Origin of the sequence: Opacimonas viscosa, assembly GCF_024199005.1 — a bacterium.
Classification (GTDB): Bacteria; Pseudomonadota; Gammaproteobacteria; order Enterobacterales; family Alteromonadaceae; genus Opacimonas; species Opacimonas viscosa.
On sequence record NZ_JANATA010000009.1, the window covers coordinates 1 to 57,671 of the forward strand.

The window sequence follows — 57,671 nt, forward strand, 5'->3', positions numbered from 1 at the left end:
AAGCTTTACAGCCGAAGCCCCGTGATCAGACTTGCTCTGTCGCGGGGTAGTTCACATGTGTTTTTAGCTCTATTTAGTCATCTTGTTATAATGCATTTACGATGACTGCATATCTCAATAATATTTGTTGTCCCGTCTCAGCAATCGTAAATTGTACTCGGTATTCAATCAGTTCGCCGTTGGTCAATGTTGAGCTAATTAAGATATTTAGCGCCTCACCGTCAGTAATCATTTGGCCATCTTGGATATTTACTATGGGTCGATAAAGTAGAGTGCTATCTGAGGTTTGGACGCGTAAGTTACTGATGGTATAGTCTCTGCCAAAGGCAAGTAAATCCAAGTTATCAATAATAGTTAATACTTCTCCTTGGCTCACCAATATCGTGTCCACAACCGTTAAAAATGATTCTTGCCCAATAGTTAACTGATTGACTTGTGTTGGTGCGATAGGATTCGCTCGTAACAAAGTCAGATTATCGGTCACGTCGAACGTATATTGGTCTTGTGCACTAAATTCACCATCAGACACAGAGAGTATAGCTGTATATTGCCCTGGTAGAACTGGCGTAAAGGTTAACTCAGCACTTTGGCTATCTTGCCCTACAAATTCAGTTGAACCTGGGACTAATATGGACCAACTAAAACTTAATATATCGTCGTTAACATCACTACTTAACGAACCATCAAGAGTTACTGGAGCGTACCTATACGCATTTTCAATCTCGTTGATTTTGGCTATCGGTGGTGCATTCTGCGCAGAAACACGGACAATAACTTGCTCTAATGGACTATCAAACTCTCCGTCATTTACGATCAAACCCAGCACATACTCTCCAACCACATCTGCAGTAAATACAGGATCAGCAATCTGCGGGTTAGACAACTCCGCGACACTACTCTCTGGTCGAGTGACAAAACGCCAAGCGAACGTTAAAGTATCACCTTGAGGATCTGTGCTTTGTTCTCCATTTAACTGTACGACGGTCCCTTGGAGTAAGCTTTGTGCATCTCCTGCATGTGCTATAGGCGCTGAATTTTCTAGGTTTGCAATGACCACAACACTGGCAACATTGGATGTAACCCTCTCATTTCTGACTTGAGCATCATCTACTGTCAATTGCACTAAATAAGTACCAGGTAGATCCGGAATGAAGCTTGGTGCTACCGTTGTGCTGTTACTTAAATTAGTTAAACTTCCCTCTGGTTTAAGCGTCAGACTCCAGTTGTAAGCCAGAGTATCGCCATCAATATCACTGCTTAATCCCCCATCTAAAGTCACTAACTGCCCCACTAATACAGATTGATCGTTACCAGCATTTGCAGTGGGGGGGAGATTAACGCTATTTTCAACGTCGGTAACAGTTAGGACTTGACTTTGCTCTTCACTATCTTGAGTACCGTCGTTAACCCTTAAAAACACTTCATAAGCACCAGCAAGATCTGGTGTAAATGAGGTTGTTAGTCCCTGGGTCGCTGCCAAATTAGTGCTAGAACCCTCTGGTCCAACTAAACGCCAAGTGTAGGTAGTAAGCGGAGTTTCTAAATCAAAACTTGTCTCACCAGACAGCTCGATAACTGCCCCAACCTTACCATCTGACACGCCAGTTATCTTAGCAACAGGCAATGTATTCAAAGGTTTAACTGTGATACTAATCCGTACCTCAGTACTGACATCTACAGAGTCAGAAACCGTTAATGCAAAAATATACGTCCCTAGCTCAGTAGGAGTGAAAACAGGACGCACCGCAGTCACATCACTTAATTCGACAGCAGCACCGACAGGTTGCTCTAGCACAGACCAGGCAAATGTTAATGCATCTCCATCTGGGTCAAAACTAGCAGAACCATCTAATGTCAATTCAGAGTTTTGTAAACCTTCTTGAGTAAAACCAGCGTCAGCTACCGGTGCTGTGTTTGGCGGTAAAACATTGAATAGTTGAGTAACAGGAATACTCTCTAAGGCACCATCACTAACAATTAGTTGTACAACATAAGCACCAGAGACATCCGGAATAAAGCTAAAACCTTGAGCAGTATTCTCACTAAAATCTAACTGACTATCGTCCGGTTGAGTGACGAGTGACCAACGAAAAGAAATACTATCCCCATCAAAATCAGTACTTTGTGAACCATCTAGATCCACAGAAGCCCCCAAGGTAATGTCAGAAAGTTCATTGAGTGCGGCAACCGGTGGACGGTTTAATGGGACAACTGAAATAGTCACGGTATCAGCCACACTGTCAGTAACGCCATCATTAACAATTAAGCTTAAAGTGTAATCGCCTACTGCATTAGGTGTAAAACTAGGACTGATCAGACTAGGGTTATTTAAACTCACAGCTTGGTCTGCAGGGACCCCAGTAAAAGCCCATGTGTAAGTCAGAGAATCACCATCTAAATCTGCACTATTAGCACCGTCCAACTGCACCAATGTATTCACTAATACCGATTGGTCAAGGCCTGCATCTGCGGTAGGGAGTAAATTTTCAGATGCAATATTGACCTGGACAACAGCTGGTTCTGATACTTTATTCCCATTTGAGGCAACCACACTAAAAGTGTATGTACCTGAGAGTAAAGGGACAAAACTGGGTTGAATAGACTGGCTATCGCTTAATTCAATCTGCGCATTTTGTGGTATTTCTAGAATATTCCAAGAATACGTCAATGGCGCACCACTTTGTTCTGTAAAAAATGAAGCATCCAAAAAGACCTTCTCACCCAAACGTGCAGATAATGCGGGCGGAATTTTACCCTGAGGAGGGTTATCAGCACTTTCTGCAGTGATCGAGACTGCACTTGGTGATGAAATTAACTGACCATTATTCACAATTAACTGAAATGTATACTCCCCTATAACATCAGGGACAAAACTCAGAACCGGTTGACTAGAATTTTCTAATTGTACATTACTGCCACTAGGACTGTTTTGTAAGGTCCATGTATATACCAAAGTGCCACCATTACCAGCTGTGCTTGCTAAGCCATTTAGTAAAACCGTTTCCCCCACAGAAACGGTTTGATCAGCTCTTGGAATAGCTTGGGGTGGTGTTGGAGGGGGATTAACTGTGAGTGTAACAGTCGTAAGCGTGGATGATACTTGGCCGTCATTTACTTGCAAACCAAACACATATTGTCCGGCCACGCTTGGTATAAATGACGCCCTAGAGGCAGAATCCCCAGATAAAGATAGGTCACTTGAGTTGGGCTGACTGATAACTGACCAAGCATACGTTAGTGAATCATTATCCGCATCAGAACTTTGGGTACCATCTAAAACGATCGTTTCATTCAGATCGACAGTCTGCGGGCTGGCAATATTCGCAACAGGTGCGCTATTATTAGGAGTAACGGGGGCTGGGCCTGGTGATGATCCACTAGAGCCACCACCACAGGCACTCAACCAACCCAAACATATGATTGATATTACAAGATTATTAGTGCGCATGAGTAACTCCATTTACTGTTTTATGCTTTACAACTATATATCGTCCATATTTGAGTATAGTTGAGAACCAACATTTCTGAAAAAAATCTAAATAGTTTTAACTACTTAATGATTTGAAACTCCGTTTGCCTAGCGTGAAACTAGTGTACATCTCGTCAGTCAAAAGTGCATTTTCTCCTAACATAATACGGTTTCTTTACCCCCTTCAGCGATAAATGTGTCGATTTGTTTAAGGCGTTCTCCTTAGGCTGCTGCTGTTGTAACAGCGCTAACGGAGGCAAACAATAGGTATAAAGTAAATGCTCACAACCCAATTTGTAGATGGCGTTTGTCATGCACTTCATAAAATTTATGGTCAAAACTTCATTCCCCTTTATAATAAATAAACAAAGCTTAATTTGAACTAAACAGCTTAATAACGTATAAAAAAATACAATTTCAACTAAGAATAATAACAAGGTAGCCAATGTTATGCTGAAAAATACCAAGAAGATCTATATAGCATATACAGGTGGTACGATTGGTATGCAGCCATCCTCATCAGGCTATGTCCCAGTACCTGGTTTTTTATCTGAAACCTTAAAAAACATGCCTGAATTTTATCGTCCTGAAATGCCTGAATTCACTATTCAAGAATATGCCCCGCTATTAGATTCATCAGATATGCAACCGAGTGATTGGCAGGTAATTGCCAATGATATCCAAATAAACTACGCCAAGTATGATGCATTTATTATCTTACATGGTACTGACACCATGGCGTATACCGCGTCAGCACTATCATTTATGTGTCAAAATTTGCAGAAACCTATCATTGTGACGGGTTCACAAATACCCATTGCACAGCTCCGTTCTGATGGGCAAGTCAACTTATTAAATGCGTTGTATATCGCCGCAAACTACCCCATACCAGAGGTGACGTTATTTTTTAATAATCAGTTATTAAGGGGGAATCGTGCTAGAAAAGTCGATGCAGATGGGTTTTCAGCTTTTGCGTCTCCCAACTACCCTACATTAATAGAAGCTGGCATAGCAATTAAAGTAAAAGCAGGTGAACTGAGTCACGCGCCAGATTCTTATGCACCACTCGAGCTCAAGCAAATTACAGCACAACCCATAGGGTTAATCAGTCTTTACCCGGGCATTAGTGAAGAGGTTATCAATAATTTATTATTACAGCCCGTCAAAGCATTAATTTTGTTGTCCTATGGTGTCGGCAATGCTCCACAGAATAAAGCGATGCTTGATGCTTTTAAATCCGCCAGGAAACGCGGTGTAATTATTTTAAACTGTACCCAATGTTTGCGAGGAAAAGTAAATATGACTGGGTATGCAAACGGCCAAACTTTAGCGGATGTTGGGGTTATCTCAGGCTATGACATGACACCGGAAGCTGCGTTGACAAAATTACATTTTGTGCTCTCTCAAACCTCGGATTATGCTAACGCAGTGAAACTGTTAGCAGAAGATCTTCGTGGTGAAATGAGTATCTAGTCATCCGCGAGTTTAGTTCGCATAATTTCTGTTTCGTTCTTTAATTCTTGGCGTAACTCAGACTTTGATTTATGCACCATCTCACCGTCCGCGCCTATCGTCATATGCTCGTTCGTTTGGGCAACTTTTGCTTGATACAACAAGACTGCAGCCAGTGAATTATCCTTCTGCTCCGCGGTTAACTCAGCGCCGTTTGGCCACTTACCTGTTTCAACAGCTTGTTGAAGGGTAGCAAATACCTCGGGTGTCATAGCGGCAACAAGTTGTTCAATATCCATGATATATCCTTACTAGTAAGTCTCAAATATGAGCCAGTTTTGATTGTGCCTTTTACATTTTCTCAGAAGGCGGTATTTCTCTGTTTGTGATAATTTATTGTAATTATCTGTATTTATATCGCTATCAAAGTAATGACAGCGATATGTGTGTGATGTTTTAGATTTTCCAAAATTTGAAATTAAAACCTTTGATCATAACTAAGCGTGCACGGTTAATGATGTACCATGCGAATCCAACCACACAGATTAGCATTGCAAGGCTATGCTGATTACTGCCAATTTCTGGCTCGCCCCAATACATCATACCAAAGCCCGTTAAAAACAATAACATCGCAACAAAAGACTGTGTTTGTAAAGATTGGTGTTTAGCATAACGCTCCATCTTTTTTTTGCGCAATAAGGCATCCGCATCATTCGCTCCTACTGTAAAATCACAGTGCTGACAAGCTTTGGCTTTATCCGAAATTTTCTTTTTACACGATGGACAGTCAATTAACATCACAGTTCTCCCACAAATGGTGTTCACAGTTTTACGCTTTAAGGTTACAACGGGCACAAAGTTTTCGTGCATAAAAAAAGCTGATATCACCATAATATCAGCTTTTGTAAAACAGGTATAATTTAAGACTAAAAGTCGCCTTTGCTGACTACTTCTTACTCTTATGCTTGTCCCAATAAGTATTCATTAGACTTTTCATCTCTTTGTGCAACATCATGATACCAAACAAGTTTGGTAAGGTCATGACCACAATCGCGATAGCTGAGAACGTCCAAACTAATGTCGTATCAGAAAAGGCAGCCCAAAAGAAACCTGCGACATACACCACGCGATACGGCATGATAGACTTCGGACCAAACAAATATGTCATGGCTCGGTCACCGTAATAAGACCAAGCAATGGCGGTAGAAAAGGCAAATAACAATAAACCTATAGATACAATGTATTGACCAAAATCACCAAAGAAACCACGCGTAAATGCAAGTGTCGTTAACTTAGCCGAGTGCACCAAAGACTTACCCGATACGACAATATTGTCCTTTTGCGGTACACCGTTTTCGATCACTAACATGCCAGAATAAAGGTCCTCAGTGCCACCGATTGTAAAACGGACATCTTCAGCGATAGAGCGCGCATTCATCACAGTAATATCGTTACTTTGTACGACACCATTCATGATCGCAACACGACCAGTGAACGTTTGTACTGAACTACCTTCCACACCATTGAGGTGCTTGTATAATGCATCTAAGTCAACGGGATTCGCTTCTGAATATTGTCCAGCAATAATCGTCATATCTGATGCATCAAATACGTTGTGATGCTTTTCTTTCCAGACACCTGAAGAGAGGATGACCAAACCGGTAATCGTACAGATAATGATAGTATCGATAAATGGCTCAAGAATCGAAACCATGCCTTCTGCTACGGGTTCTTTAGTTTTCGCTGCAGCGTGGGCAATTGGAGCGGAACCCTGTCCCGCTTCGTTCGAAAACAACCCTCGGTTTACGCCTCGGTTAAAGGCATATGCTAAACTCGCACCTAGGAAACCACCCGCAGCCGCACTACCGGTAAATGCGTCAGAGATAACGGCAGCAAACGCCGGTCCAATATTCCCTAAATTTGCAAATATAACGGCTAAAGCACCAACAATATAAACGACGGCCATCAGCGGCACAATTTTTGAGGTCACTGCGGCAATCCGCTGAATACCACCAATGATGACCAAACCAAGTAAAATCGCTAGGACACCACCGACAATCATCGGATCAAATCCGAAGGTAGCTTCCATCGCAGTAGCAATACCGTTTGATTGGGGTAAGTTACCCGTACCAAAAGATGAGATTACGGTCGCAACGGCAAATGCAACTGCTAACCATTTCATATTTAAACCTTTATCCATAAAGTACATTGGACCACCGGCCATGGTGCCATCTTCGGTTTTTTCTCGATATTTATGGGACAGTGTGACCTCCACAAATTTTGTGGTCATCCCCAAGAATGCAGTGACCCACATCCAAAATAGTGCAGCTGGGCCACCTAAGAATATCGCAAAAGCCACACCTGATATGTTTCCGGTACCGACGGTGCCAGATAAGGCAGTTGTCAATGAACGAAAGTGAGAGGTATCACCTGGATCATCTGCTTTATCAAATTTCCCAGTGACAACTAACCAAGCGTGTTTGAAAAAACGTACTTGGGGAAATTTTAAATATATTGTAAAAAATAAACCCACGCCTAATAACACATAAGGGAACCAAAATGCGCTACCAAGGAATGAATCAATCGTAATGAATAGATTATTGAGTGCTTCCACTGGATTTTATCCTTTTATTTTTATGTTGATTGTTTGTACTGTAAGCAGAGCCTGACAGACTGTCAATGCTCTACTGTCATAGTTATTTGGAAAGTTGCTCTGTTTTTAACTGCTTAACTACAGCTCTTATACCTACTAACATATCCTCACCCAACTGACGACAACGTGGAATAGACCATCCATAAGCTGCATCCGGTAAATCTGCATTGTCTTTGAATGGCATCTCCAAAGTGTAGGCTAAACAAGAAAAGGCATGGCCCACCGCATTGCAGCCAATGGTTAGATTTGCTGTTCCAGGCTGATCTTTGGGATAACCGTAGGTATCTTGAAATTCAGGTGTCGTACTCATAAGAGTGGATTTAAAAATGTTTTCTAGATGGGCAATCCGTTCGTTGTAATTTGGATTGCCCTCGGTGCCCGCAACAAAGTTATATGGCAGCGCTTCATCCCCATGCATATCCAAAAACATATCAACCCCAGTTTCATGCATTTTTTGTAACACGTAATACACTTCTGGGCTCTTCTCAATACTCGGTGCTTGCCATTCACGATTTAAATTAACACCGGCAGCATTAGTACGCAGATGACCGCGCACACTCCCATCCGGATTCATATTTGGTACGATGTAGAAGACCGCATGTTGCAATAGTTCTCTAGCAAGACCATCATCTTCATCTAACAAACGTTCTAATAAGCCTTCAGCACACCATTCAGCCATCGACTCTCCTGGGTGTTGTCGTGCTGTGATCCATATTTTTAGGGGGTTAGTGTCTGCATATTCATCACCAACGACTAACAAAGAAATATCACGACCATCAAGTGTTTCACCCAACAGCTCGTGACGACAATCAAACGACGTTTGTGCCGATGCCAATAAATCTAAATGGCGTTCGTAACTGTAAGGGGCAAAGTAGGCAAAATAGACGACAGGATATTCAGGCGTAAAGCTGATGGTTAATTCGTCACCAGAAAAGTCGGTATCTACTCTAAACCACTCTTCTCGGTCATACGAAGCCACGGCTTGATAGCCTTCCCACCCTTTGGGGTAAGCGGAGTTGGCTAAATCCTCAATGACCAGAGTGTGCGGTACCATCGGGGTGCTATGTAAACGAAAATGAAACCACTGATAAAACTCTGAAGCATTATCATTGGGGATCTGTAGGCGAATATTGTCTGGAGAGTTTGCTGTAATTACGGCTATGTTACCGCTATCAAAATTACTGGAAATACGAATGGGTACAAGTGCCGTAGGAGCTATGGATACAGATGTCGTCATGGATGAGCCTTTTTGTTGTTATTTTGGTAATTTACCACACCCTGTGGGGCCTTGCCTAGTAAAGGTTATTCTGCTTAGGCTTGCGTTTAAGAGGTTACCGTGTGCCAAAAGCAACACGCAGTTTATACCCCAAGGATGTTGTATAGCCAACACTTCTACCCACAATCGTCCCATCCGGTTCGACAATATACACACTAGGAAAAGCGGTGACGGCGAACTGTTGTTGTACCGCTTTAGTACCAAAGACAATATTGCGTTGCGTTTGAGTTTTGTCAGCGAAAATGGCAACCTCTTCAGCAGAGGCATATTCTAATGCGACTTTCACAACCTTTACCTGATTCGGATCGAAAGTATCTACATTAGAAATAGATAATTCACAAACCTTGCACCAAGGCGCAAAAAAATACAGTAATGTCGGTTTGTCAGAAGCTAGTAGGGCTTGTGTTTTACCATCTATGGAAACAAATTCTGCATTCGGTACCACGACACTCCCATCGGCACTCAGCATATCTTTTTGTTGCCAAGCTAGAATCCCGACAAAAATGACGATAAAAATGATGCACTCTTTGCCCCAACGAGCCATTGTTAGCAGTGCTTTTTGTGCCGAATTGTTATTAGTAGTGATTACCTTGTCAGAAACCATGGAAGGGTTTTGCTGCGGAACCTGGTCTTGCATTAGAGTACGATTTGGCTCAGCAGAGTCAGATTGGACAGTTGGATCACCATCGCTATTGTCCTGCTGTGTTGGTTGCTGCGAATGGCTGAGAGCGGTATGCATCTGCGGTGAACTTTTTTTAAAAAGAGACTTGAAAAACGCCACAATATACACCTGCGAGCAAAGGTTACTGGAATGAATGTGCTGTATGTAGCTCTACCATACAAGTGAAATGCACCGGTGTCTACTGCACTCATAACGAAAACAATTTATCTGCTTCTTCCCCCCTTTTCCACTTGACGACACAATATCGCTGTAAAAATGCAAAACCTACCCATAAAAAAAACGCTACTCATGAAGTTTTAATCCTGAGTAGCGTTTTATGAAGGACGTTTATGCTGGTAATGAAGGTGCAGATATACCAGCCATGTCAGCGACAACGCGCATGACCTGACAGCTGTACCCAAACTCATTATCATACCAAACATATAACGTTAAGCGTTTATCGGCTACTATCGTTGCAGATGAATCCACCACTGAAGCTGCACGGGCTCCCACTAAATCACTAGAGACAATTTCGGTAGACTGTGTGAAGTCAATTTGATGTTGCAAATCAGAAAATAGTGACATGTGTTGCAAGTAAGCATTGACGTCTTCTTTGCTGGTTGCGCTATCTAAGTTTAGGTTTAAAATTGCCATTGAAACATTTGGTGTAGGTACTCGAATCGCATTACCGGTGAGCTTACCAGCTAATTTAGGATAGGCTTTGGCAACCGCGGTAGCCGCACCTGTTTCACTAAGTACCATATTCAAAGGTGCGCTGCGCCCGCGACGTTCACCTTTGTGGAAGTTATCAATCAAATTTTGGTCATTGGTATAAGAATGAACCGTCTCAACATGACCATTAGCAATGCCGTATTTTTCATCGAGTGCTTTCAATACTGGCGTGATAGCATTTGTCGTACAGCTTGCTGCAGACATAATTGTATCATTATCCGCAATCTCACTGTCATTCACACCGTATACGATATTTTTAATATCACCTTTGCCTGGCGCAGTTAAAACAACCTTTTTCGCGCCTTTAGATTGTAGATGCAAACCTAAACCGTCGCGGTCACGCCACATACCAGTGTTATCGACAACAATAGCATCTTTAATGCCGTATTGCGTGTAATCAACTTCTTGTGGTCCATTCGCGTAGATAACTTGGATATAAGAACCGTTTGCTAAAATCGCTTTACGTTCATTATCAACCGTAATTGAACCGTTGAAAGGCCCGTGCACAGAATCACGACGCAATAAACTAGCACGTTTCTCTAAATCACCGTCTTTGCCACCACGCACCACTACAGCACGAAGACGTAATTTGTTGTTGGTACCCTGACGCTCTATGAGCAAACGCGCAAGTAAACGACCAATCCGACCAAAACCATACAAGACCACGTCTTGTGGCTCTTGATCGTCAGTTTTATTTAGCACTGGAGCAAGTTGCTGTTCTAAAAATGCCTGTAAATCAGTTTCTTCTTTGCCACTACCATAGTTAAAGTCATAAGCTAATTTACCAATATCTACATGTGCTGGTGCCAGTGTTAATTCATCAATGGCAGCCAAAATCGGAAACGATTCACGCAAACGCAGTTTCTGGCCTTCATGCAAACGTACTGTACGATGCGCTTTTATCACATCAATGGCACTCGCATTTAATAATGAACGGCCATAGACAGATATTTCAATGGCTTTATTACGATAAAGTTTACCAATTAGAGGCAACATCTTTTCGGCGTATTCCTGACGCTCTTGCCAGCTATTTTGGAGATCCTGTTCAACTTGTTGGTTCATTGTTTTACCTATGTAGATGAGAAGTACACGGGTAGTGTAAGCAAAGACTTCGCACTTGCCAAACTGTGTGATTATTACAAAAATATCGGTTTAGGTGGGGGTTTATAGGATTCTTTATGTAGTTTTACTACAAATTCACATAATCTCCAAAAAAAGTGGATCCCTCGTTCAAAAATCTCGAAATCCACTTACAAAATATAAGACTAAAAGCGAGGGAAATTATGTGTTTTCGTCTTGATTAAATTGTAAAGAAACAGAATTTACACAATAACGTTCGCCAGTCGGCTCAGGGCCATCGGTAAAAACATGTCCTAGGTGAGCATCACAACCTTTACAAACAATTTCAGTCCGACGCATACCATGAGAGTGATCAGGACGAAAATCTACATTTTTTGCTGAACTTTGATCGAAGAAAGACGGCCAGCCACACCCCGCGTCAAATTTGTGTTTAGAATGAAATAACTCTTCGTTACATACAACACAATGATACGTACCTGGTGCAAAGTGTGCATTGTACTCACCGGTAAATGGACGCTCTGTGCCTTTTTCTTGTGTCACATAAAAGGCATCTGGTGATAAATGTTCTGTGGAAATTGTTTTGACCATATTATTATTCTCTTGGTTAAGGAAACATGACTACATAACGATATCTTATATGTTAGCAGATTGTTAACGATATGTGTTAAATTTGTTCCTTTTTAAATAATACAATACTGCGGTTTGAGATCACAAATTCAGGCTTGGGAATGTAAAAAGCATCTGGCTTAAATTTTGTCATGCGAGTATCCAGTAATACTTGCCAGCGTGACCCAGGCGCTAATTTGGGTAAACGAAACATTTCATCATTCATTGCCGCATTGACGCATAACAACCAATGCTCGTTCGTATTATCTTCTAAACCTGCTTGACCAATAATTTCAAAACCAAACCCTTGTACATTGGGTAGATGCCAATCACTATCACCTTTATCAGAACCGTCGATTTTGTACCAGTTCACTTGAGCAACGTTGACATCAGCATAATAGGTATCATCAGCTAACTGCACATTGGTCAATACCTCTGAACTCTGTTTCAGTGCGACGCAGTATTGACAAAACATCAAAAAATCTTGTTTTTGTTGATCCAAGTCCCAGTGCAAATAATTCAATTCATTATCTTGGCAATAGGCATTATTATTGCCCATTTGAGTTTTCGAAAGTTCATCCCCACCTAAAATATGAGGCGTGCCTTGAGCGAAGATCATCGCGGCAAACAAATTGCGTTTTTGGCGAGCTCGGAGTAATTGGATCACCACATCATCCGTCTCCCCTTCAACCCCGTAGTTATAAGAAAGATTATGGTTATGCCCGTCACGATTATCTTCAAGATTAGCATCGTTATGTTTATTGTTATAAGTCACAATATCATGCAAAGTAAATCCATCGTGATAAGTGATCGGATTCACCGATGTATGGATCGCACGTTGCCCTTTATGGAAGATATCGCGTGAGCCAAACATCCGCGTCGCATATGTTGCAGTAAGCTCGCGATCACCGCGCCAAAACCCGCGGACAGAATCTCTAAACTGATCATTGACCTCGAGAAAATCCTTTGGGAAACTGCCTAACTGATAACCATAATCACCGATATCCCATGGTTCTGCTAACAGAATTTTATTTTGTAATACTGGGTCTTGTTGCAGGGCTTTAAAAAATGCTGCTCGAGGGTTGAAGGTATGCGGCTCTCGACCTAGCCCAGTGGCTAAATCAAAGCGAAAACCATCAATGCCATACACGTTTACCCAATGTCGCATTGCATCCAATACTAAGTTCATTGTTGGTATATGTTCTAAGTTTAGTACATTACCACAGCCGGAATAATTCGCATAATGACCGGTATCAGGCATCTGTGTGTAATAATGATCATCTAAACCACGAAAACTGATCGTCGGACCATCCGGTCCAGCTTCTGCGGTATGGTTGAATACTACATCCAAAATCACTTCCAAACCGGCCGCTTTGAGTGTGGCAATCATTTCTCGACATTCGCTATGAGCATCTTGTTTCGCATACCTAGGCTCAGGAGCAAAAAATGAAACGGGGTTGTAGCCCCAATAATTGGTTAAACCTTTTTCGGTGATGAACGGTTCGGGCATAAAAGCCATCAACGGCATCAGTTGCACTGTCGTGACACCCAACGCTTTTAGGTGCGCAATCACCGCGGCACTGCCCATGCCTAGATATGTCCCGCGCAACTCAGGAGCGACTTGTGGGTGTAAGCGAGTCATGCCTTTAACATGTGCTTCATAAATAACCCTGTCTTTAGGAGCAATCACCGGTGTGTGTGAAAACTGTTTCGGATTATCTGACTCAACAAGAGTATGCAATAGCGCTTTGGGGAAAAAAGCTTCAGGTGTTTGCTGATAACGAGTCTCATCCCAATGCCATAAACTGGTTAATGTTTTCGCATAAGGATCGGAGACAAAACGCCACACAGTTTCATCATCTGTCGTAACGTTGCTCAAATCTTTGTTTGACAAGACTCTGCCTGAATCTTTCACCGACTTTTCTACATCAGCAGCTTGGTAAATATAGGCATGTTTTAAGTGCATTTTGGGTACTGCTATATGCCAAGTATCCTTGGTTCTGTGGCGTACCTCATATACCGCTAGCAATTCATTGGTATCTGGATGAAAAAAACATAAGCGCAGTTGTTTTACTTTGGGTGCGTGGATCGCAAAATTAACTGATTCACCAGACCAAGAGGCACCTAGTGGAACAGAGTGTGAGACTAAAGCTGAATGTTGAATATCTAACATAAATGGTTTATTGACCTTGTGTAAAACAATATTTATCGCTTAACTAAATCACAATACACCTTAATCATTTGCATGGACAATGTACAAACAACTCAGAGGCGGCAGACTAATGGTAATTTGGTTAGGTAATCCATGTGACTCTTGGGGCAAACTGTGCCAAGAATCCGCAATGGGATAAGCGCTACCACCGAACATTTCAGCATCCGTATTTAATATACACTGAAACTCTCCAGGTTGTGCCACACCGACTATGTAACTTGCTTGTGGCACAGGAGTAAAATTACAAATAATAGTCACTTCTGTGTGAGTTATCGGGTCAAATCTTCTGAAACTGAGAATAGAACGATCTGCATCATGATGATCTAACCAAGCAAAACCAGTATATTCATGGTCCATAGCATGTAACGCAGTCGTATTTTTGTATGTGTGATTCAAAGTTTTGTACAACTGTTGAATTTGCACATGCTTCGGGTTATTCAAATGCTCCCAGGCCAACTGTCCGTCATGGTCCCACTCAGGAAACTGACCAAATTCATTGCCCATGAAATTCAATTTTTTCCCTGGATGAGCAAACATAAAGGCAGCATAAGCCCGCAAGTTAGCGGCTTGTTGCCATTCATCGCCTGGCATTTTTCCAATTAAAGAACCTTTACCGTATACCACCTCATCATGAGAAATCGGCAACACGAAATTTTCATCAAATGCGTATACCATGCTAAATGTAATATCGTTATGATGATAACGGCGATATGCAGGATCTTTGCTAATATAATGTAATGAATCATGCATCCAGCCCATGTTCCACTTAAACCCAAATCCTAGCCCATCTATGTCTACAGGACGAGATACTCTTGGAAATGAGGTAGACTCTTCAGCAATCGTTATTGCTTTAGGGAAAGCCGCGTATACCTCTTGATTCATCCAGCGCAACAAGGATATAGCTTCATAATTGTGATTACCACCATCCACATTAGGGATCCACTCGCCTTCATTGCGTGAGTAATCCAAATACAGCATAGAAGCAACGGCATCTACCCGCAGCCCATCTATATGAAATTTATCACACCAAAACAAAGCGTTGGCGACTAAAAATTGGCGGACTTCATTTTTACCAAAATCGTAAATACATGAGTTCCAATCAGGGTGCCAGCCTTTTTTAGGATCTTGATATTCATACACACAAGAACCATCAAAACGCGCTAAACCGTGACCATCTTCAGGGAAATGAGCGGGTACCCAATCAATAATGACTCCGATATTTGCTTGGTGACAAGCATCGACAAAAAACTTAAAATCATCAATCGTACCAAAACGACTTGTTGGTGCAAAAAGTCCCAGAGGCTGATACCCCCATGAACCATCAAACGGGTACTCCGAAATGGGCATCAATTCGATATGGGTGTACCCCATATCCACTACATATTCCACTAATTCAACCGCTAACTCACGATAACTGAGATATTTACGTCCATCAGATGGTCTTCGCCAAGATGCAAGTTGTACTTCATAGATACTCATTGGCTGGCTATAAGGCATGTGTTTCCGTTTTTGCCATTCACTGTCCGACCATGTATACGCAGTATGGTCAACAATCACTGAAGCATGAGATGGGTATTGTTCTGCTTGAAAACCAATTGGGTCGGCTTTGTGGGGTAGCGCATGGCCCTGGGCATCTTTAATGGCATATTTATATCTATGACCCACTTGCGCTTCTGGGATAATTAAGACCCAATATCCTAAATCGGTTTTTTGCATCGGATGAGCAGCACCATGCCAACCATTAAAATCGCCAATAACCGACACTGCACTGGCATTAGGTGCAAATACCGCAAAACGAATTGCAGGCACTTTTTTACGACCAATTTTTTCGACAACCTGTTGAGCGCCTAGTTGCTGATAGACATTCGCCGCTGCATGGTCAATAAAATGCACGGCATGGTAAGCTTGATCTTTAAATGCATAAGGGTCATAGATCATCCGCTTACCATACTCAGAAGTAACTCGAAGCTTATAATGGGTGGGAATGTTTTGGGGCTCTGGATGAGCAAAGATCCCATCACCCATAGGCAACAACATGACGCAGCATTTGTTTTTCGCATCAACGACTTCGACTTTTTCAGCATCGGGTATAAAAACTCGAACATAATCACCAAGCTCGGTGCGAAATACACCGAGATCAGAAAATGGATAGCTAGCGCGTGCTTCAATGAGGTGAGCAAAATCTTGCATAATTGTCATAGTTCCCTTATGTAAATTGTCAATTACGAGCCAGCTTTTTGGCGAGCCCGATTTATGTTTTGTGCTAACGTTAAGATGTTTTGGTCCGTAAAAATATCTTCGAGGTTACGCGTTAACTTGCGTTTCCAGTTTGGATATTCGTTAAAGGTACCCGGTATATTTACCGGTTTATCCATCTCTAACCAATCTTCCAGTTGTAATGATAGCAAAGCACTAGATCCTGTAGCCATATGTACTTGCATACCAAAATTTAATTCTTGTGTCATACCCACATGATTCACATCGCGCGATATATTATCAGAAATAGCGCCATGGCCATGCAAGGTATTTAAAATCTGTTGTTTATTATCGTGTCTTGACTGATACAAAGGCTGTAATATTTCTGCCGTTGGATACAGACCTAATTCACTCCCTAATTCCAAATCATAGCAATGCCAATACCCAATTAATGTAGGAAAGTCATGAATAGTCAACGTTGACATTGATTGCACAGGATAATGACTCGGTGAATAAAAACCGCCGTCTTTGGCTTGTTCAAAGAAAAACACTCGGTAAGAATAGACACCATTAGCGGCAAGTTTTTCGCGAATTTCTTCAGGTACAGTACCGAGATCCTCGCCAATAATAAGCGTTTTTTGACGATGCGACTCTAGGGCTAAAATACCTAATAAATCATCTACTGGATAATATACATAACCACCTTTATCAGCATTATCACCTTGATAAACCCACCATAAGCGCAACAATGCCATTGCATGGTCTATGCGCAAAGCACCCGAGTTTTGCATATTCGAACGGAATAAATCGATAATCGGTTGGTATGCTTGCTGGTACAATACTTCTGGATCCATCGGCGGCAGTCCCCAGTTTTGCCCTAAAGGTCCCAAAATATCAGGTGGAGCACCAACGCTCGCTTGGGTGACATAGAGGTCTTTACTCGACCATACTTCGGCGCTCCCCTCACTGACACCTACCGCTAGGTCACGATACAGACCTATCGTCATATTACGTTCAGTCGCAACCTGACTTGCTGCGTTAAATTGCTCAGCAGCAATAAATTGTAGAAACTGATAAAAGCGGACTTTCTCTGGATAAGTTTGCGTAAATTCTAGTACAGCTGCAGAATCTGCATCCTGCATATTTTCAGGAAAAACAGGCCAGCCCCAGAAGTCTTTCCCCGCATCTTTCAAATGTTCTTGCAGCGCATCATAGACGGCAATGGATGCCAAACTTTCACCGCCTTGGGCAATAAACGCATCCAACTCAGATTGTTCTGCATGCTCTGAATATTCGGCAAATAACGCTTTCAATACAGGCATTTTAAGTGCTGCAACCGCCTCGTAATTCACATAATCAACAGCACGTGCAGACTCCAGACGAGCTTGAAAATCAGCGCTTTGTACTAATGTTTGGACTCTTTTTGCCGCAAAATATGGAACGGATTCAACATCGATATATAAATGGTTTAACCACTTTCTGGAAGACGGTGAATAAGGTGAACAAGCGTCTGGATTATTTGGATACAATGCATGAATCGGGTTTAAACCAACAAAGTCTGCGCCTTGATCGGCTGCTTTGTGAAGCAAATATTGCAAATCAGTAAAGTCACCAATTCCCCAATTCCGAGCACTACGCACACAGTACAATTGAATACTTAGGCCCCAAACTTTTTTACCCGCGGCAATCACATCAGGTGTGTAACAGGCTCCTGGAGCCTGAATGAGTGTGCCTTTACCTAAGATTTCGATGTCTTCAGTAACCAAACTAGGTGCACTCAACGTAAGTTGGTGATAACCATGGGGTAAAGTCGTTGCTAAATCCACTGCATATTCTTGGAACTCTCCGTTCTCAATCTCTGCAGCATTGATTAAAGTGTGATCGATTGGCGTTATGGGAATGATTTGTTCAGAGCCATCTTCTACTGCGATGGTCAAAGTTAACTCATCGTTAACAAGTTCCAAAGGCAAACGTAAGGCAATGATTGGAGAGTCGCCATCGCGTAAAACTTGAACAGGATTAAGTGGTGCTATCCATGCACGTGTTACGTCTGTGTTTATTTGCTCTATTAAGGCTTCTTCGTTATCAACATCATACCCCATTGCTTTTAGCATTTTTTCTTTTGAGCCATCAGCTATGGTGGTAGGTTTGCCATAAGCATCGATAAAATTAGACTCAATTCCGCGCATTGCAACAAGGGCGTCGAGTGGAGACATAGACATAGTTTTTTCCATATTATTACAATTATCTTATCCTATTATTCTTGAAAGTCGGACCAGAGTGAACTGAATACGATTGCAGTCAATATTATTGCACACTATCTTGTAATAAAACTACAATAAATCCAGATAAAACGTGCAATTTTTATGTAATGCCCTATAATTTGTGTAAGTTTATTACAAATTAACATTTCAGAGGTCATTATGACAATTAAAGTAGGTATTAATGGATTTGGTCGTATCGGTCGTTTGGTAATGCGCGCTGCAGTTGAGCGTGACAACATCGAAGTTGTTGGCATCAACGATCTACTAGACATCGATTATATTGCTTATATGTTTAAATACGATTCTACACATGGTCGCTTTAGTGGCTCCGTTGACGTGGTAGAAGGCGGTTTGGAAATTAACGGTAAATTTGTACGTGTTACCTCTGAACGTAATCCTGAAGACTTAGCTTGGGATGCTATCGACGTTGATGTTGTGGTTGAAGCTACCGGTTTATTTTTAACTGAAGAATCTGCCCAAGCACACATTGCGGCAGGTGCCAAAAAAGTCGTTATGTCAGCGCCATCGAAAGATGCGACTCCGATGTTCGTTATGGGTGTTAACCACGAAGCATACAACGGTGAAAAAATCGTTTCTAATGCATCTTGCACCACTAACTGCCTTGCTCCTTTGGCTAAAGTGATCAATGACAACTTCGGTATCGTGGACGGCCTAATGACCACGGTTCACGCAACAACCGCTACGCAAAAAACGGTTGATGGCCCATCTGCCAAAGATTGGCGTGGTGGTCGTGGTGCGAGTCAAAACATTATCCCATCATCCACAGGTGCAGCTAAAGCGGTAGGTAAAGTGATCCCTGCCCTAAATGGTAAATTAACGGGCATGGCGTTCCGTGTACCTACCCCTGACGTTTCTGTGGTTGATTTGACGGTAAATCTGGCAAAACCTGCTTCATACGCTGACATTTGTGCCACAATTAAAGCCGCTGCCGAAGGTCCAATGAAAGGCATTCTTGACTATACAGAAGATGCGGTTGTCTCAAACGATTTTATTGGCGATACACACACCTCTATTTTTGACGCTTCTGCGGGTATCGCGTTAACCGATACATTTGTTAAGTTAGTTGCTTGGTACGATAACGAAATGGGTTATTCAAACAAAGTACTTGATTTAGTGACGCATATCCAAAAATAAGCATTCTATGAATTGCTAAAGCCCAGACTTGAAAAAGTGCTGGGCTTTTTTATTGGGTTTCGTTATCTTTTCTCAAACTATTTTTTTATCTTCGAGGTCCTATGTCATTAGCTAGCGTAACATTACAGCATCAACATGATCGTGCTGAAATCGCATTATTTGGTGCTCACGTAACCTCATACATTAAAGATGGCTACGAAAAGTTGTTTGTCAGCGAATTAGCTAAATTAGATGGCAGTCGTCCTATTCGTGGGGGGATCCCCGTATGTTGGCCATGGTTTGGACAATTACATCCTGATATAAAGCAACACGGTATTGCACATGGTTTAGTGCGTAATCAAATGTGGCAAATTACCGCACAAATACAAACGAATATTATGGCATCAGTTACCCTAGAACCAACAGATACGGGACATGCTCTCTGGCCAGAAGGATTGAGTTGCCAAGTGAAGGTCACATTAACCGATGCATTAAAAGTCGAATTAATTACCCATAACAATAGTAACACCCCTTCCCCTTTATCTGCGGCGTTGCATACGTATTTTACGGTCTCTGATATATCGACTACTGCTATAACAGGTGTCGCTGGTGCATTTACCAATAACTTGAACAGTACATTACATAAAACCAGCCCAGAACCGTATGTTTTTACTGAGGAAACGGACCGAGTACACCAAAGTACAACCCCAAAAACGACGATTGAGACAAATGGGAACACGCTGCACATCGTTGAGCATCAAGGGCATGACTCACTTGTTGTCTGGAATCCATGGTTGGACAAAGCAACCGGTTTCGTTGATATGGCAGATGATGAGTATCAAAAGTTTGTATGTATAGAAACTGCGCTTACCCAAGGTTATGAAATAGCCCCCGGGCAAACGCATAATTTAGTACAGATTATTCAATAAATCGTGGGGGAACAGCGACAACTTAGACCGTTGCTCCCGCCACAGCTTCAGCAGCTAATTTAGTAATACCATCCCAATCCCCAGCATTCATCAATGCATCAGGTGCTACCCAAGAGCCCCCGACACAATGAATGTTAGGCAACGCTAGGTAAGACTGGTAATTACCTAAGGAGATACCACCTGTTGGACAGAACACCATATCCGGGAAAGGTCCACTGATTGATTTTATCGCTTTCACACCACCAACAGCTTCAGCAGGGAAAAATTTCAAGTGAGTATAACCAGCATCTTTCGCTTTCATCAGATCAGATGTTGAAGAGATACCAGGGATGAGCGGAATCGTTCCTGCTTGACCTGCCTTTAATAGATCAGCGGTCATTCCAGGACTGATAGCAAACTTTGCCCCCGCAGCTGTGACTTGTGCTAATTGGTCTGCATTTGTCACTGTACCAGCACCAATCATTGCCTCTGGGAGTTCTTTGGCGATTAGCTCGATTGCGGCCAAGGCTACAGGTGTACGTAATGTCACCTCCAAAACGTTAATCCCACCAGCCATTAACGCTTTTGCTAAAGGCACAGCATGGTCTAATTCATGAATAACTAATACGGGTACCACTGGACTCGCTGCGAAAACTTCTTGTGCGCTATATTGCCATTGTTGACTCATATCAAGCACTCCTAATATGTTGATTAAGGTACGCAGCGGCACCTAGTAAACCATGATCTGGTTCGTTAATTAAATAAGTAGGGACATCTTTGATATAAGCTGACATTTGTCCTTTAGATTCAAAACGCACTCTAAAATCACTGTCTTTTAAATATTCTGTAAATCTAGCGGCAATACCACCACCGATAAAAACGCCACCTGTAGTAGCTAGATTCATTGCTAAATTACCTGCAAAACTCCCCATAATTTTACAAAATTGTGCCAGTGTTTTTTCACACACTGGACACAAACCTGTTAGGGCACTTTCAGTAATCACCGCTGCTTCATTATAAATTGGCTCTAAGCCTTCATGCTCAGCAAGCGCTTTATAAATATTGACAATACCTCGACCAGACATCACCTCTTCGGCTGATGCTCGTCCATGATGTTTTTGTAAATAACGCCAAATCACAACATCGATTTCATCCACCGGAGCGAAATCCACATGGCCACCTTCACCATCGAGCGTTTGCCACCCCTTTTCAGTGTAAGTAATATGCTCTACCCCTAAACCGGTGCCAGGGCCAAACACAGCGATATTGCCATTTTCAATTGGAAAACCGGCACCAAGCTGGATAATTTGTTCATCTCTTAACACCGGTAATGAATGTGCTACTGCAGTAAAATCATTGATAACTAACAAATGCGCAAAACCCAAAGCGGCTTTCAATTCACTTTTGCTAAATACCCAAGCGTTGTTGGAAAAGCGAATTTCTTCTTGGTTGACAGGCCCTGCTATCGCAATACACGCTGCAGAGAACTCTTTATCTGCATGTTCAGCAAAATAATGTTCTATCGCAGCTTGGATCCCAACAAACTCAGCACACTGATATTTTTCAATATCAGTGATGCCAGTTTCAGTAACGGTCGCGAGTCGGATATTTGTCCCACCAACATCCGCTATTAATTTATGCGTCATGTAAACTCCCTTGTTCGACAAATAAACTACAAGCACCTTCCTCTGCGCCAGTTAAACTTAAGCGCATACCAGCAAACATTTCACGCCCCATGCCAGTAGCATGTTTCGTTAAATCGGCTGGTTTATTGGTTCTCTGAGCTAATTCTTCATCGCTTACTTGTAAATTGATTGCACCAGTTACGGTATCTATTTCAATCATGTCACCGTCTTGCACTTTAGCCAACAAACCACCTTTATAAGCTTCAGGTGTTAAATGAATGGCCGCTGGCACTTTACCCGATGCTCCAGACATACGACCATCGGTGACCAAGGCCACTCTATAACCTTTATCTTGCAGTACACCAAGCGGTGGTGTTAAACGGTGTAATTCTGGCATACCAATAGCTGATGGACCTTGGAAACGGACCACAACCACACAATCCTTGTTTAAATCGCCAGCAGAAAATGCAGCATCTAAATCAAATTGGTCTTCAAACACCACAGCTGGAGCGGTAAAAGTGCAATGAGGGGAACGCAATGCAGACGTTTTCATTACTGCACGACCTAAATTACCCTCGAGTACTGATAGACCTCCGTCAGGTTTGAATGGTGCTGCTACGCTGGCGACAACATCTTTGTCTAGAGACGTTTGGGCACCATCTACCCAAGATAATTCACTGTCACGTAAGACTGGCTCTTTGGTATATAAATCTAAGCCTTCACCACAAATCGTTTTCACATCGTTATGCAATAATCCATTGTCGCGTAACTCTTTGATAAGTAATGCCATACCACCTGCAGCAACGAAGTGGTTAATGTCTGCAGAACCATTCGGATAAATCCGCGTCAATAAAGGCGTAGCACGAGATAAATCCGCAAAATCATCCCAGTTCACAATGTATCCGGCGGCACGAGCAACTGCGATAAGGTGCATAGTATGGTTGGTTGAACCACCTGTTGCTAACAGCCCGACTAGACCATTAACAATCGCTTTGGCATCCACTACATGACCAATTGGCGTGTAATTATCACCTAGGTCAGTTAACCGTGTCGCTTGGACACCTGCCGCTTTAGTTAAGGCATCTCGTAAAGGTGTACCTGGATTAACGAAGGAAGAGCCAGGTAAGTGTAAACCCATAATTTCTACAACTAACTGGTTAGAGTTAGCCGTACCATAAAAAGTACATGTACCTGCAGAGTGATAAGATTCACTTTCTGCTTTTAATAACTCGTCTCGCCCAGCTTTGCCTTCTGCATAGGCTTGGCGTACCCGCGCTTTTTCTTTATTGGGCAATCCTGATGGCATAGGGCCAGCTGGAACAAATACGGTAGGTAAATGACCAAAACTCAATGAACCTAACAAAAGTCCAGGTACAATTTTGTCGCAAATACCTAGCATTAGTGCTGAATCAAACATATTGTGCGATAGACCGACTGCCGCAGACATCGCAATCACATCACGACTCATCAAGGATAAGTCCATACCTGGATTACCTTGGGTAACACCATCGCACATTGCAGGTACACCACCGGCAAACTGAGCAACAGAACCCACTTCGTTGATGGCTTCTTTTAAGATAGATGGATATGTTTCATAGGGTTGGTGCGCAGAAAGCATATCGTTGTAAGATGAAACGATCGCTACATTAGCCTTAACCATAGAGGTCAAATCTGCTTTTTCTTGTTTCCCACACGCGGCAAAACCATGAGCTAAGTTACCACAAGATAACGCACCACGATGAGGCCCTCGGATCCTAGCTGCTTCGATTTTTGCAAGATACTCAGCGCGGGTCTGCTGACTGCGCTCAATAATTCGTTGTGTGACTTCGTTAATTATAGTATTCACGGTATATCCTATTAAAATTTAAATCTGTTATGGCGCCCACATCAAATTGACGGTAGCTCTATCGAGCACTGCTTTGATTGGTTTGTCAATTTCATTGGCTTGGAGGGCGTCTAGCACCACGTCTTTTTTACTTTGACCCGTCAAATGTAAGAAGATATTTTTACTGGCTAATAAAGCAGGTAAGGTCAAAGACATCCGTTGGTGTGGAGCAGTAGTAGGTTGTACTGCTATATATTTTTTCTGTGAGTTTAAATCTAAACCTGCAGCAATTTGTTCAGAACACGGGAATAAAGAAGCCGTGTGACCATCCTCCCCCATACCTAAAATGAGCACATCAAAAGGCAGTGTGATATCTGCCAATGCAGCTTCACATGCTGGTACCGCGTCGGCTGCATCAACAAAATCGTGTTTTAACGTAATAAAGGTTGCGGCCGCCGCTTTTTTGACTAATAAGTGTTCACGAACTAATTTGTCATTACTGGCATCATCGGTCACCGGGACCCAGCGGTCATCGGCCAATGTAATCGTTACCTTACTCCAATCGATATCTGCTTCAGCTAGCTTGGCAAACAAGGGTTGTGGCGTTCTGCCACCACTTACCACTAGAGTTGCTGAACCTTTTTCCACAATCGCATGTTGTAGAATACCCAAGATCCTACCGGCAAAAGCATCGGTTAATTCAGCGGGTGTTGCAAAGTCATTCGTTACTAAAGCCATTTTACTTCCCTTTTGGTTTTAAGTTTTTTTGTTGGAACCAAGAGCGCCCCTCTTTGGCTAACAAGCCAATTGAATCAACGGGTCCCCAAGTGCCGGCCTGGTAAGGTTCTGGTGGTTCATTACTGGACTGCCAAGCTGCCATAATAGAATCCACCCAATTCCATGCTTGTTCTACTTCATCACGGCGAACGAATAAAGCCTGATTACCCAACATAACTTCCAATAAAAGCTTTTCGTATGCATCAGCAATACGCTCATCAGAAAATGCCTCAGAAAAACTCAAGTTGAGTTGAGATTTCTGCAAGTCCATCGAACCAGAAGTATTTAACCCTGGTACTTTATTCATTACGGTGACTTCTACACCTTCATCAGGTTGCAAACGAATCACTAATTTGTTTGGCGGAAGGTTGGCAAAACTGTCTTTGAATAAATTGTGTGGTTGACGTTTGAAGTAAATAACCACTTCAGAGGTCTTAGCAGGCATCCGCTTACCCGTTCTTAAATAGAAAGGTACGCCGGCCCAACGCCAGTTATCAATTTCAGCTTTTATTGCAACAAACGTTTCCGTTCGCGAAGCTTGGTTCGCATCTGGTTCTTCTAAATAACCAGGGACTTCTTGACCAGCAACAAATCCACCAATATATTGGCCGCGAACGGTATTGGTTGAAAAATTACTCTGATCAATTGGACGTAATGCTTTTAACACTTTGAGTTTTTCGTCTCGGATATCATCTGCATCTAACGTGGCTGGCGGTTCCATAGCAATCAAACTGAGTACTTGTAATAAGTGGTTTTGCACCATATCTCGCATCTGACCGGCATCATCAAAATATCCCCAGCGGCCTTCGATACCGACCGACTCGGCCACACTAATTTGCACATGGTCAATACTATTATGATCCCAATTCGTGGCAAAAATAGAATTCGCAAAACGCAACGCAATCAAATTCAATACGGTTTCTTTACCTAAATAATGATCAATCCGGTAAATTTGCTTTTCATTGAAATATTCTGCCACTTGTTCATTGATGATTTTAGAAGAAGCTAAATCATGGCCGATTGGTTTTTCCAACACGACTCGAACGGTATCGTCAATAATATCAGCTGCCTTTAGGCCTCGGCAGATATCGCCAAAAATGGAAGGAGGTGTCGCAAAATAACAGACCATAACGCGGTCTGGGTCGACATGAGATGTAAACGCTTGGTAACTGTCTGGGTTAACCATGTCGACTTTTACGTATTCTAATTTATTTTCCAAGCGAGTCCAGGTGTCAGGACACAAGGTTTCACCCGTAAATTTCTCAATGTTATCTTTAACTTGTTTGATGTATTCATCTTTCGACAGTTCTGTTCTTGCCACACCAATAATCTGAGAACCTTCATGAATAAGGTTGGCTTTTTCTAGTTGGTATAAAGAAGGAAGAAGTTTACGACGAGCTAAATCGCCTAACGTACCAAATAGAACAAAATCGCAGGGCTCAAAATTTGTATTCAACACAGTGGATTGCCTTATAGCTATAGCTTAATCAACGTTAATTAAGCATTTCATTAACATAGTCTACTCAAGTTTGTAGTAAAATTACAACTTTAACCACAAATATTTCCAATTTTATGTGAAAAAATTGCATTTTTGAAAGTTAAAACTGAAAGTCCTTACAAAATTTGTTCGTAGAAATCACTTTTAATGATAGTATACGCGGAAGTTATCTAGGATTTATAATGAATATTTTAGAAAAAATTACTCAAGCAAAAGATACTTTTAGTAAATCAGAAAAAAAGGTGGCAGAGGTTATTCTGGCTAACCCTCAAACAGCGATTCATTCGAGTATAGCCACTCTAGCGAATATGTCAGACGTCAGTGAACCAACGGTCAATCGTTTTTGTCGTCGCTTAAACACCAAAGGTTTTCCTGATTTCAAACTCCACCTTGCGCAGAGTTTAGCCAATGGTACGCCTTATGTTAATCGACATGTGGACGAAAATGACGGTCCTGAAGAGTATACCAATAAAATCTTCGAATCAACGATGGCGGCACTCGATATCGCTAGACAGTCGGTTGACATTAACACGGTAAACCGTGTTGTTGATTTGCTTACCCAAGCAAAGCATATCTCTTTCTTTGGTCTCGGTGCTTCCGCTTCTGTGGCACATGATGCGCTAAATAAATTCTTTCGCTTCAATGTACCTGTGATGTATTTTGAAGACATCGTTATGCAACGGATGTCAACAATGAATTCCCAAGTGGGTGATGTCATTGTCTTAATTTCACACACTGGTCGCACAAAGTCATTAGTTGAAATAGCTCAGATTGCTAGAGCTAACGATGCTACAGTAGTTGGTATTACAGCTAAAAATAGTCCACTGGGTAAAGAGTGTAATTATGTCCTTTCTTTAGATGTTCCGGAAGATACCGATATGTATATGCCTATGGCATCTCGGATTGCACAGCTAACCTTGATTGACATTTTGGCCACGGGTTTTACATTGCGACGCGGTAACAAATTTAGAGATAACCTGAAGCGAGTCAAAGAATCCTTAAAAGATTCTCGTTTTTCATTGTAGATTATTTGCCAAAAAGCAAAATGAAATATAATTACGTAAAAAAACAACATTTAATCAATAATAATCATAAAAATGTAATATAATTACAATACTATGTTTATGTACTAAACTTAATCTTGTAGTAAACCAACAGCACCTTGTAACATTAATTATCACAGCACTAATAAAGGAAGATGAATGATTTTATCTAGACGTACCAAAATACTTGCCACATTAGGCCCCGCTACAGACTCTGCCGATATGCTAGAAAAACTTATCGCAGCAGGCGCTAATGTCGTACGCATGAATTTTTCTCACGGTACCGCTGAAGATCATATTCAACGAGCAGAGCGCGTGCGTGCAGCTGCCAAAAAACTAAATAAGCACGTTGGTATCTTAGGTGATTTACAAGGTCCTAAAATCCGTGTCGCTAAATTTGCAACAGGCCCTATCATGCTAGCTTTAGGAGATAAATTCACATTAGATGCTGAACTCGATAAAGAAGCAGGCTCACAAACATCTGTGGGTATAGACTATAAAGAGTTACCTGATGATGTAAATCCTGGTGATGTTCTGTTATTAGATGATGGCCGTGTCCAGTTAATTGTCGATAGCATCGAAGGGCGTAAAATCCACACGACGGTCAGTGTTGCTGGTAAGTTATCAAACAATAAAGGGATCAACCGCCAAGGTGGTGGATTATCTGCGGCGGCTTTAACAGACAAAGACAAACAAGATATAAAAACAGCGGCCAAAATTGGTGTTGATTACCTTGCTGTATCTTTTCCTCGCTCTGGTGCTGATTTGGATTATGCACGAGAATTAGCCGAGGCTGCTGGCTGTTTCGCTAAGATTTGCGCCAAAGTAGAACGTGCAGAAACCGTTGCAACCGATGCCGCAATTGACGATATTATTCTCGCTTCAGATGCCGTTATGGTTGCCCGGGGTGACTTAGGTGTAGAAATTGGTGATGCCGAATTAGTTGGTGTACAGAAAAAGTTAATATCTCGTTCACGTCAACTTAATAAAGTGGTCATCACTGCTACACAAATGATGGAATCTATGATCGAAGCACCTTTACCAACTCGTGCAGAAGTCATGGATGTAGCAAATGCAGTACTTGATGGTACAGATGCAGTTATGCTATCAGCAGAAACGGCAGCAGGTAACTTCCCAATTGAAACAGTGGAAGCGATGGCACGAGTGTGTGAAGGCGCGGAATCACACCCCAGTGTGGCAGTATCGAAGCACCGTATGGAAGAGACCTTTGCCAGTATTTCTGAAACAACGGCAATGGCAGCTGTTTATGCCGCAAATCACTTCCCTAATATTAAAGCCATTGTCGGTCTAACTGAATCAGGTAGCTCGGTAAAATTAATGTCTAGAATGACGACAACCTTACCAATCATTGCTTTATCTCGTCACGAAGATTCATTGAATGCGATGGCATTGTACCGTGGTGTTCAGTCTATGTATTTTGACTCTACTGTGTCACAACCAGGTCAAATCACTGCTGATGCGATCAGTGCATTAAAAGCAGCAGGTATGCTTGAAACAGGCGATCAGATCATTCTTACTTATGGTGATGCGATGGAAACTGTCGGCGCATCAAATACAATGAAGATTGTCACTGCGTAAAAATTAGCCACATATTCTATTCCAGCCGAGTTAAGCCATTGGGTTCATCTCGGCTTTTTTTTGCCCTTAAGGCAACGTCGACAGCATAAAAATGTTATCACTGACACTTGTTACACTTGTGCACATTCCCTAAAAAAAATATATTTGTTCCAATCCTGTTTGTTAACGTATTATTAACATAAAACAATTATTATAAAAAAGGAATAAGATGGAATTAACACAATTTGATGTCGTTATTTATGGTGCTACGGGTTATACCGGCCAATTAGTTGCGCAGTATATGCACGAACAATATGGTGCTAATGAAGAAATTTCGTGGGCGATTGCCGGACGTAATGCAACAAAATTGGAAGCAGTTAAAGCTGAGCTTGGTCTGGCTGATAGTATTCCTATTATTGTGGCTGATAGTGATGATAAACAGGCTTTGGAAGAAATGGTGGCTCGCACTAAAGTCGTTTTGACCACAGTGGGACCTTACCAACTCTATGGCAATACTCTCATAGAGACTTGTGTAGCACTTGGTAAAGATTACGTTGATTTATGTGGTGAACCCGCATGGATGAGACAACAAATCGATGCTTATCATGAACAAGCTCATATAACGGGCGCGCGTATTGTGTTCTCCTGTGGCTTTGATTCCATTCCATTTGATCTTGGGGTTTTCTTTATCCAAGAGCATGCTCAACAGTTTTCCGGCAAAGCCTTCCCTCGTGTAAAATGTAGAGTTAGAGCAATGAATGGTAAATTTTCTGGCGGCACAGCTGCGAGTTTACAAGCCACGATGCAAGCGGCTATGCAGGACAAAACCATTTTGAGCTACTTGCGTGACCCATTTTCATTGGCGGGTGATTTTATCGGACCAGAGCAACCACCAGCAGATAAACCGTACTTAGACGAAGCGTTAAATAGCTGGGCGGCACCCTTTATCATGGCAACGATAAATACCAAAAATATTCATCGTTCAAATGCCCTACTCGACCATCTTTATGGCAAAAATTTCATTTATGATGAAATGATCCTAACAGGGCCTGGCGATAAAGGTGAAGCACTGGCGAACTTTGTTGCCAATGACAAATCGCTAGCGGGTGATACTGCACCAAAACCTGGTGAAGGTCCCACGCAAGAAGAACGTGAAAATGGTTCTTATGACATTATGTTTATTGCAGAAAATGGGGACAAACAATATATTGCTAGTGTGAGTGGCGAACTTGATCCTGGTTATGGTTCAACGTCGAGAATGATTGCTGAAAGTGCTCTGTGTTTAGCTAAAGATGACCTCGCTACCTTAGGGGGTGTGTATACCCCTGCTCCAGCGATGGGGTTAGCTTTGATAGAGAGACTGACCCACAATGCTGGTTTGCGTTTTACCATAGAAAAAGGTTAGGCGTATTCATTCTCAGGCTACTTAGGACCAAGTCGTAAAATACTTTGCACTGTCAATTTTAGGTTTGGGCATGGCTTTTAAGCAACTTGTTCCTAAGTACAAGAATCCTACTATTTCATCTTGTTCTGCTAAGCCAAAAGCAGATTTTACATATGCAGATTGTGCATAACTACCGGTACGCCAAATACCTTGAAACCCTTGGGCAACTGCAGCCATTTGCATTGCTTGTACCGCACATGCCGTTGACTGTGTTTGCTCAAATTGCGGGACTTTAGGATGCTCTGTGTATCGAGTTATGGCGACAATGACCATAGGAGCACGATGTGGTAATTGTAGCGCACGGTCAATTGACTCTTGCTCTTTGCCTTCCGCAATAGCTGAATCTTGGAGTATTTGACCCAAACGCTGGAGACCTTCCCCGGTGCACACCACAAATTCCCAAGGTTTCAAACTTGCATGATCTGGCGCTCTAAGTGCCGCTTGCTTAATATTTTCTAAAACGTCTCCCGCAGGAGCCGGTGCTTGCAGCTTTGGCTGTGAACTACGCGTCAACAGTAAATCTAATGCGTTCATAAATCCTCAATATAACCATTTCAGAACAGATAATATATTATTACTGGTTTTACATCATTTTAGATACATTTTTCTGACTGATAAACTCATATTAAAGTAAAAAAATACACCTCTGAACGTTACAAAAAATTACAAATTGTGACTGGCACTTGTATTCATTTACTTTAGGATAAGAACTGAATTATTTTATAGGTAGTACAAAAGTATGGCAGCAAACCAATCTCTCACTGCACGTATATTCTCTGGTATTTGGAATGTTCTAAATATCGCAAGAAAAGTGTTTTTCAATTTTATCTTCTTGGTAATAGCTGGTTTTATTATCATTGGGATCGCTTCATCTGGAAAAGATGAGATTAAAGTACCCAAAGGTGGTGCGTTAGTGATGAAGCTAAACGGTGATATTGTTATTCAAAAACAATCCGTTGATCCGTTTGATGAATTTGCTGCTGAAGCATTTGGTGGTAATAATGGACCGTCAGAAATTTTAGTACGAGATATCCTAAAAGTGTTATCGAATGCTAAACAAGACCGTCGTATTGAAGCTTTGGTGTTAGATCTTAGTGGTTTACGTTCAGCTGGGTTAGATAAACTTAGAACCGTTGCAAATGCCTTAGAAGATTTCAAAACATCAGAAAAGCCCATCATTGCGATTGGTGATTACTTTACCCAAAACCAATACTACCTCGCGGCTCACGCGGATAAAATTTACTTGAATCCAGAAGGTGCTGTATTATTTGATGGTTTTGCTCGTAATCGTATGTATTACAAAGATGCTTTAGAAAAATTAAAAGTAAAAACACATATCTTCAAAGTGGGGACTTACAAGTCTGCAATAGAACCCTATATTAGAAATGATATGTCAGATGCTGCACGTGAAGCCAATACCGCTTGGTTAGGTGCATATTGGGATCAATTCAAAAATGATGTAGCAGCAGCTCGTGGTATTGAAGTCAGTAACTTTGACGAGTCAGCAGAAGACTTTATGGCGAAGTTTACAGCGGCTAACGGTGACTTTGCCGAGTATGCTCTAGCCAATGGCTGGGTCGATGAATTAAAAACTAGAGAAGCATGGCGCCAAGAGATGTTTGATCTAGTTGGTAAAAACGAAAGTGGTAAAAGCTATAAAGGGATTAGCTTTAACAATTACTTAAAAATAGTGAACCCTCCTATTCCACAAAAAACGACTGGCCCTGCTGTCGGTATCGTTGTCGCCAAAGGTACAATATTAGATGGGAATAAGCCCAATGGTACGATTGGTGGCGATTCGACTGCACGCTTGTTACGCAAAGCACGTTTGGATGATGATATCAAAGCTGTTGTCTTGCATGTTGATTCTCCCGGTGGTAGTGCTTTTGCTTCAGAGATTATCCGTCAAGAAGTAGAAGAGTTGCAAAAAGCCGGTAAACCAGTAGTTGCAGCCATGAGTACCTATGCGGCATCTGGTGGTTACTGGATATCAGCATCAGCAGACCACATCATTGCATCACCTAGTACTATTACTGGATCTATTGGTATCTTTGGCATGTTGATGACTTATGAAGAATCGTTAGCCTATTTAGGGGTATACACCGATGGTGTCCAAACTACTGACCTAGCATTTTCATCACCCGCAAAAACACTACCTGATGGTATTAGTCAAATTATTCAACGCAGTATTGAACATGGTTATGAGAAGTTCATTACGTTGGTAGCTGAAAATAGAGATATGACTTTAGAGCAAGTTGATGCTATTGCTCAAGGTCGCGTATGGATTGGTGAAACAGCCCTTGAGCTAGGTTTAGTTGATCAGCTAGGTGAATTGGGTGATGCTGTTAACGTTGCTGCAGAATTGGCTGAATTGGAAACATTTTCGACAACCTATATCGAACGTTCACTGTCACCCAAAGAGCAATTTATCAAAGAATTATTGCAAAACGCAGCTGTACATTTAGTGCAAACACAAGTCATTGACTCGAATAGTCCTCTGCTTGGTTTATTGAAAACAGTGCTAAGCGATGTGCAACAAATTACTCAATTAAACGACCCTAAAGCAACCTATGCAATGTGCCTAGAGTGTAAAATCTAACTGAGAACTATCTCGCAGCAATAGACAGGGTTAAGATTTGTCATAAACCCTGTCTATAACGCGACTATCCGCTTATCCTTATGCCTAATAACACACTCATAGTTCCCAACGAATTTGCGCAACAAACCCAAGATTTTATGCAGCAATTTTTTGCGCTTGCCGCAGAGTTTTATCAGACCTCGTTTGTCCAACCTGACGTTGTGTTCTATCATCGTGGAACTGCTGCAGGCAAAGCCGATTATCGAGCACATACGCTAGCCTTGAATTACCCTTTACTTCACCGAGAAGGTGTTGCGGCACTGTATACAACAGTCGGTCATGAGGTTGCACATTTTATCGTGCACGCACAGTATGGCAGAACGGCACGTGCTCACGGCAAAGAGTGGCGCCATATTATGCAAAACGTATTAGGCTTGCCTGCAGAGCGAACCCATCAATTTGCCGTAGCTGATTTGCGGAGTAGAAAATTAAAAACATATCAATATCGCTGCCAGTGCACCCAGCATACACTCACCAGTATTCGACATAACAGAGTGCAGTCAGGAAAACAGGCATATCATTGTAAGCAGTGTCGAGAAAAGCTCATTTATGACGCTTGATCGCTGCGGCTAAACAAACGTCAGATTAAAACCAACGCTGGGTAAATGCTTTATCCATGTTCTCAAATGCTTTTTTTAACAGAATCGCTAATTCCATATATCGGGGGGCGTGTTGTGTATTCGCAACAGGACAGCCTGCTTCACGCATTTTCATGGCAATTTCTTGATACCAGGACTGTAGTGAGGGTGGTAACGTTTGGTTCGCTCGATGTCCTAACCAGAGATGCCCTTGTAAAGGGAGACTAATAAAAATCCCCCCCATGGCTAACGCCTGTGGTAAAAACTCCCAACCTAAAGTATTCACAAGTAAAATCACGCAGAAGATACCGAGACCAGGCATGACTTTTACCGCAAATTTCGTCGCCGAAATGACACGACACTCAGGGAAAAGTGCGTAAAGCTGACGTTGTAAAGGCCAAGTTTTGATGTATTTTTGACCATCTTTGACCATAGTGGCAATAGATACTGACATCAGAACTCCTTCATTTAGGGTTTACAGACCATAACTATACTAAAATTTTCATATTTAGGTAATATACGCGCAAATCATAATAACGATTATGTGTTAATAAAATTATATACTATTACCTTGATAATTTATAATTTACACCAACATTACTTGTAACAACCTATAGGTTTTGATTACCTATTCACTTTATCGGTTAAAACCACCTTTTTTGGAGTTTTTGATGTCAGAAAATAGACACGTTAAGTTACTTATTTTAGGTTCAGGGCCAGCTGGCTATTCTGCTGCGGTATATGCAGCACGAGCAAACCTTAATCCTGTACTACTAACAGGTATTCAACAAGGTGGTCAGTTGACTACGACAACTGAAGTTGAAAACTGGCCAGGCGATCCTGATGACCTTACCGGTCCAGACTTAATGGTGAGAATGCAAAAACACGCTGAAAAATTTGATACTGAGATCATTTTTGACCATATTAATACAACCGATTTTTCCAAGCGCCCGTTTACTTTAAAGGGTGATAACGGTACTTATACCTGCGATGCATTAATCATTTGTACTGGTGCTTCAGCTATGTATCTTGGTTTAGAATCAGAAACAGCGTTCCAAGGTAAAGGCGTATCTGCATGCGCAACTTGTGATGGTTTTTTCTATCGCAATCAAAAAGTCGCTGTGGTCGGTGGTGGTAACACGGCTGTCGAGGAAGCGCTTTACCTATCAAACATAGCCTCTGAGGTTCACGTTATTCACCGTCGTGACACGTTCCGCTCTGAGAAGATTTTATCTGACCGTCTCATGGAAAAAGCGAAAAACGGTAATGTCGTTTTACATCTTGATCGTACGCTTGATGAAGTACTCGGTGATGATATGGGTGTGACAGGTATTCGCATCAAAGATACGAAGTCTGATGCCACTGAAGAAATTGATATCATGGGTCTATTCATTGCTATTGGGCACAAGCCAAACACTGAGATCTTCGAAGGTCAGTTGGCCATGAAAGATGGTTATATCAAAGTAAATTCAGGTACCGAAGGTAACGCCACTCAAACCAGCGTACCAGGTATCTTTGCCGCTGGAGATGTTTCTGACCATATCTATCGTCAGGCAATTACTTCGGCTGGTACAGGATGCATGGCAGCCTTGGATGCTGAAAAATTCCTAGATGCCTTAGAAGACTAAAGATAAATAATAAAGCGGATAACATATCCGCTTTTTTTTACTCGTTTTCATCTACAATAACGCTTAGACCATTACCCAACTCGTTGAACAATCCGCATGCCGATCTATCTTCCAGAATTATCGTTTTCTAATTATGATTTTCCTGATGTTGCCTCAGCGAAAACAGAACCCGATGGCCTGTTAGCATTTGGTGGAGATTTGGCTACAGAACGTCTTTGCGCAGCTTACGACAATGGCATATTCCCTTGGTTCAGTGAAGGGGAACCTTATCTATGGTGGTCTCCTAAAGCACGATGTATTATTGAGCTTGAGGATTTTCACTTAGGGAAAACATTTCGGAAATGGTTTAAGAAACAAACCTACACTATGACTGTCAACCATGCTTTTGACAGAGTGATTGAAGCTTGTGCTTTCATTCCTAGAGCCAATATAAAACACACAGACGGTACAGAATCTGAAAATGGTGTATGGATAACCCAAGAGATGATATCTGCTTACAAAAAGCTACACAGTGTAGGAAGGGCTCATTCGATAGAAGTGTGGGATAAAGAAATATTGGTAGCAGGCCTATATGGTGTGTCTGCACATGGCATATTTTGTGGTGAATCTATGTTTCACACGCAACCAAATACCTCAAAACTTGCTTTTGCCGGTTTGGTAAAGTTTTGTCGACAGCTGAACTTAGCTTTTATCGACGGGCAAATAGCCAACCCTTACCTAACCAGTCTTGGTGCGATTACGATACCCAGGGAGACATTTATTCATCGCTTGCAACACAGTAAAGCCCACTGTGCAGATATTCTTCAATGGCAACCTCAAACTCTTTGTATAGATCTCGAGGATATTTGTACTATATGAAGTTTGGCATAACCCAACCCTTCCCTTGTAACTATTTACCGGATAGAGATGAACAGTTATTAGTCCATATCCCAGTAGCGGAATTACCTGAGAGTAAAGCTTATGATAAATTGATTCATTCAGGTTTTAGACGCAGTGGTGAACAGATTTACCGTCCACACTGTGCCCAATGTAATGCGTGCCAGTCCATCCGTGTTTTGACATATGAATTCACCCCATCAAAAAGTCAAAAACGGATCTTACGCAAAAACCGAGATATAAAAATCATCGTCAATGACGTTAACGTCTCGTCACTTTTACAAGAGCAAGACGATTATTTCGCGTTATATGCACGTTATATTACCCAACGACATCAAGACGGTAGTATGTATCCACCTAACAAGCCTAACTTCGTACAATTTTTAAGTTGTGCATGGCAAAGCCCAATGTTACTAGAGGCATGGTTAGACGATACCCTTATAGCCGTTGCCGTAACAGATCGAACTGTGATGGGCTTATCTGCTTTTTATACTTATTTTGCTCCTGAACATGATGAGCGCTCTTTAGGCGTCTTTATGGTCCTACAGCAAATTCAATTATGTCAAAGTTTACAAAAGCCATATTTGTTTTTAGGGTATCAGATAGATGCATGCCAAAAAATGAACTATAAAACTAAATACCGTCCTTATGAGCGTTTTAACGGAGAGTATTGGGTACCTAATCCACAGTAAAAGAAAGTATTCCTTTACATTAGAGCGCGTTTTCTGTATTGTCTGCGCGGTTAATTTAGCATCATTTAAGGTTATTTACATACATGGCAAAAGAAGATTGTATCGAAATGGAAGGCACAGTGTTAGACACGTTGCCAAACACTATGTTCCGCGTTGAACTAGAAAACGGACACGTTGTTACTGCGCACATCTCAGGTAAAATGCGTAAAAACTATATCCGTATCTTAACTGGTGATAAAGTGACTGTTGAGATCACGCCATACGATCTTAGTAAAGGCCGCATTATTTATCGCGCTCGCTAATCAGAATTCAATGGGGATACGTTGTAAACGTTAAACCCTAACCAACAAAAAAGGCACTCAATTGAGTGCCTTTCTTTTTTTGGAAAGTCTTATGATTTACCAGCTGTCGCTACTTCAGGCTCTTGTACAGATTTGGTATAGTCAAACTTTAAGGTATCTTTATCTAAGTCAATTTTAACTGCACCACCTTCGGCTAAATCACCAAATAGTAATTCATTTGCGAGCTCTTTTTTGACTTTTTCTTGAATTAAACGTCCCATTGGACGTGCTCCCATTGATTTGTCATATCCCTGCTCTGCTAACCAAGCTCGAGCTTTTTCAGTGACTTCAATACTGACACCTTTGGCGTCTAATTGAGCTTGTAATTCAATTAAGAATTTATCAACGACTTGTAAAATGACTTCTTCATCCAAGTGATTGAACCAAATAATACCATCTAGACGGTTTCTAAATTCAGGTGTGAATGTTTTGTTTATCGCACCTAATGCATCATGGCTATGGTCTTGTTGTTTAAAGCCTATAGATTTGCGCACGGTTTCTTGCACACCCGCATTTGTTGTCATAACTAGCACAACATTTCTGAAATCGACTTTACGGCCGTTGTTATCGGTTAGCGTACCATGGTCCATTACTTGTAACAGGATGTTATAAATATCGCTGTGTGCCTTTTCGATCTCATCGAGTAAAACAACCGAATAAGGATTTTTTATAACAGCATCCGTCAATAAACCACCCTGGTCATAACCAACATATCCTGGAGGCGCACCGATTAAACGAGAAACCGCATGACGCTCCATGTATTCGGACATATCAAAACGGACTAACTCAACACCCATGATTTTTGCTAATTGAGCTGTCACTTCTGTTTTACCCACACCGGTTGGGCCGGCAAATAAGAAGTTACCAATGGGTTTTTGTTCATTCCCCAAGCCTGAGCGAGACAAGTGAATAGCATCTGTCAATGTCGTAATCGCTTGATCCTGACCAAACACCACCATTTTCAGATTGCGCCCTAAGTTTTTCAGAACTTCCATATCAGACGCTGAGACTGATTTTTCTGGAATTCGTGCAATCTTAGCAATAATTTTTTCTATTTCAGTTTCAGTAATTTCTGACTGACGCTCATCTTCAGGTAACAAACGTTGGCTTGCTCCTGCTTCATCCATCACATCTATCGCTTTATCAGGTAACTGTCGATCATTGATATACTTGGCGGCAAGTTCGGCGGTTGCTTGAATGGCTTTTGGTGTATATGTGACACTATGGTGCTCTTCGTAGCGAGACTTCAAGCCCATCAGGATTTTAGCGGTATCAGAGACGCTCGGCTCAACCACATCTACTTTTTGGAAACGACGAGCTAATGCTCGGTCTTTCTCAAAGATACCTTGATATTCTTGATAAGTGGTAGAGCCTACACAGCGCAACTCACCACTACTTAGTTTTGGTTTCAGTAAATTTGAAGCATCCATTACTCCACCAGATGCAGCACCCGCACCGATAATGGTATGAATTTCGTCAATAAATAAGATTGCATCAGGATCTTTAGTTAATTCTTTCAAAATACCTTTAAGGCGTTTTTCAAAATCACCACGGTACTTAGTACCCGCTAACAGACCTCCCAAATCTAGAGAGTAAACGGTAGCAGTAGCGATCACATCTGGCACTTCATCATTAACGATACGATAAGCAAGACCCTCTGCGATTGCTGTTTTACCCACGCCAGCTTCACCGACTAAAAGAGGATTATTTTTACGACGACGACATAAAATTTGAATCGTTCGTTCGACTTCATGCTCACGGCCGATCAGCGGGTCAATTTTACCTTCTTTAGCAGTGACATTGAGGTTAGTCGTATATTTAGACAGCATAGAAGAGTTTTCGTCGCCTTCCCCACCCTCTGATGAATGTTCTGTAGCTGGGGCAGCCTCCTCATCAGATTTACTCACACCGTGAGAAATAAAGTTCACCACATCTAAGCGTGTGACATCTGATTTTTTCAAAATGTAGACTGCTTGAGATTCTTGTTCACTAAAAATAGCCACTAATACATTTGCGCCAGTGACTTCACCTTTACCAGAAGATTGCACGTGGAAGACGGCACGCTGAAGCACACGTTGGAAACCGAGAGTGGGCTGTGTTTCACGTTCGTTTTCGGGGTCATCCATCATTAATGGCGTAGTATCTTTGACAAACTCTGTGAGTTCTTGTCGAATGTTTTCTACGTTTGCGTTACACGCCTTGAGCGCTTCCAAAGCGGCTGTATTATCGAGTAATGCTAATAACAAATGTTCAACCGTCATAAACTCATGCTTATGCTGGCGGGCAAAGATAAAAGCCTCATTTAACGTTTGTTCTAACTCTTTATTTAACATATGGGAATTGCCTCTTATGGTCGTGCTTAATTAGTTATCTTATGCTTGTTCCATCGTACATAGCAAAGGATGCTGGTGTTTTCGAGCGTACTCGCTTACTTGCATGACTTTTGTTTCAGCAATTTCTGAAGTATAAATGCCACACACCGCTTTCCCCTGATAATGCACAGTCAGCATAATCTGATTAGCTTTCTCAGAATCCATATTGAAAAACTTTGCCAGCACAGTCACTACAAAGTCCATCGGCGTGTAGTCATCATTGTTTAGCATTACTTTGTACATTTTAGGTGGTTGCGTCTTCTGACGTTCATCATCTAAAACGTTATCGTTTTCTATATAAGTGTTTTTTTGACTGCTCATAACTTAACTATAGAACCTTAATTTTTAATTTCATTATTTTGCGTAAAAAAATCGAATTTTATGTGTGTTGACTTGACAGAACTCAACATCACTTACTACATTTTAAGTAGCGGGTTTATAAAGTATCACTTCACTCATATAAACCTCGTTATACCCTATCCTATATCATTGTTACACAATAATATAGTGTGGGTTTATTTGATTAGATCAAGGCTAAAGGAAAACAACTATGGCAGCTGGTAAAGTAAAGTGGTTCAATAATGCAAAAGGGTTTGGCTTTATCGTTCCTGAAGAAGGTGGTGAAGATATCTTCGCACATTATTCAACAATTAAAATGGAAGGTTATCGCTCTCTTAAAGCAGGTCAAGATGTAACATATGAAGTGACTAATGGCCCTAAAGGTTTACATGCGGAGAATATTGCATTTAGCATAGACGACGAACGTTAACCAATATTGATAAAATGCTACATGCTCTTTAGCTCGTTTTTTAAGTTTAAAGGGCTGTAGACATATGACTAATGCAAGAAGAATTATTTAAGTCGTGTTAGCTAATTCGTTTTAAATGAGTGACAGATTCATTTTCAGTGATGAGTTCCATTGTTATATGTTTCGGATATTGAGTAATTTTGACATTGAGAATAACGTTAATTGAGAATAATATTAGCGACGGTTTTTTATTTTAACTAACCTTAATCTATCCCTAATGCCCCCCACTAATATCATCTTCTATTGCATCCAACATGTGTCACAATAGACACTAAACTACCTATTGTGTCAAAATGCTAAAAAATACACATGAGAACTTAGGAATGCCTCGGTTGACTAATCCCAAACAAGCCACAATAAACCGCAGACCTAGCGCAAAAAATCAAGCATTCCGTACCTCTGCAAAAAAAGCGAAACATAGACCAGAGCCGCAGCATCCTAAGATTATATTGTTTAATAAGCCTTATGATGTATTGACCCAGTTCACAGATGACCAAAATCGAAAAACGTTGAAGGATTTTATTACTATTCCCAACATATATGCTGCAGGTCGACTAGATAAAGATAGCGAAGGCTTACTGGTGCTGACTGATAGTGGTAAATTACAACACAAATTGGCTCATCCCAAACACAAAACAAGTAAAACCTATTGGGTACAAGTCGAAGGTATTGCTGATGAAGCAGCGGTAACAGCGCTAGCTAAAGGGGTTATGCTGAATGACGGCATGACGGCACCGGCCAGAGTCAAGGTCATAGCAGAGCCTGATGTATGGGCTCGTAATCCACCGATCAGAGAACGAAAAAACATTCCGACGACTTGGCTTGAGATGTCTATCACCGAGGGTCGTAATCGCCAGGTGCGACGAATGACAGCAGCGGTCGGTTTACCTACATTGCGCTTAATCCGCTACCAAATTGGGGAGTGGAACTTGCAGGGAATTGCAAATGGAGAGTACCAAATTTTGCAGTAAATGCTATAATATGCCCTTACGAATTTTCATCCATTTGAACAAGTTATCACATGTCATTTAATCCAGAAAATCAGTCTATAAAAGTTGTCGTTGGTATGTCAGGTGGCGTTGACTCGTCTGTTTCCGCCTATCTTTTAAAATCCCAAGGCTATGATGTACAAGGCGTTTTTATGAAAAACTGGGAAGAAGATGACAATGAAGAATACTGTGCTGCCGCCGAAGATTTAGCAGACGCCCAAGCAGTAGCGGATAAACTAGACGTCCCACTGACTAGCATTAACTTTGCAGCGGAATATTGGGACAATGTATTTGAGTATTTTTTAGACGAATACAAAGCAGGTCGTACGCCAAATCCAGATATCATGTGTAACAAAGAAATTAAATTTAAAGCATTTCTTGAATATGCAGCAGAAGATCTAGGCGCCGATTACATTGCGACTGGCCATTATGTGCAACGTACATTCAAAGACGGTAAATGGGCGATGCTCAGAGGCGCCGACGATAACAAAGACCAGAGTTATTTTCTGTACACATTAGCGCATGAACATATCGCCAAAACATTATTCCCGATTGGTTCTATCGCTAAACCTGAAGTGCGTAAAATTGCCCAAGAACAGGGATTAATTACGCATGACAAAAAAGACAGTACGGGTATCTGCTTCATTGGGGAACGCAAATTTAAAGATTTTTTAAGTCAATATCTGCCCGCTCAACCAGGTAAAATTGTCACCGCAGAAGGTGAAGATATTGGCACCCACCAAGGGTTAATGTATCACACTCTAGGCCAGCGCAAAGGACTCCTAATTGGTGGCACCAAAGAGCATGGCGATGAGCCTTGGTATGTTGTTGACAAAGATGTTAAAAAAAATGAATTAGTGGTTGGTCAAGGTGCTGATCATCCTCGTTTATACTCAAATGGCCTAATAGCAAATCAATTGCATTGGGTGAACAGAGAAGTATTAGGAACCACTACTAAAATGGCCGTAAAGACGCGTTATCGCCAAACTGATATTGCTTGTACGGTAGAGCCTATCGATTCTGATACGGTACGCGTGCTGTTTGATGAACCCCAAAAGGCGGTTACACCAGGTCAGTCAGCCGTGTTTTATTTGGGCGATACCTGCCTTGGCGGTGGTATTATCCAAGAATACATTCGCGAAAATAAAGCCTCCAGCCCAAACACACAATATCCATCAACAAGTGAAATGAGTTAAATCGATGTCTGATGCAATCATCGCGCTTGCTGGCGTATGCCAAGCAGCCAAATTAGTCCAAGATATCTCCAGAAAAGGGACCTGTGACGAACAAGCTTTTGAAGCAAGTATCTCTAGTATTTGTGTGACTGAACCAGATAACACCCAACAAATATTTGGACAACTCGCTAATCTACGTATCGGTTTGAGTATTATTGATAATCAGTTAAATAGCTCAGGTCCGGCCAAAGATGCAGAGCTAACTCGTTATATCGCGAGCTTGCTTGGCTTGGAACGCAAATTGGCTAAACAACCTCAGGCATTACAAGATTTAGGAACGAGAATTAGCCATATACAACGACAACTAGGCCATGTGGAATTTTCCCACCAACAAATTCTGAAAAGTCTAGCTAGTACCTATATCGATGTAGTGAGTCCTTTGGCTCCTAAAATTCAAGTTGCTGGCAATCCAAGCCACCTAAGTCAACCGAACAACCAAGAAAAAGTCAGAGCTCTTCTACTTGCTGGTGTGCGGGCCGCTGTTCTATGGCGCCAACTAGGTGGTCAGCGACGTCAAATCTTATTTAAACGTAAATACCTTTTGCAACAAGCGAAAAGTGTGTTGCAAACCATTAACTAACTGAAGGAGTCCAGTTCTGTGGATTTATCATTATTAACCGCCCTTTCTCCAGTTGACGGTCGCTATGCGAGCAAAACTGACGAGCTTCGTAGCTACTTTTCAGAGTTCGGCTTACTCAAATATCGCGTTGTTGTAGAAGTTCGTTGGTTACAAAAACTTGCCGATATAGCAGAGATAAAAGAAGTTCCTCATTTCAGTGACACAGCAAATGCTTTATTAAATGCCATTGTTGATAACTTCAGTGAAGCTGATGCACAACGCATTAAGGATATCGAGAAAACGACCAACCATGATGTTAAAGCTGTCGAATATTTTCTTAAAGAACAAGTCAGCGACAACGCTGAGTTACAGGCAGTTACTGAGTTTATTCACTTTGCATGTACATCTGAAGACATCAACAATTTATCTCATGGCCTCATGCTTGCTGAAGCCAGAGAGAGTGTCTTGTTGCCCTACCTTGATAAATTGATCGGCGAACTTAAAAGACTTGCCCTAGACTACCGTGATATTCCGATGATGGCTCGTACCCATGGTCAGCCAGCTTCGCCTACCACAATGGGTAAAGAAATGGCAAACGTGATGGTGCGCTTAGCACGTCAACGTGAACAAATCTCCAATGTCCCTATTCTAGGTAAAATTAATGGTGCGGTGGGCAATTACAACGCACACTTATCGGCTTATCCAGACGTTGACTGGCATGCCGTATCAGAGTCTTTTGTGACGAGTTTAGGATTAAGTTGGAATGCCTACACAACACAAATCGAGCCACATGATTATATCGCAGAATTATTTGATGCCATCGCGCGTTTTAACACTATCCTTCTCGACTTTGACCGTGATGTATGGGGTTATATTGCGCTAGGCCACTTTAAACAAAAAACGGTAGCAGGCGAAATTGGTTCTTCCACCATGCCGCATAAAGTAAACCCTATTGATTTTGAAAATTCTGAAGGTAACTTAGGTATTGCCAATGCATTATTTGGCCATTTAGCTACTAAATTACCAGTATCTCGTTGGCAACGTGACTTAACCGATTCGACTGTATTACGTAATCTTGGCGTTGGTATGGGCTACTCTTTGATTGCTTATCAAGCGAGTCTTAAAGGGATCAGTAAGCTAGAAGTAAACGCTGGTAGTTTAGCTGCTGAGTTAGACAATAACTGGGAGTTACTCGCTGAGCCTATCCAAACGGTAATGCGTCGTTACGGCATCGAAAAACCGTATGAAAAACTTAAAGAGTTAACCCGCGGCAAAAAAGTGAACGCTCAGGTTATGGCTGAATTTATTGATACACTTGAATTAAGTGACACAGTAAAAGCTGAGTTGAAAGATTTAACACCTGAAAAATATATTGGCGACGCAATCAGGCTTGTCGATCAGTTGTTAGATTAAGTTCTTAATCACATACTAAACCTTCAACAACTTGAGGGTTTAGTATGCCTATCCAAAACACACCGTCTTACACATTTTCCTTAAACACAACAACTACCCCGTTACATGTCAATGAACTAGTTGATGCTTGTGTATTATTTATCGACATGCAGGATTTTACTCAATTTACCTATAACAAGTCGGACAAAGCAATTGTTCAAGCATTGCATTATTGTTATTGTTTGTTTGACAACATCATTACTGAGTTCTCAGCACGGCCTATTAAATACAATGGAGATGCCTGTATCATCCTATTGGAAACGAGCAATAATTGTTTAGCCTCAAACATAGAAAATAGTCTATATTTATATAATACTTTAGCAAAGGCGTTTTCTGAACTTTGTGAGTTGTACAATGTTCAGTCAGCTCTACGCGCAGGCCTTGCATTTGGCCCCGTTTTAAGCGGTCAAATTGGCAGTTACATAAGTAGCTTTGATATTTGGGGGCATACTGTTAATCTAGCAGCAAGACTTGAACAAAATGCTCCCCCAAATTCGTTACTGATGAATAAAGCATGTCATGACCGCATGCTAAACCCATGCCTTTGTGAAGGCATTACACTTGAATTAAAAGGGTTTGTGCCACAGCAAGTTTACCAATATCACAAGAGAGAACCATGACCACATCAACCACGTTTTCCCCGCAAGATTTTTTAAGCCAATACTGGCAACGTAAACCGGTTATTATCAAACAATTTTTAAGCAACTTTGTAGATCCCATTGATGAACATGACCTTGCAGGTTTAGCTGAAGAATCTGATGTTGATTCGCGCTTAGTCATCAATGGGACCAATGGTTGGGATGTATTACAAGGCCCGTTCAGCGATTTAAACAAAGTGTGTCGAGATAGCTGGTCCCTACTCGTCCAAGGCGTAGACGTTTATAACGAAGAATGCAGTGCTCTGATGGATAAATTTAATTTTATTCCACACTGGCGGATGGATGATCTGATGGTCAGTTATTCTGTCGCTGGTGGAGGTGTGGGTGCCCATTTTGACCAATATGATGTATTTATCATCCAAGGTAAAGGGCAACGACGCTGGCAAGTTGGTGATAAAATCCTTCATCGTGATACGATCCTCCCCCATCCAAAATTGCAACAAGTCGAGGACTTTAAACCGATTATTGATGAAATACTTGAAACGGGAGATGTGCTATATATCCCACCAAATTTTCCTCATAAAGGGGAAACGATCTCTGATTGTTTGAACTATTCTGTAGGATTTAGAGCACCAGATCAATCCGAGTTATTCCAAGCTGTCGCTGACGATATCTTAGAAAAAGACAAAATAACGCGCAGATTTTCTGATCGAAATCGCCCTTTAGGTGATAGACCGGGCGCAGTCACAGCGACTGACATCACACTGCTTAAGCAACTCTTACAACAATATGTCACCAGTCCACAAATAGACCAAATATTAACTGAGCACTTATCAAAACAACATGCTAGCTTAGATATGTTTGCTTTAGAAAATGAAATCACCACCTCTCAAATGCTAGCATTTGTTAACCAAGGTATTACAGTCCGCAGAGCTATTGGTGTTCGGCCGGTATATTTAGACTATCAAGTAAACGACGAATTTATCTTCTTTATTAACGGACATCAATTTTCCGTGTCTGCAACTCAGCGCTTTTTAATGAGCCAAGTGTTAGACAATACTGAAAGTTATATCGATAGAGTTATGGAGATTGATCACGAATGGATAGAAACCATTCGTGAGATGTTAAATTTAGGCTATTACGAAATTGTGAGTGATTAACTATTCTCTTGCCATAGGTTGGTATCTTCGCTCATGTTGTAGAGACCTTCGGCACGATGGGATAGTAAATTGATATATTCAATATCAGTTGGATTAGTTGGGCTCGCGGCAGCTAAATTCTCAGCTTTTAGTTGCCAAGCCAATGCAAAATGTTTCAATACTGCTTGTACATTCGGTGCTACATCAGCTGGTATATAATCACACGGTAAATCACCACTCATGACCCAGAACAACTTTCCTTGCTGTGATTTGATTTTCCAAACAGCGACATATGGTGCCATATAACGGCTTTCTTCGACCACAACAGACGCAAATAAAACGCCATTTTCAGCTAAATGTTTATTCGCTTTTTGGAACTGTTCTCTCACCCACTCGCCTAGCTCTTCTTGATTTTGTGGTGCTGTTGGTTCAGCCATGATATCTCCTTAATCTTATTATTATTTTGGTGCTAGTTGTGAATTTAATAGCTGCAACGGATGCTTAGGTTTTGTACCTTCAAAGCGCGCAACTTGGCTCCGGCATGAATACCCGGAAACGGCCCATTGAGACTCTTGATATTTACTCAGTGCATTGCGCCAGCTCAATTCATAGATACCTTTGGCATTGTCGTAATGGGCCAATTCATGCCCATAAGTCCCGGCCATACCGCAGCACCCTACCGACACTATATCCAGCTCAAGACCTACTTGAGAAAAAATCTGTTGCCATTGTTTTTCTGAGGTCGGCAATGCCGTTTTTTCAGTACAGTGAGTCAATAAAGCAAATGGCGCTGGAGCACTTGATGTCTCACTAACTGCATGAGCAAATAAACTCTCTTGTGCAAAACGTGCCAGCCATTCATGCACAGCCAGTACAGCAAAATCACCTCTTTGTGTACCTAGCGTTTTTGTATATTCATCTCGATAAACTAGTAGCAAAGATGCATCAACACCTACCATAGGGATCTCAAGTTCAGCAACTTGATTTAAGAAATCAGCAGTATGTTTTGCGGTCACAGCAAATTTATCTAAAAACCCTTTCACGTGTTGCGGCTTACCATTCGGATGAAATGGCAGGACTACAGGTTTAAAACCTAGTTTCTCTACTAACTGCATAAAATCATAAACAACTTCTGCATCATAAAAACTAGTAAACGGATCTTGGACAATCAAAACACGCTGTGCTTTTTCTGACTTGGACAAGTTTTGTAACTGAGCTAAGTCGAATTGATATGCCTCTGAACGACTCGCTAAAGTGGGTGTCGACAATAATGGAGCATCAACATAGCCAATGGTGTGTTTCAGCACGGCCTGCGCAAGCCCCGTTTGCATGACTACGTTATGTAAACGAGGTATTTTCGCCAGTAAAGGAGCCATTCGCTCTACGTTTGCAACTAAATAGTCTTTAACTGGACGGGAATAACGTTGATAATAAATAGATAAAAACTTTGCCCTAAAATCTGGGACATCTACACCAACTGGGCATTGGGCCGAACATGATTTACACGCCAAACACTCATCCATCACCTCAAACACTTCATGAGAAAAGTCGCCTTTACTCTCCGCGGAGTTAGTATTCAGTAAACGTGACCACCAAGATGTTTGAAAGGACTGGGCGTGCAAGGAATCAATCGCGATATCTTTTTGTCCAAGCAAACGTAACCATTCACGGATCATACCTGCGCGGCCTTTTGGAGAGTGTCTTCGGTCAGACGTTATTTTACTTGAAGGACACATCGGGGATGTCGTGTCGTAATTAAAGCACAGACCATTACCATTACAACTCATGGCAGGCGCAAATTCTTCTTTAAATACCACGGGAATAGTTCTATCGTAGGTACCACGCTTCTTATCAGAAACTTTAACCAGCGCTGCGTCTGAGGCAAAAGGGGTACAAATTTTACCGGGGTTCATTTTGTTTAGTGGATCAAAGACGCGTTTGATTTTGCGCAGCTCAGCATATAGCTCATCACCGAAGAATTCAGGGGCATATTCACTGCGATAACCTTTGCCGTGTTCTCCCCACATTAAGCCACCATACTTGGCGACCAAGGCAACGACTTGATCAGAAATCTGTTTCAATAATACTTCTTGTTGCGGATCATTCATATCTAACGCAGGGCGAACATGCAATACACCTGCATCGACGTGACCAAACATACCATAATGAAGATTATGACTGTCTAATAACGCACGGAATTCCATAATGAAGTCAGCTAAATTTTCGGGTGGGACGGCGGTATCCTCGGCAAACGCAATCGGTTTTTTGGCGCCATCTGTCTTGCCTAAAAGACCCACTGACTTCTTGCGCATCCCATAGATTTTTTGAATATCAGTGACATCGTAAGTAATTTGGTAACCAATAACGCCGCCTTTCTGTGTTTCTATATCCTGGTCTAACTCAGCGGCTAAGCGATTAATCCGTTCAGTGATCTCAGCTTCATCATTACTGTTGTACTCAACCATATTCAAACCCAGCAGAGTTTGGTCAGGTACGTCAGTAATTAAATCAGACACTGAATGCCATACAATATCTGCACGGGCTAAATTCAATACAATAGAATCCACGGTTTCGACCGAGGTTGCTTTAGCGGCTACCATCTTAGGAGCATGCCGTAACGCCGCCTCAAAAGAATTGTATTTGATGTTGACCAACGCTTTATGATTGGCAATCGGCGTGATGTTTAATTTGGCTTCTGCGACGAAGGCCAAAGAACCCTCAGAACCTGCGATTAAACGACTAATATCGAACTCATCGGTTTCTGGTAAGTATGCGTGTTCTAAATCATACCCGGTTAAAAAACGATTCAAACGAGGAAATTTAGCTAAAATTTCATCTCTAAACCCGACACAAGATGCTTGGATTTGTTGCGCAATAGCCTGGATAGACTGGTCAGAATGCCCAAGCAGCAGATCTTTAGGTGTAGGCTCGGTTTCTAAAATATCACCGTTGGCTAGAACACTGGTGAGACCAAGTATATGATCTGATGTTTTACCATAGACTAATGAGCCCTGACCAGAGGCATCCGTGTTGATCATGCCGCCAATGGTCGCCCGGTTTGAAGTAGATAAGTCTGGTGCGAAAAAATAACCATGAGGTCTAAGCGCATCATTAAGCGCATCTTTGACGACACCTGCTTGCACTTTAACCCACCCTTCTGCAGGGTTAATTTCTAAAATTTGATTCATGTGGCGCGCCAACTCCACCACAATACCTGACGTCAATGATTGTCCATTTGTTCCCGTACCACCTCCTCGAGCCGAAAAAGCGACCTCTGGAAAATCAGCAACTAAACGCCCTAAAATTGACAAGTCGGCAACTGATTTTGGATAAACGACGGCTTGAGGTAACTTTTGATAGATAGAATTATCAGTAGCCATAGCAAGACGGCTCGAATACTGGGTTTCAATATCACCTGAAAACTCGCTCTTTTGTAATGCAGCCAAGTAATCCAAATAATGGCTTTCTAAAGCTGCTTGACTATCTAATACCGGAAGCATAGCTATCTCTCTAACGTAGGAGGTACATAATGCTAGAAGTATACTAGAGGATAGAAAGGGACAGAAGAGTTTGCACAAAAAAGCGCCTAAAAAAGACGCTTTATCGTGTAAATGTTTTACACTTTATTGTTCTAAAATCAGCAGAATAGTTCAATCGTCCTAATCTGCTGAATAATTCAGCTAGTTAGCTACACTAAGCAGTAGTTTGCTCAGCTAAATATAACCACGTTTCAACAACAGTATCTGGATTTAGAGAAACTGAATCAATCCCTTGTTCCACCAACCAAGCTGCTAAATCTTCATGATCAGAGGGACCTTGACCACAAATCCCAACATATTTACCACGCGCTTTAGCAGCTTTGATAGCCATCGCTAAAAGTTTTTTCACTGCTGGGTCACGTTCATCAAATAAATGCGCAATCAAACCAGAGTCGCGATCTAAGCCTAAACTTAGTTGCGTTAAGTCATTTGAACCAATGGAGAAGCCATCAAAAATATCTAAGAATTCATCTGCTAAAAGTGCATTGGATGGTAATTCACACATCATGATGACACGTAGACCATTTTCACCCTGTACTAAACCTTGTTCAGCCAGTAACTGAATAACTTGTTTACCTTCTTCTAAGGTTCTAATGAAAGGGATCATGATCTCAACATTCGTCAAGCCCATGTCATTGCGCACACGCTTAATCGCTTCACATTCTAAGGCAAAACACTCACGAAAATCTTCTGAGATGTAACGAGACGCACCACGGAAACCTAGCATTGGATTTTCTTCATCAGGTTCGTATTGATACCCACCCACTAAATTAAAGTATTCATTCGATTTAAAATCAGACATGCGCACAATAACTTTTTCAGGAGAAAAAGCAGCACCGATAGTAGCAATCCCTTCAACTAATTTTTGGATATAAAACTCACGTGGAGAAGGATAACCAGCCATCATTTCACTGATTTCGGTTTGTAATTCTTCTGGTTGATTAGCGAAATCTAATAGTGCTTTAGGATGCACTCCAATCATTCTGTTAATTATAAACTCTAGGCGTGCTAAACCGACACCGGCATGAGGCAAACGTGCAAAATCAAAAGCGCGGTCTGGATTGCCCACGTTCATCATCACTTTTAACGGTAACTCAGGCATGGCATCAATGCGCGAAGTTACTACATCATACTCTAATTCTTGACCGTAAATAAAACCAGTATCACCTTCAGCACAAGAAACCGTGACACGCTGTCCGGTGGTAATGCTTTGTGTCGCATCACCACACCCAACAACAGCAGGGATCCCTAATTCACGGGCAATGATCGCAGCGTGACAAGTACGACCTCCGCGATTCGTTACGATAGCTGACGCGCGTTTCATGATAGGTTCCCAATCAGGATCGGTCATATCAGTCACTAATACATCACCAGGCTGGATTTGATCCATATCTTCAATGGAGGCTAATACTTTAGCTTCTCCAGCGCCGATTTTATGACCGATGGCACGACCCGTACAAATAGTCTGTGCATCGCCATTTAATTGATAACGCTCGATGACTTGTGCATCTTCTCGTGAACGCACAGTCTCTGGGCGTGCTTGTACGATGTATAATTTACCATCGGTACCATCTTTCGCCCATTCGATATCCATCGCACGACCGTAATGTTGCTCAATAATTACAGCTTGTTTCGCTAACTCTTCAACTTCAGCATCACTGACTGAAAACTGCAGGCTTTGCTCAGCTTCGATATCAACAATTTCAACTTGCTTACCATGCTCTTGGGAGTCAGCATAAATCATTTGGACTAATTTACTCCCCAAGTTTCTGCGTACGACTGCTGGTCGACCGGCTGCTAAAGTAGGCTTGTGTACGTAGAATTCATCTGGATTGACAGCCCCTTGCACCACCATTTCACCTAAACCATAGCTTGAAGTAATAAACACAACATCTTCAAAACCCGACTCGGTATCAATAGTAAACATAACACCAGACGATGCTCGGTCTGAACGCACCATACGTTGAATACCAGCGGATAATGCAACACCTTTATGGTCATAACCTTGGTGTACACGGTAACTAATGGCTCGATCGTTAAATAACGAGGCAAAAACGTGCTTGATTGCAACAAGGACCGCATCATAACCGGTGACGTTTAAGAAAGTTTCCTGTTGCCCGGCAAAAGACGCATCAGGCATATCTTCAGCGGTTGCAGAAGAACGCACAGCAAAAGAAGCACTCTCACCTGCCGTTCCTTGTAACTCAGAAAAAGCAGTTTTGATGGCTGCTTCCAGCTCTGGTTGAAATGGCGTATCGATGATCCAATTGCGGATCTTTTCACCCGCTTCACCGAGTGCAGTAATATCATCGACGTCTAAATTGTCGAGAATATCGTGAATTTTGGCTTCAACACCACTTTGCTCTAAAAATTCATTAAACGCATAAGCTGTGGTAGCAAAACCACCTGGTACTTGTACACCTGCATTCGACAGGTTTGAAATCATTTCACCTAGTGATGCATTTTTACCGCCGACGCGACCAACATCATCCATTCCTAGTTCTTGGTACCATAAAACATATTCTTGCACTTGTGCTTCTCCAGCCGTATTGTAGGGATTGCTGTTTTTTTGATTATTTGCTAATTTCTGCAGTGAAAACAGATGATTAAAAAACAACCAATCTATAAAAAACTATTGTAGATTGAAGGTCTTAGGCTTGTAAAATTTAATTGCAAACCGTAATAAAATTACAACATTGTTAAGGAATTGTTATGCGAAGTGCCTTTTATATTTCTGACGGAACTGCTATCACTGCAGAGGTTTTTGGGCACGCATTACTGTCTTTATTCCCCATTGAGTTCAATCATGTCACGATCCCTTTTGTGGAAACTGAGCAACAAGCTAAAGAAGTCTTACAACAAATTTCTGTAAGTTTTCAAGATTCCCAAGAACGGCCGCTTGTTTTTCACACAATAGTGAATACGGAAATTAGACATATAATTGCTAACTCAGTCGGTATTAATTACAATTTCCTTGATCAATTTGTCGCCCCTATTGAAAAAGTGTTAGGGGTTCCTTCAAAACCAGAAAAACATCGTACCCATAGCATTCACGAAACCACATACGACATTCGTATTGATGCCGTAAATTACGCACTGAACAACGATGATGGTGCCAATCTGAAGAATTATCACGAAGCAGATATTATTTTAGTTGGTGTATCGCGCTCTGGTAAAACCCCCACGAGTCTGTATTTAGCTTTACAATACGGCATTAAAGCTGCCAATTACCCTTTTACAGAGGAAGATATGGGAGATGTGTTAAAACTGAACCCGGCATTGCGACGTTTTAAAGACAAACTATTTGGGTTAACTATCCAAGCCGAAAGACTGCACCAAATCCGCTCAGAGCGCAGGGCAAATTCGCGCTATGCTTCTATGCAACAATGTCGGATGGAATTACGTGAAGTGGAAAACTTGTATCGCAAGGAAAAAATCCCTTTTTTGAATTCGACAAAATTCTCCATTGAAGAAATTTCTGCAAAAATTTTAGCGACCACTGGTCTGAAACGTAGAAAATATTAAATATTGCTGTCCTAAACAGCTCTTTTAGCACGACCGCCGGTCACTTTGTCTGCTCGGCCTTCTGCCTTCGCTTTTTCGGCTCTTTGTCTACGGACCTCTTTGGGATCGGCAATCAGTGGGCGATAAATTTCAATGCGGTCATTGTTTTTAACAACATCGGTCAGTTTGCAAGTGCGATTCCAGATGCCGACCTTATTGATAGTCAAATCAATTTCTGGATAGACTTCAGTGATCTTGGACATATTAATCGCATCTTCGACAGCAGTAGCAACCGGAACAGATACCGTTTTGATGGTCTGCTGCTCTGGAGTGCCATACACAACTTCTATCGTTAATAGCTCTGTCGTTTCTGCGCTGTCTGCATGGATAGAATCTGTCATGTAAATACAAAACCCTTAATATTACTGATTTAGAATGTGTTGCTTATTTAACACCGCTGCGCGTGATGTAAAAATGCACTAAGCCGTAGCTTGTTCTTTTGCTCGTTTAATAAATGCATCTACCATACTGTTGGCCAATGCATGGAAGATTTTACCAAAAGCTAACTCAACTAATTTAGAAGTGAATTCAAATTTTAGGTGTAATTCAATTTTACAGGCAAATTCATCCAGTTCTGTAAATGTCCAACCACCTGTTAATTCTTTAAAAGGGCCATCCGCAAGATCCATGGCGATGGTTGTATTCGGCTGCAGCGAATTTCTCGTTGTAAATGTCTGTTTAATCCCTGCTTTTGCTATATGCAGTGCGGCGACCATTTCAGTATTAGTGCTCTGCAACACTTCACTGCCAACGCACCCTGGTAAAAATTCAGGATAGCTCGGTACATCATTGACCAAATCATACATCATCTTGGCACTGTACGGGACGAGTGCACTTTTTTTAACTTCGGCCATGCTCTTGACCCACCTTTCTCTTTCACTAATAGACGCATTCTACCATGTTTGTTGAAATAGTTAATTTTTACGCCTTTTTATTTCGGTTTTTGCCCCGATTATAAGATTATTCATGACACTACATACCACCTCAAGGTATAATATTTCAATGAAAAAGAAATCAAAAAATCCAAGCTCTACAATTGCCTTAAACAAGAAGGCACGCCACGAATTTCATTTGCATGACAAATTTGAAGCGGGCATTGAATTGCAAGGCTGGGAAGTAAAAAGCATCCGCTCAGGCAAGGTTAATCTCACCGATAGTTATGTATTCATAAAAGACGGCGAAGCGTTTGTCACCAACTTGAGTATCACACCGTTGAACCAAGCATCAACGCATGTCATTTGTGACCCGACACGCACCCGAAAGTTACTGCTCAAGAAACAAGAAATTGAACAATTAATGGGTGGTTTAGATCGCCAAGGACTGACGATAGTCGCTACGGCCATGTATTGGAAAACATGCTGGGTCAAGCTTGAAATCTATTTAGCCAAAGGTAAGCAAGCGCACGATAAGCGCGACACGATAAAAGATAGAGACTGGGCGAGACAAAAAGAACGGATGATGAAGAAGTCTTAATACTAACACTTATGCCTAACTCCTCTCCATCTAACTCCACATCTTAAGTCAAACGTATAACCTAAGATGTGGCAGATTTATGCGCCTATTAGATACTTTGGCTTTTGGCATTAATCTTCTCGTTACTCAGATAAAAACTTACCCTTTTAAGTTTAATGGGGCTATCCTGAATAGCGATTGTCACATATGAAAAACCTTTTGCTCTCGCTTCTTGCTTTGCTTGTTCAATAAATGCGGCTAAATCGTTTTGTTGAGAATCGCTCTTTTGCGATACAGTCAAGAAGTTTTCAGAAAGATAAGCTACTGTAAAATTGCCAGAAGATGCCGTTTGTTTTTTTATAGCCGTACTTGCACAACCAGAAAGACTTAATGTGATGAGTAAAAGTAAAAGTATATTGCGCATTTATATATCCTGTTCAAAAGCAACTTTATTGTCTGAAGGTATCGCGTGATAATGTTGGTTGTGACTAAGTAACTCTTGGAGGAGTAACTTACATTTGAACAAGGCATACCCCACTTTTGGGATCAAAGGAATGAGGTTTTGATCAAAAGATAATATTTTGTCAATGTCGGACTTTGTAATGACGACACGCCCTAAGTTCGCTTGGTAAAACAAGTTAGTTGAAGAAATGAAACTCAAAAAATCTTGGAAATTTCTTTTATTTAATCTAATTTTAAACATGTATTTACTCCAAATACTGTTGTTCACAACAAACATCATGTAAGAGATCTCTTACATGAGTTAGATATTCATTCTAGCTTTCGTGGGAAAAAAAGATATAAGCATTATTCTTAGTCAAACATAGAAAATTTCTTAGTCTTTTACTTGTTATTTAAATGGATTCAAGACGAATAAATAGAGACAACAAGAACAAGCAGTGCTATGATTTCTAAACATTTGGGGCTGATTAGGATTCGACAGGATTCAATGATGCTTGAGGTGCATGCAGAGGTGCGGTTGGCCTCTTTAAAAAACCGCAAAAAAATAGTCGCAAACGACGAAAACTACGCACTAGCAGCTTAATAACCTGTATAGGCCCTCCCACTCAAGTTTTTTCTGCTAGCTGAGGTTCGGGAGGTCATCCCAGTAGAATAGCGAGGGAAGCTTGTCTAAGGCTGAACCGCGAAATAGTATTAGGCCAGCCTGAAAAGATCCTGTTTGCCGGAGCTTCTAAGGTTAAATAAAAGACAAACTAAGCATGTAGTACCAACGGTTGACGCTTTCTGGACGCGGGTTCAAGTCCCGCCAGCTCCACCACTTGTCTTATGTTTAAAGACCTCCCAGGGATTTAAAGATAAAAACCAACATCTTAACCACGGTTTAAAAATGCTCAAACCGTGGTTTTTTTGTTTTTAGTGTATTCATTGAATTTCATCCGCGTAACCGGTTCGCACATTATCTGTTTATTTGATGCATAACCGAGCATCAATCTATTTCATTGTAAATCATCATTTAAGGCTAAAATCGCAGGGTGTATTTTGCGTATTTTTTGCTAGTATGCAGTGACAACTTACGAGGATACATTCAATGAAATTAGAATCACTGGTCTTACATCACGCATACACTTCAGAAGAAACAACAAAAGCAGCTGCGGTACCAATCTATCAGACAACTTCTTATACTTTTGACGACACCCAACACGGTGCTGACTTATTTGATTTAAAAGTTCCTGGTAATATTTATACACGCATTATGAATCCCACCACCAACGTGTTGGAAGAGCGTATGGCTGCCGCTGAAGGTGGTATTGCAGCTTTGTGCGTTTCCTCAGGAATGGCCGCGATAACCTATGCCATCCAAGCATTAACCCAAGTCGGTGACAATATCGTTAGCACGAGTCAACTCTACGGTGGCACTTATAACTTATTTGCTCATACTTTGCCTCGTCAAGGGGTCGACGTGCGTATGGCATCTTTTGATGACCTAAGTAAAATCGAAGCATTATTTGATGAAAATACCAAAGCGGTATTTTGTGAATCCATTGGTAACCCAGCCGGTAATGTTGTTGACCTAGCCGCTTTATCGGCACTGGCGCACAAACATGGGATCCCTGTTATCGTGGATAACACCGTTGCCACCCCTGCCCTGTGTCGTCCAATCGAACATGGTGTAGACATCGTCATTCATTCATTGACCAAATATGTAGGTGGCCATGGTACGACAATTGGTGGTGTTATCATCGACTCAGGAAAGTTTGACTGGGTGGTAAATAAAGCACGTTTCCCTTTGTTAAACGAGCCTGATCCATCCTATCACGGTGTGGTATATACAGAAGCCTTAGGTCCTGCAGCCTACATTGGTCGTTGTCGAGTCGTACCACTGCGCAATACTGGAGCCGCACTATCACCACACAGTGCCTTTTTGCTGTTACAAGGTTTAGAAACCCTGCCTTTGAGAATGGAAAGACATTGTGCTAATGCCATTAAGCTAGCAGAATATTTAGAACAGCATGAGGCTGTTGAGTGGGTAAATTATGCTGGTTTACCGTCAAGCCCATATCATGCAATCTGCCAAAAGATGTCCAATGGTTTAGCTTCTGGCATTATCAGTTTTGGTTTAAAAGCGTCTGACCCTAAAGCCGCTGGTGGCAAATTTATTGATGCTTTACAAATGATACTGCGTTTGGTCAACATTGGTGATGCAAAATCACTGGCATGTCACCCAGCATCAACCACCCACCGCCAATTAAACCCCGAAGAACTTGCTAGTGCCGGTGTTTCAGAAGGCTTAGTCAGAATCTCGGTGGGTATCGAGC

49 protein-coding genes and 1 other RNA gene (1 of these 50 running past the window's edge) are annotated in these 57,671 nt (G+C 41.6%); 23 read left to right on the plus strand and 27 right to left on the minus strand.

The genetic code is table 11. The features are described 5' to 3' along the window. Positions 1-85: 85 nt before the first annotated feature. Complete coding sequence (locus NLF92_RS06380) at positions 86-3,448, minus strand: PKD domain-containing protein (protein WP_254099970.1); 3,363 nt, start codon at positions 3,446-3,448, stop codon at positions 86-88. Between the two features lie 471 nt (positions 3,449-3,919). On the opposite strand from NLF92_RS06380, the gene ansA reads away from it, so the two are divergent. After that, on the plus strand, positions 3,920-4,942 hold the full coding sequence (gene ansA, locus NLF92_RS06385; RefSeq protein WP_254099972.1) for an asparaginase: 1,023 nt from the start codon (positions 3,920-3,922) through the stop codon (positions 4,940-4,942). Here ansA and NLF92_RS06390 read toward each other — a convergent pair. From NLF92_RS06390 to malQ, 10 genes are all read right to left on the minus strand, one after another. Then, positions 4,939-5,220, minus strand: coding sequence for a YeaC family protein (locus tag NLF92_RS06390; RefSeq protein WP_254099974.1), 282 nt, complete (start codon positions 5,218-5,220; stop codon positions 4,939-4,941). The two genes, ansA and NLF92_RS06390, sit on opposite strands and share 4 nt — an antisense overlap. A gap of 157 nt (positions 5,221-5,377) precedes the next feature. Beyond that, positions 5,378-5,719: a hypothetical protein gene (locus tag NLF92_RS06395; protein WP_284700378.1), complete on the minus strand. Its 342-nt coding sequence runs from the start codon at positions 5,717-5,719 to the stop codon at positions 5,378-5,380. 148 nt (positions 5,720-5,867) lie between these two features. Further along, on the minus strand, positions 5,868-7,535 hold the full coding sequence (locus tag NLF92_RS06400; RefSeq protein WP_254099978.1) for an alanine/glycine:cation symporter family protein: 1,668 nt from the start codon (positions 7,533-7,535) through the stop codon (positions 5,868-5,870). A gap of 82 nt (positions 7,536-7,617) precedes the next feature. After that, positions 7,618-8,769: a M14 family metallopeptidase gene (locus tag NLF92_RS06405; protein WP_254100149.1), complete on the minus strand. Its 1,152-nt coding sequence runs from the start codon at positions 8,767-8,769 to the stop codon at positions 7,618-7,620. 136 nt (positions 8,770-8,905) lie between these two features. Then, positions 8,906-9,589 (minus strand): thioredoxin fold domain-containing protein, encoded by a 684-nt coding sequence (locus NLF92_RS06410; protein ID WP_254099980.1) that lies wholly within the window; start codon positions 9,587-9,589, stop codon positions 8,906-8,908. Between the two features lie 270 nt (positions 9,590-9,859). After that, entirely contained in the window at positions 9,860-11,305 is a 1,446-nt protein-coding gene (locus NLF92_RS06415) for a glyceraldehyde-3-phosphate dehydrogenase (protein WP_254099982.1), read from the minus strand. 219 nt (positions 11,306-11,524) lie between these two features. After that, positions 11,525-11,911 carry a peptide-methionine (R)-S-oxide reductase MsrB gene (msrB, locus tag NLF92_RS06420; protein ID WP_254099984.1) on the minus strand — a complete coding sequence of 129 codons (387 nt, stop codon included), beginning with the start codon at positions 11,909-11,911 and terminating at the stop codon, positions 11,525-11,527. 76 nt (positions 11,912-11,987) lie between these two features. Next, on the minus strand, positions 11,988-14,102 hold the full coding sequence (gene glgX, locus NLF92_RS06425) for a glycogen debranching protein GlgX (protein ID WP_254099986.1): 2,115 nt from the start codon (positions 14,100-14,102) through the stop codon (positions 11,988-11,990). A gap of 60 nt (positions 14,103-14,162) precedes the next feature. Further along, positions 14,163-16,331 carry a 1,4-alpha-glucan branching protein GlgB gene (gene glgB, locus NLF92_RS06430; RefSeq protein ID WP_254099988.1) on the minus strand — a complete coding sequence of 723 codons (2,169 nt, stop codon included), beginning with the start codon at positions 16,329-16,331 and terminating at the stop codon, positions 14,163-14,165. Between the two features lie 32 nt (positions 16,332-16,363). After that, on the minus strand, positions 16,364-18,559 hold the full coding sequence (gene malQ / locus NLF92_RS06435; RefSeq protein WP_254099990.1) for a 4-alpha-glucanotransferase: 2,196 nt from the start codon (positions 18,557-18,559) through the stop codon (positions 16,364-16,366). Between the two features lie 201 nt (positions 18,560-18,760). On the opposite strand from malQ, the gene gap reads away from it, so the two are divergent. After that, positions 18,761-19,756, plus strand: a complete 996-nt coding sequence (gene gap, locus NLF92_RS06440; RefSeq protein ID WP_254099992.1) for a type I glyceraldehyde-3-phosphate dehydrogenase — start codon at positions 18,761-18,763, stop codon at positions 19,754-19,756. A gap of 101 nt (positions 19,757-19,857) precedes the next feature. Beyond that, positions 19,858-20,664 (plus strand): D-hexose-6-phosphate mutarotase, encoded by an 807-nt coding sequence (locus NLF92_RS06445; RefSeq protein WP_254099994.1) that lies wholly within the window; start codon positions 19,858-19,860, stop codon positions 20,662-20,664. Between the two features lie 22 nt (positions 20,665-20,686). Here the strand turns inward: NLF92_RS06445 and NLF92_RS06450 are convergent, their stop codons facing one another. The 5 genes from NLF92_RS06450 to zwf are packed head-to-tail and all read right to left on the minus strand — an operon-like array spanning position 20,687 to position 26,329. Beyond that, complete coding sequence (locus NLF92_RS06450) at positions 20,687-21,331, minus strand: bifunctional 4-hydroxy-2-oxoglutarate aldolase/2-dehydro-3-deoxy-phosphogluconate aldolase (RefSeq protein WP_254099996.1); 645 nt, start codon at positions 21,329-21,331, stop codon at positions 20,687-20,689. Position 21,332: 1 nt separating this feature from the next. Then, on the minus strand, positions 21,333-22,289 hold the full coding sequence (glk, locus tag NLF92_RS06455) for a glucokinase (RefSeq protein ID WP_254099998.1): 957 nt from the start codon (positions 22,287-22,289) through the stop codon (positions 21,333-21,335). Then, the gene (gene edd / locus NLF92_RS06460) at positions 22,279-24,114 is read right to left on the minus strand and encodes a phosphogluconate dehydratase (protein WP_254100000.1); all 1,836 of its coding nucleotides are present in this window, start codon (positions 24,112-24,114) and stop codon (positions 22,279-22,281) included. Before edd ends, glk begins: the two co-directional genes overlap by 11 nt. A 27-nt stretch (positions 24,115-24,141) precedes the next feature. After that, positions 24,142-24,831 (minus strand): 6-phosphogluconolactonase, encoded by a 690-nt coding sequence (pgl, locus tag NLF92_RS06465; RefSeq protein ID WP_254100001.1) that lies wholly within the window; start codon positions 24,829-24,831, stop codon positions 24,142-24,144. A 1-nt stretch (position 24,832) separates the two neighbouring features. Then, a complete protein-coding gene (gene zwf, locus NLF92_RS06470) occupies positions 24,833-26,329 on the minus strand; it encodes a glucose-6-phosphate dehydrogenase (protein ID WP_254100003.1) in 1,497 nt (498 codons plus the stop codon). Between the two features lie 221 nt (positions 26,330-26,550). Here zwf and NLF92_RS06475 point away from each other — a divergent pair, with 221 nt between their 5' ends. The 3 genes from NLF92_RS06475 (at position 26,551) to NLF92_RS06485 (ending at position 30,394) form a co-directional block, all read left to right on the plus strand. Then, positions 26,551-27,393, plus strand: coding sequence for a MurR/RpiR family transcriptional regulator (locus tag NLF92_RS06475; RefSeq protein ID WP_254100005.1), 843 nt, complete (start codon positions 26,551-26,553; stop codon positions 27,391-27,393). 177 nt (positions 27,394-27,570) lie between these two features. Continuing rightward, complete coding sequence (pyk, locus tag NLF92_RS06480; RefSeq protein ID WP_254100007.1) at positions 27,571-29,010, plus strand: pyruvate kinase; 1,440 nt, start codon at positions 27,571-27,573, stop codon at positions 29,008-29,010. A gap of 208 nt (positions 29,011-29,218) precedes the next feature. Continuing rightward, positions 29,219-30,394, plus strand: a complete 1,176-nt coding sequence (locus tag NLF92_RS06485) for a saccharopine dehydrogenase family protein (RefSeq protein WP_254100009.1) — start codon at positions 29,219-29,221, stop codon at positions 30,392-30,394. 21 nt (positions 30,395-30,415) lie between these two features. Here NLF92_RS06485 and NLF92_RS06490 read toward each other — a convergent pair whose 3' ends face one another. Continuing rightward, positions 30,416-30,967, minus strand: a complete 552-nt coding sequence (locus NLF92_RS06490; RefSeq protein ID WP_254100011.1) for an NAD(P)H nitroreductase — start codon at positions 30,965-30,967, stop codon at positions 30,416-30,418. A gap of 205 nt (positions 30,968-31,172) precedes the next feature. On the opposite strand from NLF92_RS06490, the gene sppA reads away from it, so the two are divergent. Further along, positions 31,173-33,032, plus strand: coding sequence for a signal peptide peptidase SppA (gene sppA / locus NLF92_RS06495; protein WP_254100013.1), 1,860 nt, complete (start codon positions 31,173-31,175; stop codon positions 33,030-33,032). Positions 33,033-33,112: 80 nt separating this feature from the next. Continuing rightward, positions 33,113-33,631, plus strand: a complete 519-nt coding sequence (locus tag NLF92_RS06500; protein ID WP_254100015.1) for a SprT-like domain-containing protein — start codon at positions 33,113-33,115, stop codon at positions 33,629-33,631. Positions 33,632-33,656: 25 nt separating this feature from the next. On the opposite strand, the gene yfbV is transcribed toward NLF92_RS06500, so the two are convergent. Beyond that, complete coding sequence (gene yfbV / locus NLF92_RS06505) at positions 33,657-34,103, minus strand: terminus macrodomain insulation protein YfbV (RefSeq protein ID WP_254100017.1); 447 nt, start codon at positions 34,101-34,103, stop codon at positions 33,657-33,659. A gap of 217 nt (positions 34,104-34,320) precedes the next feature. On the opposite strand from yfbV, the gene trxB reads away from it, so the two are divergent. The 4 genes from trxB (at position 34,321) to infA (ending at position 37,147) form a co-directional block, all read left to right on the plus strand. Then, positions 34,321-35,277 carry a thioredoxin-disulfide reductase gene (gene trxB / locus NLF92_RS06510; protein ID WP_254100019.1) on the plus strand — a complete coding sequence of 319 codons (957 nt, stop codon included), beginning with the start codon at positions 34,321-34,323 and terminating at the stop codon, positions 35,275-35,277. A gap of 96 nt (positions 35,278-35,373) precedes the next feature. Continuing rightward, positions 35,374-36,135 carry a leucyl/phenylalanyl-tRNA--protein transferase gene (gene aat, locus NLF92_RS06515; protein ID WP_254100021.1) on the plus strand — a complete coding sequence of 254 codons (762 nt, stop codon included), beginning with the start codon at positions 35,374-35,376 and terminating at the stop codon, positions 36,133-36,135. After that, on the plus strand, positions 36,132-36,845 hold the full coding sequence (locus NLF92_RS06520; protein ID WP_254100024.1) for an arginyltransferase: 714 nt from the start codon (positions 36,132-36,134) through the stop codon (positions 36,843-36,845). The genes aat and NLF92_RS06520 overlap by 4 nt, the downstream gene beginning before the upstream one ends. An 83-nt stretch (positions 36,846-36,928) precedes the next feature. Then, positions 36,929-37,147: a translation initiation factor IF-1 gene (gene infA / locus NLF92_RS06525; protein ID WP_010180309.1), complete on the plus strand. Its 219-nt coding sequence runs from the start codon at positions 36,929-36,931 to the stop codon at positions 37,145-37,147. Between the two features lie 89 nt (positions 37,148-37,236). Here the strand turns inward: infA and clpA are convergent, their stop codons facing one another. Then, positions 37,237-39,519, minus strand: a complete 2,283-nt coding sequence (clpA, locus tag NLF92_RS06530; RefSeq protein ID WP_254100026.1) for an ATP-dependent Clp protease ATP-binding subunit ClpA — start codon at positions 39,517-39,519, stop codon at positions 37,237-37,239. A 39-nt stretch (positions 39,520-39,558) separates the two neighbouring features. After that, positions 39,559-39,879 (minus strand): ATP-dependent Clp protease adapter ClpS, encoded by a 321-nt coding sequence (gene clpS, locus NLF92_RS06535; RefSeq protein ID WP_254100027.1) that lies wholly within the window; start codon positions 39,877-39,879, stop codon positions 39,559-39,561. A 229-nt stretch (positions 39,880-40,108) separates the two neighbouring features. On the opposite strand from clpS, the gene cspD reads away from it, so the two are divergent. The 7 genes from cspD (at position 40,109) to NLF92_RS06570 (ending at position 46,360) form a co-directional block, all read left to right on the plus strand. Further along, entirely contained in the window at positions 40,109-40,327 is a 219-nt protein-coding gene (cspD, locus tag NLF92_RS06540) for a cold shock domain-containing protein CspD (protein ID WP_254100029.1), read from the plus strand. 332 nt (positions 40,328-40,659) lie between these two features. After that, positions 40,660-41,337 (plus strand): pseudouridine synthase, encoded by a 678-nt coding sequence (locus NLF92_RS06545; protein WP_254100031.1) that lies wholly within the window; start codon positions 40,660-40,662, stop codon positions 41,335-41,337. 50 nt (positions 41,338-41,387) lie between these two features. After that, the gene (gene mnmA, locus NLF92_RS06550) at positions 41,388-42,551 is read left to right on the plus strand and encodes a tRNA 2-thiouridine(34) synthase MnmA (protein ID WP_254100033.1); all 1,164 of its coding nucleotides are present in this window, start codon (positions 41,388-41,390) and stop codon (positions 42,549-42,551) included. A gap of 4 nt (positions 42,552-42,555) precedes the next feature. Beyond that, complete coding sequence (gene hflD, locus NLF92_RS06555) at positions 42,556-43,170, plus strand: high frequency lysogenization protein HflD (RefSeq protein WP_254100035.1); 615 nt, start codon at positions 42,556-42,558, stop codon at positions 43,168-43,170. 18 nt (positions 43,171-43,188) lie between these two features. Continuing rightward, positions 43,189-44,562, plus strand: a complete 1,374-nt coding sequence (gene purB / locus NLF92_RS06560) for an adenylosuccinate lyase (protein ID WP_254100037.1) — start codon at positions 43,189-43,191, stop codon at positions 44,560-44,562. Positions 44,563-44,606: 44 nt separating this feature from the next. Next, positions 44,607-45,221 (plus strand): adenylate/guanylate cyclase domain-containing protein, encoded by a 615-nt coding sequence (locus tag NLF92_RS06565; protein WP_254100039.1) that lies wholly within the window; start codon positions 44,607-44,609, stop codon positions 45,219-45,221. After that, positions 45,218-46,360, plus strand: a complete 1,143-nt coding sequence (locus NLF92_RS06570) for a cupin domain-containing protein (RefSeq protein ID WP_254100041.1) — start codon at positions 45,218-45,220, stop codon at positions 46,358-46,360. Before NLF92_RS06565 ends, NLF92_RS06570 begins: the two co-directional genes overlap by 4 nt. Here NLF92_RS06570 and NLF92_RS06575 read toward each other — a convergent pair. The 3 genes from NLF92_RS06575 to ppsA all read right to left on the minus strand — a co-directional run bounded on the left by NLF92_RS06575 (position 46,357) and on the right by ppsA (position 52,408). Next, a complete protein-coding gene (locus NLF92_RS06575; RefSeq protein WP_254100043.1) occupies positions 46,357-46,776 on the minus strand; it encodes a DUF4826 family protein in 420 nt (139 codons plus the stop codon). The genes NLF92_RS06570 and NLF92_RS06575 overlap by 4 nt on opposite strands. 21 nt (positions 46,777-46,797) lie before the next feature. Further along, the gene (gene ydiJ / locus NLF92_RS06580) at positions 46,798-49,839 is read right to left on the minus strand and encodes a D-2-hydroxyglutarate dehydrogenase YdiJ (protein WP_254100045.1); all 3,042 of its coding nucleotides are present in this window, start codon (positions 49,837-49,839) and stop codon (positions 46,798-46,800) included. A 193-nt stretch (positions 49,840-50,032) separates the two neighbouring features. Next, the gene (gene ppsA, locus NLF92_RS06585) at positions 50,033-52,408 is read right to left on the minus strand and encodes a phosphoenolpyruvate synthase (protein WP_254100047.1); all 2,376 of its coding nucleotides are present in this window, start codon (positions 52,406-52,408) and stop codon (positions 50,033-50,035) included. A 182-nt stretch (positions 52,409-52,590) separates the two neighbouring features. Here ppsA and ppsR point away from each other — a divergent pair, with 182 nt between their 5' ends. Further along, entirely contained in the window at positions 52,591-53,403 is an 813-nt protein-coding gene (gene ppsR, locus NLF92_RS06590; protein ID WP_254100049.1) for a posphoenolpyruvate synthetase regulatory kinase/phosphorylase PpsR, read from the plus strand. Positions 53,404-53,414: 11 nt separating this feature from the next. On the opposite strand, the gene NLF92_RS06595 is transcribed toward ppsR, so the two are convergent. Continuing rightward, the gene (locus NLF92_RS06595) at positions 53,415-53,783 is read right to left on the minus strand and encodes an RnfH family protein (RefSeq protein ID WP_254100051.1); all 369 of its coding nucleotides are present in this window, start codon (positions 53,781-53,783) and stop codon (positions 53,415-53,417) included. Positions 53,784-53,861: 78 nt separating this feature from the next. Continuing rightward, positions 53,862-54,296, minus strand: a complete 435-nt coding sequence (locus NLF92_RS06600) for a type II toxin-antitoxin system RatA family toxin (RefSeq protein WP_254100053.1) — start codon at positions 54,294-54,296, stop codon at positions 53,862-53,864. Positions 54,297-54,444: 148 nt separating this feature from the next. On the opposite strand from NLF92_RS06600, the gene smpB reads away from it, so the two are divergent. After that, a complete protein-coding gene (smpB, locus tag NLF92_RS06605; protein WP_284700380.1) occupies positions 54,445-54,915 on the plus strand; it encodes an SsrA-binding protein SmpB in 471 nt (156 codons plus the stop codon). An 88-nt stretch (positions 54,916-55,003) separates the two neighbouring features. On the opposite strand, the gene NLF92_RS06610 is transcribed toward smpB, so the two are convergent. Continuing rightward, positions 55,004-55,318: a hypothetical protein gene (locus NLF92_RS06610; protein WP_254100055.1), complete on the minus strand. Its 315-nt coding sequence runs from the start codon at positions 55,316-55,318 to the stop codon at positions 55,004-55,006. Continuing rightward, positions 55,319-55,597: a hypothetical protein gene (locus NLF92_RS06615; RefSeq protein WP_254100057.1), complete on the minus strand. Its 279-nt coding sequence runs from the start codon at positions 55,595-55,597 to the stop codon at positions 55,319-55,321. Between the two features lie 218 nt (positions 55,598-55,815). Here NLF92_RS06615 and ssrA point away from each other — a divergent pair. Then, positions 55,816-56,173: a transfer-messenger RNA gene (gene ssrA, locus NLF92_RS06620) on the plus strand. A gap of 270 nt (positions 56,174-56,443) precedes the next feature. Beyond that, a protein-coding gene (locus NLF92_RS06625) for an O-acetylhomoserine aminocarboxypropyltransferase/cysteine synthase family protein (RefSeq protein WP_254100059.1) crosses the window boundary here: on the plus strand, positions 56,444-57,671 show its 5' portion. 56 nt of this gene lie beyond the right edge of the window; only the first 1,228 of its 1,284 coding nucleotides appear in the window; the start codon lies at positions 56,444-56,446; its stop codon lies off the right edge, out of view.

Coding starts and splice junctions, on each gene's coding strand:
- ppsR (WP_254100049.1), top strand. CDS start 52,591: ATGCGAAGTGCCTTTTATATTTCTGACGGAACTGCTATCACTGCAGAG.
- yfbV (WP_254100017.1), bottom strand. CDS start 34,103: ATGTCAGTATCTATTGCCACTATGGTCAAAGATGGTCAAAAATACATC.
- NLF92_RS06545 (WP_254100031.1), top strand. CDS start 40,660: ATGCTAAAAAATACACATGAGAACTTAGGAATGCCTCGGTTGACTAAT.
- glgX (WP_254099986.1), bottom strand. CDS start 14,102: ATGTTAGATATTCAACATTCAGCTTTAGTCTCACACTCTGTTCCACTA.
- pgl (WP_254100001.1), bottom strand. CDS start 24,831: ATGGCTTTAGTAACGAATGACTTTGCAACACCCGCTGAATTAACCGAT.
- NLF92_RS06520 (WP_254100024.1), top strand. CDS start 36,132: ATGAAGTTTGGCATAACCCAACCCTTCCCTTGTAACTATTTACCGGAT.
- NLF92_RS06615 (WP_254100057.1), bottom strand. CDS start 55,597: ATGTTTAAAATTAGATTAAATAAAAGAAATTTCCAAGATTTTTTGAGT.
- clpA (WP_254100026.1), bottom strand. CDS start 39,519: ATGTTAAATAAAGAGTTAGAACAAACGTTAAATGAGGCTTTTATCTTT.
- gap (WP_254099992.1), top strand. CDS start 18,761: ATGACAATTAAAGTAGGTATTAATGGATTTGGTCGTATCGGTCGTTTG.
- sppA (WP_254100013.1), top strand. CDS start 31,173: ATGGCAGCAAACCAATCTCTCACTGCACGTATATTCTCTGGTATTTGG.
- hflD (WP_254100035.1), top strand. CDS start 42,556: ATGTCTGATGCAATCATCGCGCTTGCTGGCGTATGCCAAGCAGCCAAA.
- NLF92_RS06380 (WP_254099970.1), bottom strand. CDS start 3,448: ATGCGCACTAATAATCTTGTAATATCAATCATATGTTTGGGTTGGTTG.
- NLF92_RS06390 (WP_254099974.1), bottom strand. CDS start 5,220: ATGGATATTGAACAACTTGTTGCCGCTATGACACCCGAGGTATTTGCT.
- clpS (WP_254100027.1), bottom strand. CDS start 39,879: ATGAGCAGTCAAAAAAACACTTATATAGAAAACGATAACGTTTTAGAT.
- malQ (WP_254099990.1), bottom strand. CDS start 18,559: ATGTCTATGTCTCCACTCGACGCCCTTGTTGCAATGCGCGGAATTGAG.
- NLF92_RS06485 (WP_254100009.1), top strand. CDS start 29,219: ATGGAATTAACACAATTTGATGTCGTTATTTATGGTGCTACGGGTTAT.
- NLF92_RS06415 (WP_254099982.1), bottom strand. CDS start 11,305: ATGAACCAACAAGTTGAACAGGATCTCCAAAATAGCTGGCAAGAGCGT.
- ydiJ (WP_254100045.1), bottom strand. CDS start 49,839: ATGCTTCCGGTATTAGATAGTCAAGCAGCTTTAGAAAGCCATTATTTG.
- aat (WP_254100021.1), top strand. CDS start 35,374: ATGCCGATCTATCTTCCAGAATTATCGTTTTCTAATTATGATTTTCCT.
- NLF92_RS06570 (WP_254100041.1), top strand. CDS start 45,218: ATGACCACATCAACCACGTTTTCCCCGCAAGATTTTTTAAGCCAATAC.
- NLF92_RS06410 (WP_254099980.1), bottom strand. CDS start 9,589: ATGCATACCGCTCTCAGCCATTCGCAGCAACCAACACAGCAGGACAAT.
- pyk (WP_254100007.1), top strand. CDS start 27,571: ATGATTTTATCTAGACGTACCAAAATACTTGCCACATTAGGCCCCGCT.
- smpB (WP_284700380.1), top strand. CDS start 54,445: ATGAAAAAGAAATCAAAAAATCCAAGCTCTACAATTGCCTTAAACAAG.
- NLF92_RS06475 (WP_254100005.1), top strand. CDS start 26,551: ATGAATATTTTAGAAAAAATTACTCAAGCAAAAGATACTTTTAGTAAA.
- trxB (WP_254100019.1), top strand. CDS start 34,321: ATGTCAGAAAATAGACACGTTAAGTTACTTATTTTAGGTTCAGGGCCA.
- NLF92_RS06500 (WP_254100015.1), top strand. CDS start 33,113: ATGCCTAATAACACACTCATAGTTCCCAACGAATTTGCGCAACAAACC.
- NLF92_RS06450 (WP_254099996.1), bottom strand. CDS start 21,331: ATGAGTCAACAATGGCAATATAGCGCACAAGAAGTTTTCGCAGCGAGT.
- NLF92_RS06565 (WP_254100039.1), top strand. CDS start 44,607: ATGCCTATCCAAAACACACCGTCTTACACATTTTCCTTAAACACAACA.
- NLF92_RS06595 (WP_254100051.1), bottom strand. CDS start 53,783: ATGACAGATTCTATCCATGCAGACAGCGCAGAAACGACAGAGCTATTA.
- ansA (WP_254099972.1), top strand. CDS start 3,920: ATGCTGAAAAATACCAAGAAGATCTATATAGCATATACAGGTGGTACG.
- NLF92_RS06600 (WP_254100053.1), bottom strand. CDS start 54,296: ATGGCCGAAGTTAAAAAAAGTGCACTCGTCCCGTACAGTGCCAAGATG.
- NLF92_RS06395 (WP_284700378.1), bottom strand. CDS start 5,719: ATGTTAATTGACTGTCCATCGTGTAAAAAGAAAATTTCGGATAAAGCC.
- NLF92_RS06445 (WP_254099994.1), top strand. CDS start 19,858: ATGTCATTAGCTAGCGTAACATTACAGCATCAACATGATCGTGCTGAA.
- msrB (WP_254099984.1), bottom strand. CDS start 11,911: ATGGTCAAAACAATTTCCACAGAACATTTATCACCAGATGCCTTTTAT.
- mnmA (WP_254100033.1), top strand. CDS start 41,388: ATGTCATTTAATCCAGAAAATCAGTCTATAAAAGTTGTCGTTGGTATG.
- NLF92_RS06575 (WP_254100043.1), bottom strand. CDS start 46,776: ATGGCTGAACCAACAGCACCACAAAATCAAGAAGAGCTAGGCGAGTGG.
- cspD (WP_254100029.1), top strand. CDS start 40,109: ATGGCAGCTGGTAAAGTAAAGTGGTTCAATAATGCAAAAGGGTTTGGC.
- glk (WP_254099998.1), bottom strand. CDS start 22,289: ATGACGCATAAATTAATAGCGGATGTTGGTGGGACAAATATCCGACTC.
- NLF92_RS06490 (WP_254100011.1), bottom strand. CDS start 30,967: ATGAACGCATTAGATTTACTGTTGACGCGTAGTTCACAGCCAAAGCTG.
- glgB (WP_254099988.1), bottom strand. CDS start 16,331: ATGCAAGATTTTGCTCACCTCATTGAAGCACGCGCTAGCTATCCATTT.
- NLF92_RS06610 (WP_254100055.1), bottom strand. CDS start 55,318: ATGCGCAATATACTTTTACTTTTACTCATCACATTAAGTCTTTCTGGT.
- infA (WP_010180309.1), top strand. CDS start 36,929: ATGGCAAAAGAAGATTGTATCGAAATGGAAGGCACAGTGTTAGACACG.